Below are 56802 nucleotides of genomic sequence, written 5' to 3'. Positions count from 1 at the left end.
CGATGGCCGCGGCGGCAATGCGGCCGACCTTCAAACATCCGGTGCCACAACGTCGTCCGAGAAAGGTCCGACCCGATGACCACACAACCCGCCCGCCCGACGCGTGTGTTCCAGGTTGCCACAGGCAACCTCGGGACCGAGATGATCAAGCGGATCGGGCAGCATCCGGATCTCGAGCTCGTCGGATTGCACTGCTACACCCCCGAAAAGGTCGGCAGGGATGCCGGAGAGATCGTCGGCATCGGCCCGGTCGGGGTGCGCGCCTCCGGCACGATCGAGGAGATCATCGCCGCCGAACCCGACGTCTTGACGTTCCACGGCGTGTTCCCCGACGAGGACCTCTACATCAAAATCCTCGAGGCGGGCATCAACATCGTCACCACGGCCGACTGGATCACCGGCTGGCACCGCGACACCAACCATCCGCATCCCTCGGGTAAGCCCGTGTCCCAGCTCCTCGAGGAGGCCTGCCGCAAGGGCAATTCCACGTTCTACGGCACCGGCATGAACCCCGGGCTCAACCAGATTCTCGGTGTGGTGTGTTCGGCCGACGTCGCCGAGATCGAAAACGTGACCACGATCGAGTCGGTCGACGTCTCGTGCCATCACTCCAAAGACACCTGGATTGAGGTCGGCTACGGCCAGCCCATCGACGATCCCGAGATCCCGGGCAAGCTGGAGAAGTACACCCGGGTCTTCGCCGACAGCGTGCTGATGATGGCCGACTGCTTCGATCTGAAACTCGACGAGGTCAAGTTCAGTTACGAATTAGGCGCCTGCACAAAGGATGTCGACCTCGGTTGGTACCAGCTGCCCAAGGGCTCGCTGGGTGGGAACTACATCAAGTACCAGGGCATGGTCGACGGGGTGCCGAGGGTGGAGACGCACCTGGAATGGCAGATGACACCGCACACCGACCCGCACTGGGATATCAAGGGCTGCTATATCACCCAAATCAAGGGTGACCCGTGCGTGTACAACAAGCACATGATCTTCCCGAAGCCCGGCGTGGACCTGTCCAACCCCGAGGCCTTCGCCTCGATCGGAATGACGGTCACGGGAATGCCTGCGCTGCATGCCATCCGGTCGGTGGTGTCCGCGCCACCGGGGTTGATCACCAGCGCCGACCTGCCGCTGCGCGGGTTCGCCGGCCGCTTCAAGAGGTAGGAATGCCCCAGGCCGCCAGCGTCGCCCCGCGCCGCCCGCCCAACGGCAAGCAGGTCCGCGCGGACCGAACCCGCGCGATGGTCATCGAGGAGACGGTGCGCTGCGTCCTCGAAGAGGGATTCGCCGCGGCGAGCGCCAAGCACATCACCGAACGTGCCGGTGTGACCTGGGGGGTGATCCAGTATCACTTCGGTGACAGGGACGGGTTGTTGATGGCCGTCGTCGACGAGGGCTTCGGGCAACTGGTGGCCTGCCTGCACGATGTCCAGGCCGCGCTGGGGGAGCACCACGGACGCGTGCGCACCGAATTGGTGATCAATGCGGTCGCCGACGCGTTCCTGAGCCCGACATCCATTGCCGCGCTGGAAATCTTGATCGCCACCCGAACCGGGCGCGCCGATGCTCAACAGCGTCACCTGGCCGAGCTGTTCTCCACACTGACCCGGCTCGGCCGCTTCGTGGCCGAGGGTCTCGACCAGAAGCACGCCGACGCGGTGGGCAACTTGATCTGGACCACGCTGATGGGGGCGATGGTGGCCAAGATGGCCGTAGAGGAACCGGTCGACGTCGGTCGCGAGCTGCGCGCGCTGATCGATGTCGTCACGGCCTACGTCGAGCTTCAGCTCGAGGCGGCGGCCGCACGTTAGTTCACCGCGGCCGGACGACGATCACCGGCGCCTTGGCCGACTGAGCCACCTTCGACGCAACGGAGCCGAGCACGAGGCTGGAGAATCCGCCGCGGCCCCGGCTGCCGACGACGACGAGCGAAGCCTCGCCCGACGCTTCGACGAGCCGTCGTGCGGGGTCATCACTGACGATCCGGCGCTGCACCTGCACATCCGGATACCGTTCCTGCCAGCCGGCGAGGCGTTCGGACAGGACCCGGTGTCCGCCGTCCTCGTAGCGTTCCCAGTCGCTGCCGATGGAAGGGAACGAGGCGTCACTCCACGCATGCAGCGCAGTCAGCCCCACACCGCGCCTCGAGGCCTCGTCGAACGCGAGCGCGGTGGCCTCTTCGGAGGCGGGCGAGCCGTCGATGCCGACCAGGACCGGGGAGCCGGCGTCGGTGGGCGGCGAGTCGTCGGTGCAAACGATCGCGACCGGACCCTTTCCGTGGTGCAGCAGGCCACTGCTGACCGAACCGAGGAAGACCCGTCCGAGAACACCGAGGCCCCGCGACCCGGACACCGTCATGTATGCGTCGCGCGAGGCGGTCACGAGCGCGGCGGGCGCCGCGGCGTTCACGATGTGCGCCTCGATGGCCGGCGGCGCCTTGTCACCGGCGGCGGCCTGGACGGTCTTCTGCGCCGTGTCGAGGATGTCGCGGCCATTGGATTCCATCGAGTCGATGTAGCTGGATTCCAGATACGCGACCGGCCATGTCACCGCGACAGGAGTGATCGCATGGAGCAGCCTGATCGGCTCGTCCCGCAAAAGGGCCTCGTGCGTGGCCCATCGAATGGCCGCATCGGAGTCCGGTGATCCGTCGACGCCAACAAGTATTCCGCTCGGACCGGCAGCCATGACCTCTCCCTTCGCCACATGGCGGTTACCGAGTCCACGTTAGGTGGTCGGCCGCGCACGTGACAGGGCCTTTGGTCCTCATGCCGTCGCGCGGGTCAGGCCCCGGTCAGCTCCGCAAACCGGGTGACGTGGAAGTCGGTGGTGCCGAACTCGTACTGAAGCGCGGTCAGCCGCTTGAAATAGTGGCCGATCGCGAGTTCCTCGGTCATACCCATGCCGCCGTGCAGTTGCACCGACTGCTGTCCGATGAACCGCGCGGCCCGGCCCACGGTGGCCTTGGCCGCCGACACCGCGCGTGCCCGTACATCCGGCTCGGCCTCGAGGTTGAGGACCGCCAGGTACGCGGCGGACACCGCCTGCTCGACTTCCATGTACATGTCGACCATGCGGTGCTGCAGCACCTGGAAACTGCCGATCGGCTGCCCGAACTGCTGACGTTGTTTGGCGTATTCGACGGTGTCGGCCAACACCTTCCGCATGCACCCGACAGCTTCCGCGCAGACCGCGGCCGCACCTTCGTCGCGTGCCTGAGCCAGCGACGGCCATGCCGCGCCCTCCTCGCCGAGCAGCGAGTCGGCCCGAAGCCGCAACCTGTCGAACGTCAGGTCGGATGCCCTGCGGTCGTCGATGGTGCGGTAGTGGTGGGCCGCGACAGCGTCTCCCGCCGGCTCGAGATCGACGAGGAACAACGAGATTCCGCTGGCGGTCCGCGCGGTGACCAGAAGGTGGGTGGCCAGAGGTGCGCTCGCGACGACGATCTTGGACCCCCGCAGCACCCATTCGTCGCCGTCGCGCTCGGCGCTGGTCGTCACGTCGGCCCAATTGTGGCCGGACTCAGACTCGTTCGCCGCGAGCGCGACGATGGCCGTTCCCTCGACGATCCGCTCGAGCAGCGCCGAGGCCGGCTCGCCGCCGGCACGCTGCAGCAGGCCGCCCGACACGACAACGGTGTCCACATACGGCTCGACGACCAACGCTTGCCCGAGTGCCTCGGCGATGACCATCACTTCGACCGGTCCGCCGCCGATTCCGCCGAGGTCCTCGGGCAACGCGGCCCCGAGGATCCCCAGCTCGTTGGCGAACCCGGACCAGATGTCGGGCTGCCAACCGGCACCCGTCTTCGCCGCCGCGCGGCTGCTCTCGAGCTCGTATCGGCTCGACAAGAACTTGTTCAAGCCGTCGCGCAGCAGTTCTTGTTCCTTGCTCAGGTTGAAGTCCATATCAAGCCCCTCAGAGTCCCAGCGCCGCTTTGGCCAGGATGTTGCGCTGAATCTCGTTGCTGCCGGCGTAGATCGAGCCGGCCCGGTCGTTGAAGTAGCGCAATGGTGCGACCGCCTGCCAGGGGTCACCGCTGAGATATCCGTCCGGCGGCGGCTCGAACTCGGCGATCGGCCCGCCGGGGCAGGCGGCGTGCGGCTGGTAGACGCGGCCCCGCGGTCCGGCCGCTTCCATGGCGAGTTCGGTGATCGCCTGGCTCAACTCGGTCGCGAGCACTTTGAGCATCGACGACGCGGCGCCGGGGTTCTTCCCCTCGGCCACCGTCGCCAGCACTCGGTACTCGAGGATCTCGAGCACCTCGGTGCGGATCCGCGCGTCGGCCAGCTTGCGGGCAAAGGCCGGGTCGTCGATCAGTCGGCCCCCGCCAGGACCCGGCTCATTGGCCGCGACGGTGGCGATCTCCTGCGCCATCACCTGCAGCGCCGGTGACGAGGCCCCGCCACCGCGTTCGAACTCCAGCAGGTACTTCGCGACGGTCCACCCGTCGTCGATCTTGCCGAGGACGTTCGTCGTGGGGACCCGCACCTCGTCGAAGAAGACCTGGTTCTGTACTTCTTCTCCGGATGTCATCACCAGCGGCCGGATCTCGATACCGGGGGTGGACATGTCGATGAGCACGAACGTGATGCCCTGCTGTTTCTTCTGGCCTCTGGACGTGCGCACCAGCGCGAACATCCAGTTCGCCTCCCGGGCGTGCGTCGTCCAGATCTTGCTGCCGGTGCAGATGAATTCGCCCGCCGATTCATCGAGGACCGCCGCCATCGACAGCGCGGCCAGATCCGACCCCGCCTCCGGTTCGGAGTAACCCTGGCAGAAGAAGACCTCGCCCGTGAGGATGCGCGGCAGGAAGAAGTCCTTCTGTGCGTCGCTCCCGAACCTGATCAGGGCGTGGGCGACCATGCGGATCCCCATCGGGGACAGCGACGGAGCGCCCGCCAGCGTGGACTCGCGGCTGAATATGTAGTGCTGGGTCAGGCTCCAGTCGCAGCCGCCGTACTCGACCGGCCAGGCCGGCGCTGCCCAGCCCCGCTCGTGCAGGATCTGCTGCCATTGCATGCTCGCGTCGTGGTCGGCGTACACGCTGGTCATGAGGCGGCCGGCGCGACGGAGTTCCGGAGTCAACTTCTCGTCGAGGAAGCTGCGCACCTCGTCACGAAACGCCGCGTCTGCCGGTGACCACTTCAGGTCCATCGTCGATCCCCTGTCTCTTGACGCTCTACACAGTAAACCTAGTTGACTATGTGGCCGGTCCGGGGGCGTCTTGATCGGCACTACGACATATTTGTGGAACGAGGACGTTGCGACGACTGCATAATTAATCCGTGGAGCGACGACGAGACAGTCAGGTTGCGAAATCGCCGACGGCTGTTCTCGGGGAGTTACCCGCGTTAGTGGTGCTCGACCGCCTGCCGGTACCGGTGTTGGCGATTTCCGAAGACGGTGCGATCGTGTTCGCCAACGAGGCGTTCGCCGACATGGTCGGCTACAGCGCTGACGCGCTGCGCGAACTGCACTTTCATCAGATCTTCCACACCTTGCCCGCCGATGAGTCGGCGGTGTCGGTGATGCGCGCGCACGAGGAGTTGGTGGTCGAACTCCTGCACCGGGACGGTTCGATCGTGCGGGCCAGGATGAGCAAGTCGGCCCTGCGGCGCGGTAGTGACCCGGTCGCCCTGGCGACGTTCCAGGATCTGACCGAACGACTCTGGCTCGACGAACTGTAATCAGGGCTCGAGCGGCGGCGCGGATTGGCGCATCGACTCGCGGGCCAGGTACTGCTGGAAATAGCTCAGCGACTCGTCGGTCACGAGCGCCGGTAGCAAAATCTCCCATATCCGCCCGAGGCGCTCCACTACGTCGGCTCTGGAAGTGATGATGTTGGCCAGGAGTTCGGTGCCCACCATCGTTCCGAGGATCGTCTCGGCGACCGCCAGTGGACTGAGATCGGCGCGCAGATCGCCGTCGTCGATCGCCTCGACCGCATGTGAGGTGATCTCGTCGAGCCAGTGGGAGTAGGTACTGGCGGCCACTGCGTGAAACTCGCCGAAGGCGCGCAGCAAATGGGTGCTGCTGCGAGCCAGGTCGTCGGTGCCGATCAGGCCAACGATGACGAAACTGCTGTGAATGATGCGTTCGAGCGCGGGCGCCGACGATTCCCTGATCTGGGCGAATTCCCGGAATATAGTGGCGCTGCCCTCCTCGATGATCGCGGCGGCCAGCGCCTCCTTCGAATCGAAGTGGTAGTAGAGGGCGCCCTTCGTCATTTCGGCACGCTCGATGATGTCGCCCAGGCTTGTGGTGGCGTATCCGATCTCGTTGAACAGCCCGACGGCCGAATCGATGATCCGTCGCCGGGTCGCTTCAGATCGTGCTTGGCGCACCATCGCCGGTACCTCCGGATGCTCCGACGGCCTCAACCGGGTGGAGATGGCCTGGTCGGGGGATCATAGATCATGCCAAGGGAGTTGCCGTCTTGATGGCGACTGCGGTCCGCCGCTTGACGAACTCGGCCAGATAGGCGATGCGGTCCTGGTCGGTTAGGCCGGGCAGCAGCAGCATCCATGCCGACTGCAGGTCGCGCATGAAGCGCTCGGGGTTGTCGAGATCGCTGGTCTGCCGTAAGCCCATGTACACCGAAACCAGGAGGCGGCCGATCGCCTCGGCGTCGTCGTGGTCCCGGATATCGCCTTCGGCGACCGCCCTGGCGATGACCTTCGCGTAGCCCTCGACCCACCGACAGAGGATGTCGGGCTGCATTCCGTCGGTACGACCGATGGACTCCAGGAGATTCAACCCGGCTCTCGCCACCTCGCTGCCGATGTCGTCGACCGCGAGCCGGAACGACAGATCGATGAGCGTCTCCAGGCCGGACAACCTGCGTGCCAGCACCTCGTCGACCGACGCTCGCGCTTCCTCCATGCGGAGCTCGACGATCGCCGACGCCAGCGCGTGCTTGGAGCGGAAGTGGAAGTACATCGCCCCCTTGGTGACCGCCGCGTCGGTGAGGATGTCGTCGAGGTTGACCCGGCTGTAGGAGCTGCGGGCGAACAGACGAGACGCCGCACGCAAGATCTGGAGCCGCGTCGAGTCCGACCGTCGATCCACCTGTTCGGCCGGTGGGGGCACGGCGTTCAGTGGGGGCCTCGTTTGCCTGAAATTAACCAACCCTGCAATTCTTCCATCCACTTCCCCGGTTCGACGAATTCTCTCCAGTTAGCTGTGTGCGACAACCCGGATGGCCACCGTTCTTCCCGCCGCTTTCGATTCCTCCGCAATCTTTTCGTCTGACTTTTCCAGAATCCCGCATGTCGAATTGTTGTGTCCGACACGTCAAACTCTAAGTCATAGTTAGACGCCCATAACATCCGAAAAGTATGTAAAGTACCCCCCGTGATGACTTTCGGTTCGCGGCGACGCGTATTGCCGCCCGTCGGTCTCACTGCGTCGCAGGCGTTCGGGGCTCCCCGCGACTGGACATGTTCGGCGTCGCGCACGTTGTTTCCTATTGCGTTGCCATTGCCTGTACTGGCGAACCCCTCGAAAACGTCGTACGGACAATGGCAGCTTTTCGAAAACGGCCTGAATCATCGTGTGATGCGCAGAATCCCGCATCGACGTGTGGCCGGACTGTAAGTCACAGCGACCTTGGAGAAGTTAACGGTGCAGTGGGACGACGAAGTCGACGTGGTGTGTGCCGATGCCGGTGCGGCAGGGCTCGCACACGCCATCGCGCTCGACGAACTCGGTGGTGAGGTGTTCATCGCGGACTGGGGAGTCGCCGAGCACAACTGGCTCGGTACGAACGCGACCGATGAGTGCACCCGGCACTTCTTCGCCGAGATGACGTCGGACCTGGGGCCGCTGCACGGTCAGTCCCACGATGTCGGCGTGCCGATCCGCGTGGTGCCCTCGCACGTGCCCGCCGAGAACGGCCGCGCGGTGGCACCGTTCGTCGGGGCGCGCCTGCGGGAATGGGCGGCCCAATGTCTGGCGACGCCGTTCGGTTACCTCTCGACCCGGCTTCCGGATTGGAGCGCGACGACTGTTCAGGCGTCGGATGGCCAGATCCTGGAGGTCCTCGAGATCGGTGCGCTCTCCGCCGATTCCGGTGAGCTCGCGGGCTCCGTGCTCGATCTGCTCACCAGGGGCGTGGCCGACCGTCACATCGAGGTGCATTCCGACCATGCGTTGCAGCGCCTGGTTTTCGAGGAGGGCGTCGCGGTGGGCGCGGTGTTCGCCACTCCCGACGGGCCGACGGCGGTCCGGGCTCGGCACGGTGTCACGGTCACGAGCGGAGCCGTGCAACTTCCCGAAATCGATCCGAGGTCGGTGTCGGGCGACATCCTGCGTGTCTGCCTCGTCGGACAGCGTGCCAGCAGGTTCGGCCGCGTGGAGGTGCTCACCTCCGAACCGCCGGCGGTGTCCGGCGCGGCGTGCCATGCGCGCGGTCGCCGTCTACCGGCCAATCTTCGTGAGACGTACCGCCACTCAGCGTCGTGGCGATGCGGAAAAGTCCACGGGTACCCGTCCCTGGGCGAGTAGCGATTGCATCTCGGCGCCCGGCAGCGGACGCGACAACAGAAATCCCTGCGCCCGGTGGCATCCATGTTCGAGCAGGGTGCGCGCGGCCTTCTCGGTCTCCACACCCTCGGCGACGAGCTGCAGGCCGAACGCCTCCGCCAGCGCGATGATGGCGCGCACGATCGCGAGATCGCCGGGATTCTCGCCCAACTCGCGGACGAACCCCCTGTCGATCTTCAGGGTGTCGACGGGCAGTGACTTCAGATGTGACAGCACGCTGTAGCCGGTGCCGAAGTCGTCGATGGCGACCTGCACGCCGACCTGTTTAAGGCCGGCCAGCGTCTTGCGGGTGGTTTCGATGTCCTGCACCACGACGCTCTCAGTGATCTCCAGGCACACCGATCCGCCGTCGAGACCAAACTCATCGATCGTCGCCGCGACCGATTCCACGAAACCGTCGCTCACCAGTTGGACCGGGGAGACGTTGACCCGCAATACCGCGTCGAGGCCGACACCGTTGGTGCGCCACTGGGCGAACTCGCGGCACGCCGTCCGCATCACCCAGCGTCCCAGTTCGCCCGCCAGGTTGATTGATTCGGCAACCCCAATGAAAGAGCCGGGTGCGAGCAGGCCGCGCGTCGGATGCTCCCAGCGGACCAGCGCCTCGGCGGCGAGGATCTCGCCGGTGCGCATGTTGACCTCGGGCTGATAGTGCAACAGAAGGGCGCCCGTTTCGATGACGTCGTGCAGGTGAAGCTCGATGTCGTTGCGGAAGTCGGACTCCATCGACATCTGATCGGTGAAGACCGCGACCTCGTTGCCGCCGGATGCCTTGGCGGTCAACACCGCTTGGTCGGCGCGCCGCAAGAGATCCGAGGTGTTGTCACGGCCCGGCTCGCCCAACGCCACACCGATGCTGACCGTACGGGTGAGCGTCTCGCCGTCGACCGCCACCCGCTCGTTCAGCGTCGATTGCAGCCGAGTGGCCAGTTCCCTCGCGGTGTCGACGTCCGTCGGTCCAACAGGCACGACCACGAACTCGTCGCCACCGAGGCGGGCGAGGAACGTGCCGTCGTCGGCGATCTGGCGCAGCCGTTCGGCCAGAACGCGAATGAACCAGTCACCGGCGGTGTGGCCGAGGTAGTCGTTGATGGCCTTCAACCGGTCCAGATCGAAGAACAGCACCGAGACCGGCCCCGGTTGCCCCTGCTGCAGACGGGCGTCCAAATGCGCCAGCAGCGCCCGCCGATTGCACAATCCCGTCAAGTCGTCGTGTTCGGCCAGGTAGCGCAGGCGATCCTCGGCTTCGACCCGCGCTTGAACCTGAGCGAACAGCGACGCGATCGCCTTCAGCGCGTTGAGTTCCTCGGGCTTCCAGTCCCTGTCGCCGAACTTGACGAATCCGAGCACCCCGGAGGTGATCTCACCCGAGAGCATCGGCACGCACGCCATCGACGTCGACGGAACCTGTCTGCCCTCGGCGATGGTCTGCTGGTACTCCTCGGTCGATGGCTCCGGGCGGAACACAATCGGTTCCTTCTGATGCTCGCACCGCGCAAACACCGGGTCGGCGTCGGCGAAATACACCACGCCCAACGGGTCGGGATCCGGAATCCCCGGCCGGACCGGCCACTCCGCGACCAGCACCGACGCGCGGATCCGATGATCGTTGTGGCGCAGGAAGCTGACGTCGACGCCGAGGTACTCGACGAGATCGGCCAGCACACGCTGGCTCACCTCGACCTGCGTCGCGGCGGTCACGCCCATCAGCTGCGTGGCGACCGACGTCACGAGGTTCTCGAGACTGCTGGGCACTAACCCTCCCTAACGCCGTCGGCGCTGTCGCGACGGTAGTGACTGCGGCGCCGGCTTCTGACCGACGGGCGGGCTGCGTAGGTGAACCTCAGGATCAACGCCTGCGACTCAGCCGTACCGGTTCCCGCGAGTTGCCGAAAATCATATTGCAGCCGGGCGAGGTCGTCGGCGAAAGCGGGCGAGACCCGGCGGCGGTCCTGCTCGTCGATCACATACAGAAACGGCGGTGAAACCGGTTGTACGGCAAGCCCGTGCTGCTGGGCCCGGATCCACACCGACTCCACGGCCGCCCCGGCTTGTGCGTAATCGGCCAGGCGGTGCCCGCTCACCGAGACCACCGCCAGACCGGCGCAGTCGCGCACTCGGCGCGCGGTGTCGTCGCCGAGGGCCCGCCCACCGTCCCACTCCTTCACGTGGCCCATCACCTCCGGCCGGCGCAGGACGTCGAGCATCACCGAGTCCGCCGGTGCGAGTTCCAGTGTGCGTACGTCGATGCCGGACTCCAGCGAGGCCGAGTCGGGCCACCGCAGTTCGGCGAACATCTCGGCGTGCAGGCGCGGAGTCAGATATCGGATGCGATCGGCGGCGGCCAGAATCGCTGCGGCCGATTCGAGGTCGGCCCGGTCGGTCAGGACCCTCACCCGGGCGCCTTCGGCCTCCGCGGCGGCGACCAGGGTCGCGATCGTTTCGGCAGGGATCGGCGCCGCGTTCCCGAGACGGCGATTGGTCTCCCGGGCCAGCATCGGCTCGTACAGCGATGCGAGTTCGGGGTCGTCGCCCGGCGCGAGATGCACCGTCGCGACCAACGGTGAAGCCTCGTCACCGGGGCCGTAGTTCACCTGTGCGGTCATGTGGTGGGCGGCGGCCGCGACGCAGGCGTTGAAGGTCGCGGCGCCGACCGCGAGGGCGCTGGCCCGCAAACCGACGTCCATCGTCGTGGTGAACCGCGGGTCTAACGCGACGGTCACCGATGCGGCGGTCACCTCGATCCGCCAGGGCTGCGCATTGCCGCCGGAGGGCGCGCGCTGCGCGGCGGCAGCGATCGCCTCCGTTGCTCGGTTCGGCCGGTCCTCGGCAGGGTCGTCGACGGGGTAGTCGACGGGGTGGTCGCCGACGGGCACGACCGGGGTATCGAGGCGGTCGAAGACCTCGGCGATGTCCATCCGCGCGCGTCCGGACGGGAGGTGCTCGCCAAGGCCGATCCGCCGGACCGCTTCGGCGACCAGGCTCGTGTTCAGCGCCACCTCGGAGGTCAACTGCGGCCACGTCGACAAGGTCTGTCCCACCTCGATCAACGAGGCCGCCATCCGGGCCGAAACCTGGCTGGCCTCGGCCAACCGAAGCGAGTACGGCAGCTTGTCGGTGCTGCTGAGATTCGCGAGGCCGGCCGCGTCCATGTCTCCGACGAGGCCGTGCAGGACCGGACGTGCCGGATCGAGATCGAACCGCTCGACGTCGAGCAGCGCACGATCGCTGGTCGTCATCAGCACCGGGACCCCGCGCTGGCGTGCGGCCTCGCGGACCAGCAGCTTGGCGTCCAGGGAGTCGCATTCCTCGATGACGAGGTCCAGGCCGTCGAGGAATTCGTGCACGGTTCGCTCGTTGACGCCGGCGACGTCGACGCGCACGGGCAGATACGGATCGAGTTCGGCGATCCTTCTGGCGCACACGACCGCCTTGTTCACGCCGATGTCGAGCACCGAGGCGGGCACTCGGTTCAGGTTCGTCAGATCCATGTCGTCGAAGTCGCTCAACCGCAAGCCACCGCACAGCCCTTGAGCCGCGAGCGCGTAAGCGATCGTATGGCCGACACTCAAACCGACGACGCCGACCGTGAGGCCGCCGAGTTTCTTCTGTTCGGCGACCGTGATCAGGTTGCGGTTGCGATCCAGACGCACACGGCGAAAACCTCTGGGGCCGAGGATGCTGGCCGCGGCCCGCCGCCACGGATAGTAGACCCATCGAATCGGTTCAGCGAGAACGTCTTCCGGCGGCGATGGCCGCATTTCGCGCAGCACCTGCTGTTGTTGTGCTGCGCTGTCGGTGATCGCGATGCTCGAATTCGACTGCAGTTGGGCGAGGACGGGATCGTCGGGTCGCAGAACTACTGCAGTGCACCAACTCGGATCGCCGTCCCCGCCGATCACCGCTCGGTCCCGGTGGCGGCCGATAACCCGACCGCCTTCTGAACAGGAGCAAGCATCTGCTGTTCGGCGAAATACAACGAAAGCTGTTTCGGATCGGCATGTTTGGGGAACGTCGCACGATCCCACCAGGCCAGTCGGGTCTCATAACGCTCGTCGGGATACGGCGTCGGAGGAATCTTCGTCGCCAGAATACCGCCGGACGAAAGCCATCGCTTGAGCACATAGGAGGCCGCCGTCGCGACGATGAACTGAATGTCGAGAAGCCCCATCGCATGCAGCGGTGTTCGGGAGATGGCGTAGGTGAGCTGACGGTTGCGATCGGGATCGTCAGTCACCCATGCGGTTTTCATCTCCACGACGCCGAATGGTAGCCGGTCGCTGATCATCTTCCGCACCGCGTCGAAACCCGGCTGGCCTTTCCACTCCAGCAGTGCATGGGCTTCGTCGGCGGACTGGTATGGCCCTTTGGCGCGAAGGCCGCCGACCACCTTTCCGGATTGGTCGACGCAGGCGGCGAACAGGATGGTGTCCGAGCCGGTGTGCAACGCATCCATGTCGAGTGCCTTCGCCACACCGTGCTTGGTGTAACTGCGCGTCGCCCCGTGCACGAAATCCCGCCAGAGCTCGGGCTCGACCGCGGGGTGCGCAAAGGTGATCGTGCAGTCGGTCTCCGAATCCCAGAAACTGGGAGTCTGTCGCAAACTGGCGGCGACATCGGTGGCGGACTGGATTTGTGCAATGGTCATAATCGTCCGATCATCGGGCAGTTCCCATGGACGGGTCGCTGCTGATTACGTGTGGATTTCCCACATCCATATGAGTATCTCGCCGAGTGCGGTTTTATTACCAGGAAGCGCAGTGATCTTGTGGTGAAAAGGCTTGTTGTCGGCGCAAAAAAGGGGACCGGCGTGGTGCTGTGAACGCACGCAGCTAATTGCCGAGAATCTCCTGCGGAATCGAAATGGGCCGCGTGCGGATTCCGTGGGGCAACCGCGCGATGCGGCCGTTCACCTGCGCTTGCGGCGGCCGAGTGCCACGCTGGGTGAGGTGACCGGGGGATATCCGAGTCCGGGTGCAGGGAACCTGCCCGTTAACGATGTGGGCAGGTTGCTGCTTCGCTGTGTGGATCGGCCGGGATTGGTGGCGGCCGTCAGCGCATTTCTCGCCGCCGCCGGGGCGAACATCGTGTCGCTGGACCAGCACGCGACCGAACAGTCGGGCGGCACATTCATGCAGCGCACCATTTTTCACCTGCCCGGCCTGACAGCTGCGCGCGATGACCTCGAACGCGAATTCGCCGAACGGGTCGCCGTACCATTCGGTATGGACTTTCGGCTCACCGAAGCCGCGAAACCCAAGCGGGTGGCGATCATGGCCTCCAAAGAAGACCACTGCCTGCTCGATCTGCTGTGGCGCAACCGGCGCGGCGAGCTCGACATGTCTGTGGCCATGGTGGTCGCGAACCATCCCGACCTCGCGGATCAGGTCCGGGCCTTCTCGGTTCCGTTCATCCACGTACCGGCCAGTAGGGAAATCCGCGAGGATGCCGAACGTCGCCAGCTCGAGTTGCTGCGCGGCAACGTCGACCTGGTGGTCCTTGCGCGCTACATGCAGATCCTCACGCCGCGATTCATCGCCGACATCGGGTGTCCGCTCATCAACATCCACCATTCGTTCCTGCCGGCGTTCATCGGCGCCGCGCCGTATCGGCGGGCCAAGGAGCGTGGGGTCAAGCTCGTCGGCGCCACCGCGCACTACGTGACCGAGGACCTCGACGAGGGACCGATCATCGAGCAGGACGTGGTGCGGGTCGACCATCGGCACGGCGTGGAGGATCTGGTCCGCCTCGGATCGGACGTCGAACGCGTTGTTTTGTCCCGAGCGGTGCTATGGCACTGTGAGGACCGCATCATCCGATTCGGCAACCAGACCGTCGTCTTCTAGCGACGATCTTCTCGCCGGTACGAAGGAGAAGTAGTGAAGAAGTTCAGCGACCTCGACGAGTTCATCGCGGCCGAGGGCAGCCAGCTCGGCCCCACCGAATGGCTCGAAGTCACCCAGGACCGCGTCAACCTGTTCGCCGACGCGACCGAGGACCACCAGTGGATCCACGTCGACCCCGAGAAGGCGGCCAACGGGCCGTTCGGGGCGACGATCGCCCACGGCTTGCTGACGCTGTCGCTGCTCCCGTACTTCTCGCATCAGCTGTACACGGTGGGCAACATCGCGATGGCGATCAACTACGGATACAACAAGGTTCGCTTCATCACACCGGTCAAGGTCGGCGCCAAGATCCGCGCCACGGGTGAATTGACGAAGATCGACCAGCTCGACGGCGCCGTGCAGTCGACGATGACCACGACGATCGAGATCGAGGGCTCGGAAAAGCCTGCCGCCGTCGCGGAGTCGATCGTGCGCTTCATCCGCTGATTCAGTACTGGGTGGAGCCCTGATCCACCGGAATGGCCGTGGCCGTCATGTGTTTCGACTCGTCGCCGGCCAACCAGCACACCACCTCGGCGACGTCTTCGGGTTGCAGAACCCACGTCGGCAGAAACGGCGTCATCATGTGCTGCAGCGACGGGTTGGTTTCCATCACCTTGGCGATCGCGGTGATCATGTCGCCCGAACCCATCGGGGTGTTGACCGGGCCGGGGTGCACGCTGTTGACGCGGATCGAGTGCTTTCCGAGTTCGGCGGCCAGGGCGCGGGCCATGCCGGTGACAGCGTGCTTGCTCGCGGTGTAGTGAACCATGAACGGCTGCAACTTGATTCCGGCAGCCGAGCTGATCAGGATGATGGACCCGCCCCGGCCACCGTCGATGATGTGCTGCGCGCCTGCCCGAACGGCGTTGAAGGTTCCTGCCACGTTGATGTCCATCACGTCGCGGAAGTCCTCCGGCGTGATCTCGTCCCACAGCTGCGGTGGTGAGATACCCGCGTTGGCGACGATCACGTCGAGCCGGCCGAATGCGGCAACCCCTTCGGCCACAACCTCGTTGAGGGTCTCGGCATCACGGGTGTCGGTCTGCGAGGTGAGGATGCGGCGACCGGTGGCCTCGACCAGGCGGGCTGTCTCGGCGAGTTCCTCAGGTGTCGCATGGTCGTAAGGCACGCAGTCCGGGAGCTTTCCGGCGATGTCGACGGCGATGATGTCGGCGCCCTCGGTGGCCATCCGGACGGCGTGTGCGCGACCCTGACCCCGCGCGGCGCCGGTGATGAACGCGACCTTGTTGGTGAGCCTGTTCACGAACGCTCCTTCTGTGCGGCCTTGACGAGGTTGGACCCGATGATGAGACGCTGTATCTCGCTGGTGCCCTCGTAAAGTCGCAGCAGCCGGACATCGCGGTAGATGCGTTCGACGGGAACCTCGCGCATGTAGCCGCTGCCGCCGTGGATCTGGACCGCGATATCGGCGACATCACCGGCCATCTCGGTGCAGAACAGCTTGGCCGCCGACGGTGCGACCCTGCGGTCCTCGCCGGTGACCCATCGGCGCGCGGCGTCGCGGACCAGTGCGCGGCCGGCCATCACGCCGGTCTGCTGATCGGCGAGCATCGCCTGCACCAACTGGAAGTTGCCGATCGGTGTATCTCCCTGGGTCGCGGTGGCGGCGTAGGCGACCGACTCGTCGAGCGCGCGTTGCGCGGCCCCGACCGCTAAAGCGGCGATGTGTACGCGTCCGCGAGCCAACGAGATCATCGCGGCGCGATAACCGATGTCCTCGCTGCCACCGACGAGCGCTTCGGCGGGCACACGCACGTCGTCGAAGCTGACGTCCGCCGTCCACGCGCCCTCTTGGCCCATCTTCGCGTCTTTGGCGCCGACCTGGACACCGGCGGCGTCGGCGGGCACCAGGAACACGGCGATGCCCGCGCCGTCAGCATCGGCGGGGCGGCTGCGGGCGAACACGACGAAAAGGTCGGCGGTCGGGGCGTTGGTGATGAACCGCTTCTGGCCCGTGATCACCCAATCGCTATCTTGCCGAACGGCTTTGGTGCGAAGTCCAGACGGATTGGAGCCCGCGCCGGGCTCGGTGAGCGCGAACGATGCGACGACGTCGCCCGTGGCCATCGGCTCGAGCCAGCGCGCCTTCTGCTCGTCGGTGCCGAACCCGACAAGGACCTGTCCCGCGATGCCGTTGTTCGTCCCGAACATCGAGCGCAGGGCCAGCGAGGTGTAACCCAGCTCCATCGCCAGCTCGACGTCCTGCGAAAGGTCCAGCCCCAGCCCGCCCCACTCCTGGGGGATGGCATAGCCGAAGAGTCCCATCTTCTTGGCCTGCTCGCGAAGGTCGTCGGGGACCCGGTCGGCGGCCAGGATCTCCTGCTCACGGGGGATCACCGCGGTGCGGACGAAGTGACGGGTCTGCGCCAGGATCTCCTGGAAGTCCTCGTCGCTGACTTCGGATGTCGCCATCCTGTGCTCCTTGTCCTCATCTGCTCGCGCGAGCGTGCTGCAAGTCACGGCGAGCACCCGCGCGGTGTGACCGGTCTGCCCATCGAATGGGGGCGATCATATATGAAATATGATGTTCGATTGACGCGGCCCCGGGTGGGCCTTGACCAGCGGAAGGGGTGATCAGGTGTCGCTGTTGACCGGACAGACGGCGGTCGTGACCGGCGGTGCACAGGGTCTGGGATATGCGATCGCCGAACGGTTTATCGCCGAAGGCGCGCGCGTGGTGCTGGGCGACGTGGATCTGGCCGCGACCGAAGCGGCGGCCGAGAAGCTGGGCGGCGAGGACCTCGCGCTGGCGGTGCGCTGTGACGTCACGAACGCCGACGACGTCGAGGCATTGGTCGGCGCCGCCGTCGAGCGGTTCGGCGGGCTGGACATCATGGTCAACAACGCCGGGATCACCCGTGACGCAACGCTTCGCAAGATGACCGAGGAGCAGTTCGATCAGGTCATCGCCGTGCACCTGAAAGGCACATGGAACGGGCTGAAGGCGGCGGCGCCGATCATGCGCGAGAACAAGCGCGGCTCGATCGTCAACATGTCGTCGATCTCGGGCAAGGTCGGCATGATCGGCCAGACCAACTACTCGGCGGCCAAGGCAGGCATCGTCGGTATGACCAAGGCCGCGGCCAAGGAACTCGCCCATCTCGGGGTGCGGGTCAACGCGATTCAGCCGGGACTGATCCGCTCGGCGATGACGGAGGCCATGCCGCAGAAGGCGTGGGACCAGAAGTTGGCCGAGGTGCCGATGGGCCGCGCCGGCGAGCCGGAGGAGGTGGCCAAGGTCGCCCTGTTCCTGGCCAGTGATCTGTCGTCGTACATGACCGGGACCGTTCTCGAGATCACCGGGGGACGGCACCTATGAGCATCCGCGAGGCCGTCGTCTGCGAACCGGTGCGCACGCCGATCGGCCGTTACGGCGGAATGTTCAAGTCCCTCACGGCCGTCGATCTCGGCGTCACCGCACTCAAGGGTCTGCTGGAGCGCACCGGGATCGAGCCGGAAGCAGTCGAGGACGTGATCCTTGGTCACTGCTATCCGAGCAGCGAGGCGCCCGCCATCGGCCGCGTCGTGGCGCTGGACTCCGGGCTGCCGGTGACCGTGCCCGGTATGCAGGTCGACCGGCGGTGCGGTTCGGGTCTGCAAGCCGTCATCCAGGCGTGTCTGCAGGTCGCCAACGGCGACAACGACGTCGTGATCGCGGGCGGCGCGGAGAGCATGAGCAACGTGACGTTCTACTCGACCGACGTCCGGTGGGGCCCTGCGCCCGGCGGGGTCATGCTGCACGACTCGTTGGCCCGCGGCCGCACCACCGCCGGTGGCAGGCACTATCCGGTGCCCGGCGGGATGCTCGAGACCGCCGAGAACCTGCGCAGGCAGTACGACATCTCGCGGGAAGAACAGGACGAGCTCGCCGTGACGTCTCATCGTCGCGCGGTGGCCGCCCAGAAGGACGGCATCCTGGCCGAGGAGATCATCCCCGTCACGGTGCGCACCCGGCAGGGCGAAGAGGTGATCGACACCGACGAGCACCCGAGACCCGACACCTCGGTCGAATCGCTGGCGAAGCTGAGACCCGTTCTCGGCAAGCAAGATCCGGAGGCGACGGTCACCGCAGGCAACGCGAGCGGCCAGAACGACGCCGCATCGATGTGCGTGGTGACCACGCGCGACAAGGCCGAAGAGCTGGGGCTGACGCCGCTGGTGCGGCTGGTCTCGTGGGGTTCAGCGGGCGTGGCGCCCAACGTCATGGGGATCGGGCCCGTGCCCGCAACCGAGGTGGCGCTGGCCAAGGCGGAACTGTCGCTGACCGACATCGACCTGATCGAGCTGAACGAGGCCTTCGCCGCACAGGCGCTTGCTGTGATGCGGGAGTGGAACTTCGGCGCGGCCGACACCGAACGCACGAACGTGCACGGATCAGGAATCTCGCTCGGGCATCCCGTCGGCGCGACGGGCGGTCGGATGCTGGCGACGCTGGCGCGTGAACTGACGAGGCGCGGCTCCCGCTACGGCTTGGAGACCATGTGCATCGGCGGCGGCCAGGGGCTGGCCGCGGTGTTCGAGAGGGTCGACGCATGACCAAACTCGCCCAGACGGTGGGCCTGACCGATGTGCAGACCGAAATCCTGTCCACCGTACGCCAATTCGTCGAGAAGGAGATCATCCCGAACGCGCCGGAGTTCGAGAAGACCGACACCTACCCACAGGCCATCGTCGATGCGATGAAGGAGATGGGGCTGTTCGGGCTGATGATCCCCGAGGAGTACGGCGGCCTCGGCGAATCGCTGCTGACGTACGCACTGTGCGTCGAGGAGTTGGCGCGCGGCTGGATGAGCATCTCCGGTGTGCTCAACACCCACTTCATAGTCGCCTACATGTTGCGTCAGCACGGCACCGATGCGCAGAAGCAGCGCTACCTGCCGCGGATGGCGACGGGGGAGACACGCGGTGCGTTCTCGATGTCCGAACCCGAACTCGGTTCCGACGTCGCCGCGATCCGGACGCGGGCGACCCGCAACGACGACGGCACCTACCGGATCGACGGTCAGAAGATGTGGTTGACCAACGGGGGCACATCCACGTTGGTCGCGGTGTTGGTCCGCACCGACGAGGGGGCCGACAAACCGCATCGCAACCTGACCGCGTTCCTGGTCGAAAAGCCGGTCGGTTACGGGGAAGTCGCGCCGGGCCTGACGATTCCGGGCAAGCTCGACAAGCTCGGTTACAAGGGCATCGACACCACCGAGTTGATCTTCGACGGCTACGTGGCCAAGGCCGACGACATCCTCGGCGAGGCGGCGGGCCAGGGGTTCTTCCAGATGATGGATGGGATCGAGGTCGGCCGGGTCAACGTCTCGGCGCGGGCGTGCGGTGTCGGTATCCGCGCGTTCGAACTCGCGGTCCGCTACGCCCAGCAGCGCCAGACGTTCGGGAAGCCGATCTCCGAGCACCAGGCTATCGCCTTCCAATTGGCCGAGATGGCAACCAAAGTCGAGGCTGCCCACCTGATGATGGTCAACGCCGCCCGGCTGAAGGACTCCGGGGAACGCAACGACGTCGCGGCCGGAATGGCGAAGTACCTCGCGAGCGAATTTTGTTCGGAGGTCACTCAGCAGAGTTTCCGGATCCACGGTGGTTACGGGTATTCGAAGGAATACGAGATCGAGCGGTTGATGCGCGACGCGCCGTTCCTGTTGATCGGCGAGGGCACCAGCGAGATCCAGAAGAACATCATCAGCAAGCGGTTGCTCGCCGACTATCAGGTGTGACGGTGACAGCGCCCGAATTCGCCTTCCGGCCTCAACTCGCCGAGGACGTCGCACGTTTCGTGCGCAAACGCATCTTCGACGGCACCTACGCCGCCGGTGAGTACGTGCGGCTGGAGCAACTGGCCGCCGAACTGGGCATCAGCGTCACCCCGGTGCGCGAGGCGCTGTTCGAGTTGAAGGCCGAAGGGTTACTGGCCCAACAGCCCCGGCGCGGTTTCGTCGTGTTGCCGGTGACGGGCCGCGACCTCACCGACGTGTCGAATGTGCAGGCTTACATCGGTGGTGAGCTCGCGGCGCGCGCCGCGGCCAACGTCACCGACGATCAGCTGCGCGGCCTGAAGCAGATCCAGTCCGACCTGGAAGCGGCGTACGCAGCCACCGACGACGAGCGGGCGGTACGGCTCAATCACGAATTCCACCGTGCCATCAACGTCGCCGCGGATTCACCCAAGTTGGCCCAGCTGATGTCACAGATCACCCGCTATGCCCCCGAGTCGGTGTTCCCGGTTATCGCGGGCTGGCCGGAGAAGTCGAACGATCACCACCGCAGGCTGCTGGCCGCGCTGGAACAGCACGACGAGCGCCTCGCCCGCGCCGAGATGTCCGAGCACCTCGCCGCAGGTGCGAAGCCGTTGATCGACCACCTCACGGAGCGCGGCGTAATCACCTGACCTGCTCCCGCAACATATCCCGCAGCGCGCGAACATCGACCTTGCCCGACGCCTTGCGGGGAATGTCGTCGTCGGTGTCGGCGACAAGCCACACAGTCGGTACCTTAAAGGCGCTCAACCGGTTTCGGGCTTCCACGCGCAGCTCGTCGATGGAACGCTCCGATACCACGACGGCGCCGACCGCACCCTCCACCTCCGTGGCGACCGCGTTGTGCACGCCGTCGATCGTCCGAAGTGCACGCTCGACCTCGCTCGGATAGACCGTCGCACCGCTGACCTTGAACATGTCGTCGCTGCGGCCGTGGTAGAACATGAACCCGTCGTCATCGAGGCGTCCGAGGTCGCCGGTGGGGTAGTAGCCGTCGGGGGTGAACACGTCTTCGCGGCTGCGACGGCAGATCCCGCGCATCACATGCGGTCCCCGGATCTCGATCATCCCGACGGTCCCGGTCGGCACCGGCTCGCCGGTGTCGGTGTCGACGATGCGAACCTCCATGCCGTCGAACGGTTTTCCGCAACTGCCCCACGCCGGGCGCGGCATGTCGGTGTCCGCGGGGTAGCCGCAGTACGGCCCGAACGACTCGGTCATACCGAACAGGTTGGCCCGGGCACCGCGGGCCGCGCGCTGCTCGGGTGGCAGCAACGCCTCCATGCTGCCGGGCCGCAGCTGCGACAGATCAGCTCCCACAGAGGCGTTCGCGCGTGCCAGTGCCGCAGCCTGGTCGGGCCAGCCGCGAAACAGTGTCACGTGCTCGCGTTCGATCAGGCGCAGCGTCGTCTCCGGGCGGGGCATCTCCTCGGTCACCAGCGTCGCACCGGTCAGCAGCGCAGACAGCAGACCGCCCGCCAGTCCGCCCACCCAGAAGAACGGCATTGGTAGATACAACCGGGTGTCTGCGGAAATGCAACGCGCCGCCAAACCGGATCGCACCGCGCCCAGAGCGTTGCCGTGCGAATGGATTACACCCTTGGGTGGGCCTTCGCTACCCGAGGTGAACATGATCGCCAGCGTGTCGCTCGGGGTGACCGCGGCAGCGATCTCGTCGACGGGCGCGACGCCGTCCGAAGGGAGTCTGTCGGCGGGCCAGACCTCGCGCAGAGCCGGAAGATTGCCGCGCTCGGCGCGGATGTCGTCGAGGTAGCGGTGGCCGCGGAACTCCTCGACGGCCACCAAAAACTGCACCGCCGCCACGCGAAGCTGGGCCGCGAGTTCGGGTGGCTGCAACAGCGTGCTCAACGGCACCAGCACCGCGCCGACGCGGGTCAGCGCGATCGCGATCCGCACCCACTCGACGCAGTTCGGCATGATCAACGCGACCCGACTGCCCTTGCCCAACCCTGCGGCCAGAAAGGCGGCGGCCAATTCGTGCGTGGAGGCGTCGAGTACGGCGTAGGTGATCTCGGCCGACGGGTCGATCACCACCGGCTTGTCGCCATGTTCGGCGGCGCGCAGGCGCACCAGCGCGTCGATCGTGTCATACATCGAAAGCCTCTGCCAATCTTGACAAGTCGACCTTTCCGCTCGACAACACCGGGATGTGTGCAGCGGGCACGGCGGCGAACCGCCGGGGGATCTTGTAGGAGGACAGCTCGGGCTTGAGTCGCTCACGACATCCGGCTTCGTCGAACGACGCGCCGTCCTCCAATGCGATGACCGCGGCGACGAGCTGGCCGCGTTCGGCGTCGGGGAGGCCGATCACGTGCGCGATGACGCCGCCGGTCACCTTCGCGATCGCCCGTTCCACCTCCGCGGGTGCGACATTGGCGCCCGCGGTCTTGATCATCGAGCTGCGGCGGCCGACGAAGTAGAAGAAGCCGTCGGCATCCGTGCGCACGAGGTCGCCGGTGTGGAACCAGCCGCCGACGTCGAAGCACTCCTCGCGGCTGCGCTTGTAATACCGCTGCATCATGAACGGCCCGCGGGCGCACAACTCGCCCACGGCACCGACGCCCACGGGCCGTCCGGTGTCAGGATCGATGACCTTGACGTCGAATCCGGGTACCGGCTTGCCGAACGATCCGCGCCGATGCTCGGGCTGATCGGATTCGTCGGCGCTGGCGAGGATGACGCTGCCGGATTCGGTCATGCCGAGCATGGTATGGCGCAGCTCGGGGTCGGCGGGCCGGACGTCGGGCGCCATGATCGGGTACAGATTGCCGCGCCTGATCGACGACAGATCGCGGCTCGGCAGGCTGGGGTGCCGGGCCAGATGCGCGATGCCGGCCACGAATCCGTTGGTCATCGTCGGCTTCTCGGCCTCCAGCAGGTCGAGGGTCTCGCCGGCATCGACGGCGTTGGAGCACAACAGCGTGGCCCCGGCGAGCAGGGCGGCCAGCACCGAGTAGGCGAAGCCGCCGATCCAGAAGAACGGCGAATTGCTGAACAGCTTCACTTCGGTGGTCAGCCCGCGGATCTCGTTGAGCACCACCTGGTGGTTGAGCAGTCCTGCGTGCGTGTGCACGACACCTTTGGGTGCGCTGGTCGACCCCGACGTGTAGATGATCGCCAACTCGTCGCACGGTTCGACATCGTCTTCGAGCGCGGCCAGCAGGTCGGCGTCGGCCAACTCCGTCGGCTCGGTGTCGACGAGAACGTGACGGAGCAGCGGAAGGCGTTCGATGTCGGCAAGCCGCTGCCGGTAGTCGTGAGATCGGTATGCCCCCGTGGCCAGGAGGATCTCGACGTCGGAGTGGGCGAGTTGTTCGCGCATCTCCGGTGCGGTCGCCAGCGTCGAGATCGGGATCACCACGGCGCCGATCCGCGCGGCGGCCAGCATCGCCACGACGAACGCCGACCCGTTCGGATGCAACACGCCCACGTGCGTGCCCTTGCCGGCGCCGAGACAGATCAGCCCGCGAGCCAGCCGCGCCGACCGGAGTTCGGCGTCGGCATAGCTCAGTCGGTCCGCGTCGCAGATCAGCAGCGGGTGATCGCCCCGCGCCGCGGCCTGCGTGCGCAGCACCGAACCGACGGTGCGTTCAGGCATGGCCGAAGGTGGCTTGAGTGTTGAAGTGGTGCCGCACCGCGCTCAGGTCGGGTTTACCCGAGGGCGTGCACGGCATCTGCTCGACGATCGCGATGGCGGTGGGAACCTCATAGTGGGCCAGGCGATTTCGGAGGAACTCGTCGAGCGTCGCGGCGTCGACCGGCTCGCGCGGCTGCACCATCGCCACCGGTGTCTCGCCGAGTCGTTCGTCGGGCCGACCGACGACGGCGGCGCTGTGCACCGCGGGGTGGCTCTCGAGGGCTGAGCGCACATCGTCGGGCATGACCTTGAACCCGCCGCGGATGATCGCTTGATCCGCGCGTCCCAGGATCCATACGAACCCGTCGGAATCGATGCGGGCCAGGTCGGTGGTGCGCATCCAGTCCGCCGCGGGGCCCAACTGGCCGGGCTTGACCTCGAGTAGACCGGGCTGATCGGCGCCGAGGGGGCGCCCGTCATTGTCGACGACGCGCAGTTGTGCGCCGAGGCTGGCCCTGCCCACACTGCCCCGCTTGGTCTGCCAGTACTGCTGGTAGTCGGCCAGCGTCCAGCCGGCAACCCCGCCACCGAACTCGGTTGCGGCGTAGGACGTTAGAACCGGTATACCGAATTTCTCGGTGAACGCGTCGGCGTCCTCGGCGGACAGTGGTGCGGTGCCGGAGGTGACCGCCTGAATGCCGGCCAGATCGTCGCGGGTCAGGTCCGAGTGCAACACGGTGCGCAGCGCCGCGGGCACAAGGGACACCGCGCGCGGACGGTGACGCCGCACCGCGTCGGCCCAGCGCGTCAATTCGAAACGGTCGAGCAGGACGAACGAGCGGCCCTCGCAGACACATTGCAGCACGCGGAACACCCCACCGATGTGCACCAGCGGGGCGTTGACGATGGCCACCCCGCGCCGCAGTTGCTTCGGCGTCGGCGCTTCGTCGAAGCCTTTGCCGATCACGCTGTGCGCCAACATGTCGTAGGTAAGGTCGATCCGCTTTGGCGGCCCGGTCGTGCCGCTTGTCAGCATCCGCACCGCGACGCCGATGCGGTTCTCCTCGGGCACCAGCGCCCGAGCCGCAGTCAGACGGATGGGCTCGCAGACCGTCGAGATCGCGACCATGTCGGTGCCCGGGGTGCGCACCAGCCGCGTCAGGTCGTCCTGTTCGCCGATCACCACCGGCAAGGCGAGCGCATCGAGGTCGGCCCTGATGCGGTCGTCGCCGCGCGACGGGTTGACGACCACCACGGTGCCCCCGCCGAGCAGGACACCGAGGAAGCTCGCGACATGGGCCGGCGTGTTGCGCAACAGCATTCCCACTTGGCGCCCCATCACCCCGACCCCGTGGACCTGCGAGGTCAGTGCGTACAACTGTCCCCACGTGACCCATCGCCCTTCGTATTCGATGGCGGGTGCGTCTGCATCGAGCGCAAGCACATCCCTGATGCGTCGGCTGAGCGGGTGATCAACCATCAGCGAATCCTCGGTTCGGACCGCGCGGTCGGCGGCGCTTGGGCCAACTCGGCCTGACCGAGCGGATTCCCCAGCCGGGTGTAGATCAGGTTCTGCTCCATCGCCGCGCGGTAGGGCTTCTCCAGCGATTCCCAGATCGCCTTGACGGTACCTTGCGTCGCTGAGGGCGGTTTTGCGGCGATGTCGGCAGCGATCTCGTGTGCGCGCGTCCACAGGTGGTCGGCGGGAACCACCTCGGTCACCAAGCCCATCTGCAGAGCCGTGGTGGCGCTGACGCGTTCGTCGTTGCCCATCAATGCGATCCGCAGCGACTGGGCAAGCCCGACGCGTCGCATCATCCCGATCGGCTCCAGTGCGCACACCAGGCCTGCGCTCACGTGGGAGTCGAAAAAGGTCGCATCCTGCGAACAGATGACCACGTCGGCCTCGTTGAGGAAGTAGAACGCCCCCGCCGTGCACATGCCCTGGACCGCGCAGACGACCGGCTTCCACATCTTCTGCCACTTCGGGCTGAGATGCTCGCCGGGATCCTCGTGGTTCCACACGTTATGAGGCTGGCCGTAAGACGACTTGATATCCAGGCCGGCGCTGAACGCGTGGTCGCCCGCCGCGCGAAGCACCACCGCGTTGACCGCGTCGTCGGTCTTGACGAGTTGCCACGCCTGCGACATCTCCTCACACATCGTGCGATTGAAGGCGTTCAGTGATTCCGGTCGGTTCAGCGTGATGGTCGCGACGTGGTCGGTGGCGTCCACATCGACGACGATGGTCTCGAACGACGGCTCCGACATGGTTATCGACACTGCCAGTTCGGGGCGCGCTTCTCCATGAACGCCTTGGGGCCCTCGGCGGCGTCGTCGGTGCGCACCACGCGCTCACGGAACGTCTCGGCGAGGATCTCCGCCTCGTGCAGCGGCAGGTCGAGTGTCTTGTGGATGGCCAACCGCGTACCCCGGACCGCGAGTGGGGCATTGGAGTTGACAATGTCGGCGATCTCGTGCGCGCGCTCGAGCAGCCGGTCGTGCTCCACCACCTCGCTGATCATGCCCAGCTCGTATGCTCGTTCGGCGCTCATTCGCTCGTGCTTGCCCATCAGCGCCATGCGTAGCGCGATATTGCGCGGCAGGATCCTGGCCAGCCGGACCATCTCGCGGCCGGCCACCAGACCGATGCTCACGTGTGGATCGAAGAACGTGGCCTTGTCGGATGCGATCGCGATGTCGCCGGTGGTGATCCAGTCCAGTCCTGCCCCACAACACAACCCGTTCACGGCGGTGAGGATCGGCTTGGCCATCCGCCGAAACGGGGGTGTGCCCTCCTGTGGCGCCTCCCACTGTTCGTAGGTGGACAGGTACGGCCGCTCGTAGATGACCCTGCCATCCTCGGGGATCTCACCGACATCGGCGCCGGTGCAGAATGCACGGCCCGTTCCGGTCACGATCAGGATCCAGATGTCGTCGTCGTTCTCCGCTTCGTCGTAGGCGGCGCGAAGTTCTGAGACCATATGCGGGCTCAGCGCATTGAGCGCATTCGGCCGGTTCAAGGTGATCGTGGCCTTGTGCCCGTCGACCTCGTAGGTGATGTTCTCGAAAGTGGGAGACATCGTCGTCGTTCCTATCCGTCAGCGCCCTTGGAATTCCGGCGGGCGCTTGTCGCGGAACGCCGCCAGTCCTTCTTTGAAATCGGTGGTTCGGCAGGATAACTCGACGTTGTAGAGCTCCCTGTCCATGGTGTCGGAAAGCGACGCGTGCTGGCCGTAGTGCATGGATTGTTTGGCAAGGCCCATCGCGACGGTCGGCCCGGATGCCAACCGCTCGACGAGTTCGTCGCTCACCGCGGATAATTCGTCTTCGGGCACCGCGGCGTGGATCAGACCCCACTGCGCCGCGTCGGCTCCGCTGACCCTCTCGCCCAGCAGCAGCATCCGCTTGGCGCGCGCCAGCCCGACGAGGCGGGGCAGCAGCCAGGTCGAACCCGAGTCGGGGCTGAAACCGCGCCCGAGGAACGGCTCCCAGAACACGGCGTCCTTCGCGGCCACGGTGAAGTCGGCTGCCAGCGCCAGGTTGCAACCGAGCGCGGCGGCCCAGCCGCGAACCGTGCACACCACCGGTAGATGAAGTGTGTGGACCAGTTCGACCACTCGGTGCGCGGTGTGGGGTTGGCGCCGGAGGATATCTCCGGTGCGCGGACGCCGGTCACCGGCGTTGGAAGCCACCCAGTCCACCCCGGCGCAGAAATCCGACCCCTCGCCACGGATATGCACGGCGCGTAGGGAATCGTCGGTGGCGGCTGCCGTCAATGTCGCCACGAGCGTGTCGGTCATGCTGCGGCTCAACGCGTTACGCCGCGAAGGGCGGTTCAGCGTGATACGCAGGATCGCGCCGTCGCGCGAGGTCTCGACCACGCCGTCGTCAGCCGCATCGGTCACCGTTGAATCCGCCAATCTAGAGCTATACGGTTAGACATACAGTATTGCTATCTTGTACAAGTTAGCAAGGACAGCGGTCGAAAAGACATCGCCGCCGACGAGAGGCCATCGATGGCACAGGACACGCCGAGCTACGGCGAGCAACCGCTGGCGCAGACCGTCGCGGCCGCGGGTGCCCTGCGCCGGCTCAGCGGCCTGCTGCTGTCGCTGGAACACGACCATCCCACCGTCGACGTGATGCTGCGCCAGATCGGTGACTGGGAACGCGAGTTGGCCGCCGTCGCACCGACCGATATGACGCCGCGCATAGGCCCCGACGCCGCGGAGGCGCAGCGGGTATACCTCGACCACGCCTTCGACGTCGGCGCGTACAACCCGGCGTTTCCCGAATACACCGTCGATGAGCTCGACGCGGACTCCGCGTCGGGCAGGGTCACGTTCCCGGTCGTCTTCGAAGGTCCGCCAGGATTGGTCAACGGTGGGTTTCTCGCCGTGTTCTTCGACTGCGTGACCCAGCATCACAGCTGCGCCATGGGCCGAACGGGCAAGACCCGCTCGTTGACCGTCACCTTCCGCAGGCCGACGCCGATCCTCACGGAGCTGGAATTCGACGTCAGGCGCGTGGAGGCCGACGGCCGCGTGACATCGACGGCCCGGTTGGTGCTCGGCGACGAGGTGTTGTGCATCGGTGAATTCAACACGTCGGCGTCCTCACCCGAGCGACTGTCGGTGTTCCAATTCGGGAAGCGCCGGCCGAGATGACCAGCGCGCACAGGATCCGTCAGCCCCGAGTGGCCGAGATCATCGCTGCGCGGCTGCGAGACGACATCCTGTCCGGGCGGCTCAAAGAGGGCGACGTGTTGCCATCGCAGGACGGCCTGCTCGCCGAGTTCGGCGTCAGCCCACCGGCATTGCGCGAGGCCATCCACATCCTCGAGACGGAGGGCCTGATCTCGGTACGGCGGGGCAACATGGGCGGCGCGGTCGTGCATCAGCCGTCGGCGGACCGGACCGCCCACATGATCAGCATGGTCTTGCAGACCCGGTCGGCCACTCCCGCGGACGTCAGCGGCGCACTGCTGCACCTCGAACCGATCTGCGCGAGCATGTGCGCGGGCAGGGCCGACCGCATGACCGAGGTCGTACCCTACCTCGAAGACGAAATACAAAGACAGGTCGACGAATTCGACGACCCATCGCGGTATGTCCCCAATGCCCGCAGGTTCCACGAGACGATCGTCTCCCGCTGCGGCAACGAACCGATGATCCTGTTGATCGGCTCATTGGAGCTGATCTGGTCGGCGCACGAGTCATCGGTGTGGGGCGACGAGACCGGCGCCGATCCGATGAACGACAAGACGATGCGAGCCGCGCTGCGCGATCACCAACGCATGCTCGACGCCATCCGCGACGGCAACCAGGCTCGCGCGGCGCGACTGGCCGCTGACCACCTTGCGGTCGCACGGCGCAACACGCTCGCGGCTGGAACGGACAAAACCATTGAGGCCAAGCTCATCTCCGACGTTCAGTGAGGACACCACATGACCACCGCCGATGACCGCGTGCTGTTCGACGTCAACCGCGACAAGCGGATCGCGACCATCACGCTGAACAACCCCGCGCAGCGCAACTCCTACGACGCGGCGATGCGCGAGACCGTCGGCCGCTACCTCGACCAGGTCGCCGAGGACGACGACATCACCGTCGTGTTGCTGCGCGGCGCCGAAGGAGTCTTCAGCACCGGGGCCGATATGAACAACGCGTACGGCTGGTATGGCGAGAAGGATTCGGCGCAAGCCAAGCGGCGCCCGAGCCAACGGCGCCGGCTCACGGTGGACCGCAAGTCGTTCGGCTTCTACCACAACTTCATGGGCTTCCCGAAGGTCACGGTGGGGGAGATCAGCGGGTACGCACTGGGCGGCGGCTTCGAGATGGCGCTGATGACCGACATCTCCGTAATCGCCCGCACCACCAAGATCGGCATGCCTGCCACCCGGTTCCTAGGCCCCGCGCTCGGCAGCCTGCACATGTTCTTCCACCGGCTGGGCCCCGTGCTCGCGCGCCGACTGCTGCTGACCGGCGACATCATCGAGGCCGACTCGGTCGAACATCTCGGCGTCTTCACCGAGACCTGCGAGGCCGACCAGGTGACCAAGCGGGCCCGGTACTGGGCGGAGAAGGCCGCCAAGATGCCCGCCGACGGCGTCGTGATCGCCAAGGAGGCGTTCCGCCTCGTCGAGCAGAGCCAGGCCTACCAGGGTGAGGAAGTGGCGAGCTACCTGTTCCATGCGTACGGGACGAACCTGCAGTTCGCAGAGGGTGAGTTCAACTTCGTCAAGACCCGCGCCCAGCACGGCACCAAGGAGGCGTTCCGGCTGCGTGACGAGCATTTCCACGTACCCGAGCCCGAGTAGCGGCGTCCGCTACAGTATCTGTTAGTTTTGTAACGCCGTTAACGTCGAAACCCGAGGTAGAAACATGGGAACACCCGTCATCGTCGGTGCCGCCAGGACCGCGATCGGCCGATCCTTCAAGGGGACGCTGGTCAACACTCCGCCGGAGACGCTGATCACCGCCGTCCTGCCGGAGGTGATCCGTCGCTCGGGTATCGACCCCAACGACATCGACGATCTGATCTTTGCCGAATCCCATTATGGCGGAGGCGATTTGGCCCGCTATGCGGCCGACGCGGCCGGACTGCCGGATGTTCCGGGCCAGTCGGTGAACCGGCACTGCGCGGGCAGCCTCACCGCGATCGGCAACGCGGCGGCGCAGATCGGCTCCGGTATGGAACGTGCGCTGATCGCGGGCGGTGTGCAGTCGCTGTCGATGACGCCGCTGGTCAACTGGCGGATCCCGGGCCCTGAGCTGAAGTTCGAAGAGAAGTGGATGCCGCCCACCCACGTCGAGACGCCGGACGCGCCGACGCGCGACATGTCGATCACCGTCGGGTGGAACACCGCGCAGTCGGTTGGCATCACGCGTGAGGAGATGGACGCCTGGGCGGCGCGGTCGCACCAGCGCGCGATCGCCGCGATCGACGCGGGCAAGTTCGTCGACGAGATCGTGCCGCTGAAGGTGCAGCAGTTCGACGGCTCGGTCACCGAGTTCAGCGTCGACGAGCATCCGCGCCGCGACACCACGGCCGAGAAGCTGGCCGGGCTCAAACCGCTGCACCCCGAGATCGAGGGCTTCTCGATCACCGCGGGAAACAGCAGCGGCACCAACGACGCGGCCGCCGCGGTGGCGCTCGTCGACAGCGACTACGCCGCCGCCAACAGCCTGACCACGCTGGCCACCGTGAAGGCCTGGGCCGCAGCGGGTGTGCCGCCGCGCGACTGCGGGCTCGGTGCGGTGAAGGTGATCGGCAAGGTGCTCGACCGCGCCGGCCTGAAGCCGTCCGACGTCACGCTGTGGGAGATCAACGAGGCGTTCGCGTCAGTGCCGATCGCGGCGTGCCGCGAGTACGGCATCGACGAGGAGCTGGTGAACTTCTCCGGAAGTGGTTGCAGTCTCGGGCATCCCATCGCGGCATCGGGTGCGCGGATGGTCACCACGCTGGTCTACGAATTGCAGAGGCGCGGCGGCGGAATCGGTGTCGCGGCGATGTGTGCAGGCGGTGGCCAGGGCGGCGCGGTCGTCGTCGAGGTCTAGCAGGCTTGGGTGTAGTTGGTTGCGGTGAGCGCGACCAACTACACCGAACCCTCATCTAGCGCTTGCGGGCGGCCTTCTTCGCCGACTTCGCGCCGGCGTCGTCGATCAGGCGTTCCGCCCGGTCGAGAATGCACTCGAGACCGAACTCGAAGTTCTTATCGTCGGCCGCGCCGATGTGGTGGCCCTTCTCAGTGACCAGCGCCAGCAGCGGTGTGCTGTCGGCATCGATGCTCATGGTGTCCTCGAGATCGCTGGGGCCCTCGTCGGCGGCCCGATTCTTCTCCCGAAGGCGGTGCAGCACAACGGATCCGCGAACATGCACCGAGACCGCCGAGTAGGTGTCGAACGCGTCCTCGGCCGACAGGCCCGCCTCGACCAGGCCGGCGATCGCCTTCTCCACCTCCTGCACGCCGAGCTTGGCCACCCGGGGGCTCAGCGCCGACCGGATGAGGATCAGGTCGCAAAGAATCGGGTTGCCCATGAACGTCTTTCGCATGGTGTGGGCATGGTTGCGCAGCGTCTCGCGCCAGTCCTTGGCTTCGACATACGGCGTGGCGAACACGTACTGGCGAAGCGCGCGGTCGGTCATCGCGTTGAGTAGATCGTCCTTCTTGCGGAAGTACCAGTAGATGCTCGTCACCCCGACGCCGAGGTGCTTGCCCAGTAGCGGCATGGACAGGTTGTCGATGCCCACCTCTTCGGCGAGTTCGAAGGCGCCCTTGATGATGTCGTCGGGATTGATCGATCCGCGCTCGCGTCGTTGACGCTTCTCCGCGGTCGCCTGCCTTGCCACTAGGGCACCTCCATCGAATTAGCCGCGCGCGCAGCCCCCCGTGAAGCGGGGTTGGTGGACCTGAATGTACCGTCAGCCGCCCCTGATCTGCGCCAATGCAGGTGTGTCGCGGCTGCGCCGTTACCGTCAACCATACCGGGAGCCGTTCCGTCACCGACCTCCACAGTGATTCCGCTGTTCTACTGTAAGTCCTATAGTAAGCTTTTCTACGCAATCGGGTGAGCGAAAGGCCGCATGGACCTCGGGCTGAAGGACGCCACCGCCGTTGTGGTCGGCGGCGGGCGCGGGATGGGTTTCGCGACGGCGCGCTGCCTGGCCGAGGACGGGGCCAGGGTCGCGGTCGTCGGGCGGACGCCGGATGTCCTCGAAGACGCCGCGACCGCTCTCGCCGAAATCGGCAGCCCGGACACACTCGCCCTGAGCGCCGACACCACCGACGCCGCTCAGGTGCAGCGAGCCTTCGACGAAGTCGCGCAGCGCTGGGACGGCCGACTCAACATCCTGATCAACGCCGTCGGCCCCGACGCCGTCGGCACCTTCGAGGACCTGACCGACGAGCAGTGGCGCATCGCGTTCGACAGCGGCGTGATGGGCATGGTGCATTGCGTGCGCTCGGCGCTACCGCTGTTGCGCGCGGCCGAATGGGCGCGCGTGGTCAACTTCTCTGCCCATTCGACGCAACGGCAGAGCGTGATCCTGCCCGCCTACACCGCCGCCAAAGCGGCGCTGACGAGCATCTCGAAGAACCTGTCGCTGCTGCTGGCCCCCGACGAGATCATGGTCAACGTGGTCTCGCCGGGCAGCATCGCCTCCGAAGCGCTGATCGGTTGGGCTGAGTCGGTCGGCGTCGACGGCAACGATCCGTATGCGTTGATGTCGGCCATCGGCGAGCACTTCGGCCATCCGGCGCATCTCCCGCGCGCGGGGCTGCCCGACGAAATCGCGCCCGTGGTCGCGTTTCTCGCGTCACGTCGCAACTCGTACATGACCGGTGCCAACGTCATCGTCGACGGGGGCTCAGATTTCACCTGAGCCTTCGCGTGAGGTTCATCGGAATCGGCTGAGGAGGTCATCGTGGCTTCGGCGAAGGATGCCCGGGAGTGGGCTCACCATCATCTGCGCGGGATCGGCGATTCGCTGTACACGCCGTTTCGCGGTGTCGACGGCGACGACGTCGACTGGGAGGCGTACCGGACACTGGTGCGGCACTGCGTCGGCGCGCTGAACCATCCGCTGTTGTGGTGTACGAGCGGTATCGCCGAGTTCTGGGCGCTGACCGTCTACGAGCGAAAGCGGTTGCTGGAGATCGCGATCGAGGAGGGCCGCGCCGCCAACCCCGACGTCGTCGTGCAGGCGTGCACCGCGGCGACGGCGGCCAAGGACTGCCTCGAGCTCACGCGACACGCGCAGGAGGCCGGCGCCGACATCGCCTATATCCAGACCCCGATGATGGAGGCACACGGCGGGCAGGGCGTGCTGAACTTCTTCCGTTACATCGCCGACCGCACCGACATCGCGCTGGGCATGTTCAATTCGCCGTCGTCGGGCTATGTCCTGACGCCGGCCGAAAGCGCCGCCATCTACGAGCAGATCCCGGCGGTCTGCGCGACGAAGGAGGGCGCGTTCCGGCCGATGGCCAGCAGGATGCTGCACGAGTTGGCGCCCGATCTTGCGGTGTGGGAGTGCGACAAGACCGTGTACCGCGCGGGCTGGCTGCGCGACGGGATCGTCTGTCCCGCGCAGCTCGGCACCGCCGGCTACCTGTTCGAAACCCCGGAGCGACGTGTCTTCAGCGAGTACTGGGAGCTGATCGTCAACGACAAACTCGTGGAGGCGATGGACCACGCGCGCGAGTCCGGGCTCGACCAGTTCGACCTCGACATGGGTTCGTGGTTCACCTGCTATCCGGGTCGGCCCGACTACTTCACCCACTGGGGCGGGGCGTTCAAGTACGCGGCGTCGGTGCTCGGCCTGCCGATCGGAGAGTATCCGCACTCCCGGCCGCCGCAGGCGCACCTACCCGCCGAGGCGAAAGCCCAGATCGACTCCGCGTATCGGCGGCTTGGGCTGGTCGAGGTGTGAGCGTCTCGATGTGCCCGCCGACCGTGCCCGCCGGGCCTCGACGACGGTTGCGGTAGGCACTACCGATAGGTGTACAGTATGAGCATTCACAGAGCTCGCGCCGCTGAAGGAGGACTGCTGGGTGAGCGCTCCTGACCAAGTCACCGACGCCCACTCCGACTCCGAGGCCGCGCCGGTGCGCTACGAGGTGTTCGACACCGGGGTCGCGGTGCTCACGCTCAACCGGCCCGACCGGATGAACGGGTGGGGTGGCGGGCTCGCCGGCACGTTCTACGAACGCATGGACGACGCCGAGGCCGACCCCGCGGTGCGCGCGATCGTGGTCACCGGCAGCGGCCGCGCGTTCTGCGCGGGCGCCGACATGGGGGACCTGACGACGATCAGCGCGACGACGGTCGATGCCGCCGCCGACACTGACGTCGGAAAGCTGGTCGGCGCTCGGCATCCGCATTTTCTGATGGGCATGCGCAAGCCCGTCATCGCCGCGATCAACGGCGCCTGCGCGGGCATGGGGCTGACACTGGCCCTGGCGTGCGACGTGCGCTTCGCGGCCGAGGGCGCCAAGTTCACCACGTCGTTCGCCCGGCGCGGGTTGATCGCCGAATACGGCATCTCCTGGATCCTGCCGCGCATCGTCGGCACCGGCGTGGCCATGGACCTGCTGCTGTCCGGCCGGGTGTTCTTCGCCGACGAGGCCGCCCGGCTGGGTGTGGTCAACGACGTGGTGGCACCGCAGGAGTTGCTCCCGCACGCGATCGGCTATGCCGAGGGCATTGCCGCCAACTGTGCGCCCAGTTCGCTGGCGGTGATCAAACAACAGGTGTACGCAGACAGCATGCGCGATGTCCTCGACGCCAGCGACCACGCCGAGAAGCTGATGCACGAGTCGATGACCCGACCCGATTTCCTCGAGGGCATCACGAGTTTCTTCGAGAAGCGCCCGCCGAACTTTCCGCCGATCAAGGATGACAAGCCATGACTTCCCCGAAACCGCTCGACTACATGGCGATCGACGTCGACAACCACTACTACGAGCCGATCGACGCGTTCACCCGGCACCTGCCCAAGGAGTTCAAACGCCGTGGCGTGCAGATGCTTACCGACGGCAAGCGCACCTACGCCGTGATGGGCGGCGTGGTCAACCACTTCATCCCGAACCCGACGTTCGACCCGATCATCGAGCCGGGGTGCCTGGATCTGTTGTTCCGCGGCGAGATCCCCGACGGTGTGGATCCGGCCTCGCTGATGAAGGTCGACCGGTTGGGGGATCACCCCGAGTACCAGAACCGCGACGCCCGGGTGAAGATCCTCGACAAGCAGAACCTCGAAACGGTGTTCATGCTGCCGACATTCGCGTGCGGGGTCGAGGAGGCCCTCAAACACGACATCGAGGCCACCATGGCGTCGGTGCACGCCTTCAACCTCTGGCTCGACGAGGACTGGGGTTTCGACCGGCCCGACCACCGGTTCATCTCGGCGCCGATCATCTCGCTGGCCGACCCCGACAAGGCCGTCGAGGAAGTCGAATTCGTGCTCGGCCGTGGCGCCAAGACGGTGTGCGTGCGGCCCGCGCCGGTACCCGGAGTGGTCAAACCGCGCTCGCTGGGCGACCCGCTGCACGACCCGGTGTGGGCGCGACTGGCCGAAGCCGGTGTGCCGGTGATCTTCCACCTGTCCGACAGCGGTTACCTCGCGATCGCCGCATTGTGGGGTGGAAAGGCGACGTTCGAGGGTTTCGGCAAGAAGGACCCGCTTGATCAGGTCCTGCTCGACGACCGCGCCATCCACGACACGATGGCGTCGATGATCGTGCACCAGGTCTTCACCCGCCACCCGAAGCTCAAGGTGGCCAGCATCGAGAACGGCTCCTACTTCGTCTACCGCTTGATCAAACGGCTCAAGAAGGCGGCGAACACCGCGCCGTACCACTTCAAGGAAGACCCGGTCGAACAGCTTAAGAACAACGTCTGGATTGCCCCGTACTACGAGGACGACGTCAAACTGCTGGCCGAGACCATCGGCGTGGACAAAATCATGTTCGGCTCGGACTGGCCGCACGGTGAGGGCCTCGCCGATCCGATGGCGTTCACCGCCGACATCCCGCAGTTTCCCGAGTTCAGCGTCGAAGACACTCGAAAGGTGATGCGCGACAACGCACTGGATCTGCTCGGCGTGAACGTCGCGGCCGTGTGATGCCGACCGGATTCGGAATCAGGCGCCACTGTGCGGTTTCATCCGTACGTGACCGCGTGTCGCGGATGAAAACGCACAACGGGAACCTCGGGGGCGCTGGCAGATGAGCGAGTGGACGATCGGGGCGGTTCTCGACGCGATTGCCCAAGCGGTGCCCGCGCGGGTGATGACGGTCTGCGGCGCACGCCGCAGCACCTTCGGTGAGTCGGCGGATCGCACCCGCCGCCTCGCCAACTATCTGGCCGCACACGGGCTCGGCGCACACCGCGAACGCGACGAACTGCAGAACTGGGAGTGCGGACAAGACCGCGTCGCGCTGCTCATGCACAACGATCTGTACCCGGACATGGTGATCGGATGCCTGAAGGCCCGGACCGTCCCGGTGAACATCAATTACAACTACACACCGCGCGAGGTCGCCGAACTCCTCGACTACCTGCGTCCACGGGCGGTGATCTACCACCGGTCGTTCGGCCCGAAGTTCGCCGACGTGCTGCCGCCCGCTTCGGCAGACCTGATGATCTCGATCGATGACGACACGTCCGTACGGCAACTCGCCGGTGCCATCACTCTCGATGACGTTCTGGCGCAGGGTGACACCGATGTCGAGATCGCCGCCTCGCCCGACGACGTGATGATGGTGTGCACCGGCGGGACAACCGGCAGGCCCAAGGGCGTGATGTGGCGCCAGAGCGACACCTACGTCATCTCGATGAACGGGGCCGACCACGAGTCGGTCGACGAGATCCACGTCAAGGTCGCGCACGGCGGTCAGGCCTGGTTCGCGGTCTCTCCGCTGATGCACGCGGCGGGGATGTGGACGGCGTTCGCCGCCCTGCTCAACGGCCTGCCCGTGATCCTCTACGACCGAACGCGATTCGATGCGCGGGCAGTGCTGGAAACCGCCCAGCGGGAGAAGGTCGGGCTGATGACGATGGTCGGCGACGCCTACGCGGCGCCGTTGATCGAGGAGCTGCGACGCGGCTCGTATGACCTGTCGTCCCTGTTTGCGATCGGGACCGGTGGGGCGGCCACCAATCCGAAACATCAACGCGCCCTGCTGGAGTTGCTGCCTCAGATCACCCTCATCAACGGATACGGGTCCTCCGAGACCGGCAACGTCGGATTCGGCCGCAGCCAGCGCGGCGAGCAGAAGGAGACCTTCGAGTTGCGCGAGGGCGCGCTTGTGCTCTCCGAGGACTACCGGCGCTTCCTCGAGCCCGGCGAGGACGAGATCGGATATGTCGCGCGCGGCGGCCGAATTCCGCTCGGCTACTTCGACGACGAGGCGGCGACACGCCGGACCTTCCCGGTGGTCGACGGTCAGCGCGTGGTGATCTCGGGTGATCGCGGATCGTTGGCCGCCGACGGCACGCTGCGATTGTTCGGACGCGATTCGTTGGTCGTCAACACGGGAGGCGAGAAGGTGTTCGTCGAGGAGGTCGAAGAGGTGCTGCGCGCACATCCGGCGATATCCGACGCCCTGGTGGTGGGGCGGCCGAGCGAGCGGTGGGGTGAGGAGATCGTGGCGCTCGTTTCGCTGCGCGACGGCGCCGAAGCCGCCCACGAGCCGTTGCACGCGCACTGCACGTCGAGCCTGGCCCGGTTCAAGGCGCCCAAAGAGTTCATCTTCGTCGAACAGGTGCGTCGGCTCGGAAACGGCAAACCGGACTACCGCTGGGCCAAAGCCACTGCGACGCAACAGGTGAACGCATGAGCGCCCGCGCCATTGACTGTCTGGTCAACGTCCACTTCGGCGAGACCGAACAGCAGCCGACATGGATGCTCAAGGTCCGCGACGACTACTTCAAGGGCCCACAGTCGATGTTCGCGCCCGTCGACCTTGGTGAGTTACTCGAGGAGATGGACGAGCAAGGGGTCCAGAAGGCGATCCTGATGGACAGCATCGCCAAACCCTCGACCACGGCGCGCAAGTTCGTCGATGCCAGACCCGACAGGTTCGCGCTGGCGATCGGCGGGGTCGACCTGCTGCGGCCGATCCCGTCGCTGCGCGAGTTGGCGGCCGTCGTAAACGACCTGCCGGTGGCGTACGCGGCAGTGGGACCGAGCTTTTGGGGCGACGGACAATACCCGCCCAGCGACGCCGTGTACTACCCCCTCTACACCAAGTGCGCCGAACTCGGGCTGCCGCTGTGCGTCAACACCGGAATCCCCGGCCCGCCGATCCCCGGCGAGGTGCAGAACCCGATCCACCTCGACCGCGTCTGCGTGCGGTTCCCGGAACTGAAGCTGTGCATGATCCACGGCGCCGATCCGTGGTGGGACGTCGCGATCCGCCTGCTGATCAAATACCAAAACCTCCGCCTGATGACGTCGGCGTGGTCGCCGAGGCGGCTACCCGACAGCCTGCTTCACTACATGCGCACCCGCGGACCGAACAAGGTGATCTACGCGTCGGACTGGCCGGTGCTCAAGATGCGTCGGGTCGTGCCCGAGGCGCTCGCTCTTGACCTGCCGGCCGAGGTGCTGGACAACTACTTGTACAACAACGCGCAGGAGTTCTTCTTCGGCGCCGACGAGGAGCAGTGATGGACCGTTACGAACTGCGCAGGCTCGACTACAGCCTGTCGGATGATCACCAGGCGTTGCAGGCGGCGTACAAGGACTTCTTCAAGACTCACTGTTCGATCGAGACCGTCCGCGCCGCAGAGGCATCCGGCTTCGACAAGAGCCTCTGGGAGCGGCTGTGCACGATGGGCGCGACCACGATGGCCCTGCCCGAGGACGTGGGCGGCGACGGTGCCACGCTGGTCGATCTGACCTTGGTGGCCGAGGAGATCGGCCGCTCGCTGGCGCCCGTGCCGTGGATCGACCACGTGAGCGCGGCGCGCCTGCTCGGCCGACTCGGCGCGGCCGACCCCGACATCGTGAGCGGTACGCAGATCGTCGGACTGGACCCGCAGCAGGACAGCCCATCCGGTGTGCGCCTGCTGCCGAGCGGATCGGTTGCCGACCACATCGTGCTGCGCGACGGAGACGACGTCGTCAAGCTGACGTTCGCCACCCGGCCCACCAAGGTCGACAACATCGGCCGACTGCCCATGGCGTGGATCGACCCGGCCGCCGCGGACACCCGCACCGTCCTGGCCAGCGGGACCGATGCGCTCGCGGAGTATCAACGGGCACTGGATGAATGGCGGGTGCTGACCGGCGCGGCGCTCGTCGGTCTGGTCGAGGAGACGATGACGATCGCCGCGGAGTTCGCCAAGACCCGCTACACGCTCGGAGTGCCCATCTCGACGCTTCAGGCCATCTCGCATCCACTGGCCAACATCGCGATCACCGTGCAGGGCGGGCGCAACCTGGCGCGCCGCGCCGCGTGGTTCCTCGACAACGAACCCGACGAGCGGCGTGAATTGGCGCCGTCGGCGTTCGTATTCATGGCCGAAGAGGCGTCCAAGGCCGCCACCATGGCGGTGCAGGTTCAAGGCGGGCTCGGGGTCTCGGCGGAGGCCGCCGCCAGTGCCTACCTGCTGCGTGCCCGTGGATGGGCGCTCGCCGGGGGAGACCCGGCCGCCAGCGCCAAGTACATCGCAGGCATCGTCGCGGCTCGCGAAGGCGGAGAGGGCAAGTAATGGATTTCTCACGGGTCGAACTCTCCGAAGAGGACCAGGAGTTCCTCCAGGAGTCACGCGCCTTCCTGCGCGAGATCGTCACCGAGGACGTCATCCGGCGCGACCGTGAGACCGGCGACAACTTCGACGAGGGCGTGCATCTGGCACTGGGCAAAGCCGGATACCTTGCCCGCGAATGGAAGCCGGAGTCCGAGGGCGGGTTCAACCGGATTCGGCGGCGCATCTGGGAGTTGGAGAAGCGCCGTGCCCACGTGCCATGGGTGACGTTCGGCACCACAGCCATGATCGCCCGGTCGGTCGACAAGTTCGGCTCACCCGAACTCAAGGCCGAGGTGATGCCGCGGGTATACACGGGCGAGGTCCGGCTCTGCCTCGGCTACACCGAACCCGAGGGCGGATCCGACGTGGCCACGTGCAAGACCAGGGCGGTGCGGGAGGCGGATGGATCGAGCTGGGTTATCAATGGTTCCAAGATGTTCACCACCGGCGCGCACAACTGCCAGTACGTCTTCCTGATCACCAACACCGATCCCGACGCGCCGAAACACAAGAGCCTCACCATGTTTCTGGTTCCGCTCGACTCGCCGGGCATCGAGATCCAGGGCATCCGCACCGTCGATGGCGACCGGACGAACATCGTCTACTACAGCGACGTGCGCGTCGACGACAAGTACCGCCTCGGCGAGGTCAACGACGGCTGGACGGTGGTGCGCGAACCGCTCAACGCCGAGCACGGCGCGGTCGAGGCGGCCGCCGACGGCCTGCAGGATGTCTCGATCATGATGCACCAGGCCAACACGATGGCCGCCGCGGTCGACAAGGCCGCCGCGAAGATCACTGAGCCTGATCCCAACGGCCGCAGGTTGATCGACGACGGGTCGGTCGCATACCGCCTGGGCCGCAGCGTCGCCCGCATGGAGGCGGCTTTCTCGGCCACCAGCATCTTCGGCCGAGTGGCCTTGGCGCAGACGATGCGCGACATCTCACCGGATCTGATGGACATGCTCGGTACTGCGGCCTCGCTGCCGCTGGGCACCGACGGGGCCGCCGACGACGGTGCGGCCGAGTACGTGTACCGCTTCGCGCCGCTGGTCGGGATTTACGGCGGCACGCTGGAGGTGTTCCGCAACATGATCGCCCAGTACGTGCTCGGCCTCGGCAAGCCCGCATACGCCCCGCCGGCCAAGAAAGCCTCCTAACCTTGTTTCCGCGAGCGTCCGTGTTTGCACACGACACGCCGCGAAAATATGACAATTTTCGGTCGCTCGCGAGATAGAGAAAATGACAGAGACAGCCCCGACAGCAACAACACCTCGAGCCCGCCGCGCGCTGGTGATGGGCCCGAGCGGTTTCGTCGGTTCACATGTCACGCGCAAACTCGCCGAACGCGGCGACGACGTGCGCGTGTATCTGCGTCAGACGAGCTCGACGGTGGCGATCGACGACCTCGACGTCGAACGCTGTTACGGCGATCTCTACGACGAGGAAGCGCTTCGCGCGGCGATGGCCGACCGTGACGTCGCCTACTACTGCGTCGTCGACACCAGGTTCCACCTGCGAGACCCCGCGCCGTTGTTCGAGACGAACGTCAACTGCCTGCGCCGCGTCCTCGACATTGCCGCGAAGGCCGGCCTGCACCGCTTCGTCTTCTGCAGCACCATCGGCACGATCGCACTCGGTGACGGGAGCCGTCCGGTGACCGAGGACATGCCCTTCGATTGGGGAGACAAGGGCGGCGCGTATATCGAGTCGCGCCGCCAGGCCGAGGACCTGGTCCTGTCCTACGCCCGCGACCGTGGCCTACCCGCCGTGGTGATGAACGTGTCCAACCCGTACGGGCCCCGCGACTGGCAACCGCACCAAGGCCTGATGGTGCAGTACGCGGCGTTCGGCAAGATTCCCGCCTACATCAAAGGCGTGTCGACCGAGGTCGTCGGTATCGAAGACGTCGCGGAGGCGTTCCTGCTCGCCGGCGAACGCGGCGTGGTTGGCGAGCGCTACATCATCTCCGAGAGCTACATGCCGATGCGCGACATGCTCACGACGGCGGCCAGGGCGGTCGGGGCCAAGGGGCCGCGACTCGGAGTCCCGCTTCCCGCGGTCTACGCGGCGGTGCGGGTCGCAGGGGCGCTGGCCCGACTGTTGCGGCGAGAATTCCCGATCAACACAACCGGAATTCGCCTCTTGCACATCATGGCGCCTGCAGACCACAGTAAGGCGACCCGAGAACTCGGCTGGCAGCCGCGGCCCACCGCCGAGTCGCTCGAGCGGGCCGCGCATTTTTACGTCGAACAGGCGAAGAAGACGACCGCGAGATGACCACGAGATGACCGACGCCGACCTCGTCGAGATCGAGGCGATCAAACAACTGAAGGCCCGCTACTGCCGTCTCCTCGACACCAAGGACTGGGCGTCATGGCGGGCCCTGTTCGCCGACGACTTCCTCAGCGACACTTCCCCTGCCGGTGGGAAGGTGATCCAGGGCGCCGACGACTTCGTCGCGTTCACCCGGAAGAGCCTGCGCAGTCAGGCCACCGTCCATCAGGTGCACGCCCCTGAGATCGAGCTGACCTCACCGACGACGGCACGCGGCGTATGGGCTCTCGAAGACGTCGTGCGCTTCGGGCCCGGCGTCAACCTGCGCGGCTACGGCCACTATCACGAGACCTACGAGAAGATCGACGGGCGGTGGCGCTTCACCAGTTCGACGTTGACACGCCTGCGCGAAGACGTCTTCAACGGCATTGTGGCCGTGTACATCTCCCCCCGCGTACGCAAGCTCATCATGGCGGCCTCCCGCCGCGCGATGAAGTGAGCCGCCCGCGGTCAGGACCGGATGAACTCCAGCAGGTCGGGGTTGATGACGTCGTGGTGGGTGACGAACGCGCCGTGCGGAAAGCCGGGGTAGGTCTTCAAGGTTCCGTTCGGCAGTAGCTTCGCCGACAGCGGACCGGAGTTCTCGTACGGCACGATCTGATCGTCGTCGCCGTGCATCACCAGGACCGGAATGGTGATCTTCTTCAGGTCCTCGGTGAAGTCGGTCTGCGAGAAGGCGACGATGCCGTCGTAGTGCGCCTTGGCGCCGCCCATCATGCCTTGGCGCCACCAGTTCTCGATGATCGCCTCCGACGGTTCTACGCCCGGGCGGTTGAACCCGTAGAACGGGCCGGCGGCCAGAGAGCGATAGAACTCCGAGCGGTTCGCCGCCAACTGTGCCTGCAGATCGTCGAACGCGTCCCTGGGCAGGCCGCCGGGGTTGGCGTCCGTCTTCACCATCAGCGGCGGTACGGAACTGATCAGCACCGCCTCGGCCGCCCGCGACTGCCCGTGCCGGGCCAGGTAATGTGCCACCTCGCCACCGCCGGTGGAGTGGCCGATGTGCACCGCGTCGTGCAGATCGAGGTGCTCGACGACGGCCGCAAGATCGTCGGCGTAGTGGTCCATGTCGTGCCCATCGGCGACCTGCGCCGAACGGCCATGCCCGCGGCGGTCGTGGGCGATCACGCGGTATCCGTGCAGCAAGAAGAACACCATCTGCGTGTCCCAGTCGTCGGCCGACAGCGGCCAACCGTGGCTGAACACGATCGGCTGACCCGAGCCCCAGTCCTTGAAGAAGATCTCGACGCCGTCGTTCGTGGTGATCGTGGGCATGGTGGCTCCTTCCGGGAACATCCGGTTATGCGCACTCTGCCACGCCATGCCCTCCCGCGCGAGCGTCCGAGTCTGCACAAGACACACCGGTAACGAGCGACACTGCACGCACGCTCACCCCGCGGTGAGTGTGCGCATCCTGCGGTCAGGCGTTCGACAGCGCGGGCGGTCTGACCGCGTCCGGGTCCGGGTTGGCGATCGGCAGGCCCATGAACCGGCGTGCGTTGTCGCCCATGAAGTCATAGGTGCGGCGCACGTCCATTCCTTCGGCGTACTTCCAGAACCCTTTCGGTTCGGCGAGGCCCTCGGGGTGCGGGTAATCCGAGCCGAACAGCACCCGGTCCCAGCCGACGGTCTCCACGACGTCGGACACGCAGCCCTCCCAGAACGGGCTCACCCAGATGTTGCGCCGGAACACGTCGTGCGGATGCTCACCGAAGTTCTGCGGCATCTTCTTGTACAGGTCGCCGAAGTCCTTGAACAGCGGCTCGATCCACGAGCTGCCGTTCTCGACGCTGGCGATCCGCAGTTTCGGGAAACGGGTCAGCGTGCCGTGGCAGATCAGGGCCGTGATCATGTCGGCGATCTCACGATGTCCCAGCACCATCCACCGAAACGCACTCTGCGCCATGAAGTTCTGGGTATAGGGCGGTTCCCACTGCCCGACGTAGTCGTCGAGCGGCGGATAGCTGGCGTGCAACACGATCGGCAATCCGGCCGCCTCGACGTCGCGCCAGAACGGGTCGAACTCGGGGAGCGCCGGTGAGCGCCAACCGTGCAGTCCCCGAACCGGTCCCGGTTTGATCAGCGCGACCTTGGCGCCGTTGGCGAGGATGTATTCCAGTTCGCGTTGCGCGCCGTCGACTTCGGAGAGGTTGATGATCGGCGTGGAGAAGATCCGGTCGTTGTAGTTGAAGGTCCAGTGCTCGGCCATCCACTGGTTGAGCGCATGGATGACCGCGAGGCTGAGTTGGGGGTCGTCGGCGGTGGCGTGTTCGATAAGGCTGGCCAGCGTCGGGTAGTTCAGCGCCTCGACGACACCTTGGCGGTCGAGTTCGGCAATGCGATCGACCGGGTTGCGGGTGGCCGCGGGCGCTTGGATCGCCGGTCCTTGCATCTCACGCAGCGTCAATCCGTCGGTGTTCTCGCCGGCGAAGAACTTCTCGTGAGCGCCGGGCGCCGCCACCCGCTCGAACGTCGGGTTGGGGATGAAGTCGTTGACGCGGTTGTTGATGACGATCCGTGTCTGCCGACCGATCTGCGCGAATTGTACTGCCCGCGAGTATTTATCGGGCAGATACTTGGTAAGCGCGTCGGCCGTCTCGTACATGTGCTGGTCGGCGTCGAAGATCGGCGCACCGGTGAACTGGGTCATGGTCACCTCGTCAGGATCGTCGCGGCGGCGGTTCCGGGTGCGCCGTAAAGCTGCGCGAAGCCGACCTTCGGCTCGCCGGGCACCTGGCGGTCGCCGGCTTCGCCGCGCAATTGGCGGACCAACTCGTGGATCTGGCGCAGGCCCGACGCGCCGATCGGCTCACCGTTGGCGATCAACCCACCGTCGGTGTTGATCGGCAGCGACCCGGTTATCTCGGTGGTCCCGTCGGCCAGCAGCTTCTCCTGGTCACCGTCGGTGCAGAAGCCACATTCGGCCATGTGGATGATCTCGGCGCCGGCGTCGGTGTCCTGCAACTGGATGACGTCGACGTCCTGCGGTGCCACACCGGCCTTTTCAAACGCGGCCTTCGCGGCGTACACGGTTGGTGCGACGTCCTCCTCGACGGGCGCGAACGTCGTGTTCACCTCGTAGGCACCGTACTTGCGCGTGCGGACCTCGACCGCGCGCAGATACACCGGTTTGGTGGTGTAGCGCTCGGCGATGTCGGCACGACACATCACGACGGCCGCCGCTCCTTCGTCGGGTGCGCAGAACATGTACTGGGTGAGCGGATAGTTCAGCATCGTCGAGTTGAGGATCTGGTCTTCGGGAATGGGCTTGCGGCGAAACGCGTTGGGGTTCAGCGCGCCGTTGCGGAAGTTCTTGGCTGCCACCTTGGCCAGCGTCTGCTGGGAGATACCGTGCTCGTGCAGGTAGCGGTTGGCCTTCATCCCGAAGAACTGGGTGGTGAGGTACTGGCCGTTCTCGGCGTACCAGCGCGGCATCCCGACCAGGGCGGGGTCTTCGGTGAACGCACCGCGCGGGTGTTTGTCCAGCCCGATCGCGATGCCGATGTCGTAGTCGCCCAACCGGATTCCGTCGGCGCACGCCTTAGCGGCGCTGGCCGCGGTGGCGCAGGCGTTGAACACGTTGGTGAAAGGGATCCCCGACAACCCGACCATGCCGACGATCGCGTCGGGGTTGGCGACGGTCCAGCTACCCCCGGTTGCGAACTGCACGTCCTTCCACTCGACACCGGCGTCGGCGACGGCGGCGAAGATCGCGTCGACACCCATCTCCATCGCGGACTTGCCTTCGAAACGCCCGAAGGGATGCAGTCCGACACCGATGATGGCCACGTCGTGCATGCCTGATCCTCTCTGGTCATCGCCGATCCGACGTGTAACTGTAACTCTTACAGTATCGTAGTCGGCGTGGCGCCGGTCATCGAGAACAAGCCGACCTTCTGCCGGATCTGCGAGCCGTTGTGCGGAATGATCGCGACGGTCGAGGACGGTCGCCTGGTGGCGCTGCGGCCGGACAAGGAGCACCCGCTGTCGGCCGGCTTCGCATGCCAGAAGGGCATTGCGTTCACCGAGGTCGTCAACGATCCGGATCGGGTTACGCGGCCGCTGCGCCGCGGGTCGTCCGGCTTCGAAGAGGTGACGTGGGACGAGGCGATGGCCGACATCGCGGACCGCCTGTCGGGAATCCTGCGTCGCCACGGCTCCGGCGCGGTGGGTTGGTACATGGGCAATCCCGGGGCCTTCAGCTACGCCCACACCTTCGCGGCGCTGTTGTTCATGAAGGGTCTCGGCCGCCACGGCCATTACTTCACCGCGTCGTCGCAGGACACCAACAGCAGGCTCATCGCGAGCCAGTTGCTCTACGGGGTTCCGACGTCGGTGCCGATTCCGGATCTGACGCGAACCGAGCTCCTGGTGATGATGGGCGCGAATCCGGTTGTGTCACACGGCAGCTTCCTGACGGCGCCGCGAATCAAAGACCGCATGCACGACATCGTCAAGCGTGGTGGGCGCGTGGTGATCGTCGACCCGCGGCGCAGCGAGACCGCCGTGGCGTTCGAATGGCTCGGTATCGCCCCGGACACCGACTCGCTGCTGTTGCTGTCGCTGTTGCAGGTGATGTTCGCCGACGAGATGGTCGATGTCGCAGCCGTGAGACGGAAGGCCGACGGCGTGGACTGGCTTCGGGCGCTGTGCCGGCCCTTCGCCCCGGAGTCGACGTCGGCGCGGACAGGGATCGATGCGGACAGCGTGCGGGCGTTGGCGCGCGACCTGGTGACCACACCGCGCGCGGCCGTGTACGGCAGGCTCGGCACCTGTGTCGGCAGCCACGGCACGCTGACCACGTACCTGATCGACGCGGTGAACCTGGTGGCGGGCAATCTCGACGTACCGGGCGGTTCGGTGTTCAGCTCCATGCACTCCGTCGGGCAGAAGTGGCAAAACGTCGCGATGGGCGCCGTCATGCGGCGGTCCTACCGGCGCAAGCGCTCGCGAATCAGCGGGATTCCGAGCGCGATCGGCTCGGAGCCTGCCGCGTTGATGGCCAAGGAGATCACGACGCCGGGCGATCGCCGGATCCGGGCGATGTTCGTCTCGGCGGGCAATCCCGTGTTGTCGGTGCCCAACGGTGAGGAAATCGAGAACGCGTTCGGCGAACTGGAGTTGTCTGTCGCGCTCGACTTCTACGTCACCGAGACGAGCGCGCAGTGCGACTACATCCTGCCGGTCACGACGATGTACGAGCGCGACGACTTCCCGTACACGTTCCAAGGGTTTCAGGCCACGCCGTTCCGCCAAGCGACCGAGGCCGTGCTGGCCCCGGTGGGGGAGGCGCGCGGAGAGTGGGACATCGTGGAGGAGCTGGCCCGGCGGCTGGCCCGTCGAGTGCCTGCGTTTGCGGTGTTCTCGGGTGTGCGAAACGTCGCGCGGCTGTTGGGATCCGAGGCATCGCCGCGCGCCGTGATCGACGCCCTGGTTCGGATGTCGGAGGGTGGCGACCGGTTCGGGCTGCGCCGCGGCGGGCTGACACTGAGACGGCTGACCGAGCAGTATCCGCACGGCGTCGTGGTCGCACCGCGCATCCGCACGGGTGTGCTGCGCGACGCGGTCGGCTACCTGTCGCGCCGGGTTCGGTTGGCCCATCAGGGGATTGCCGCCGAGGTCGACAAGTTGTCGCGACGCGCCATGCCCGACGGCTACCCGCTGCGGATGATCGGGTTGCGCGAGCCGCGCTCGGAGAATTCGTGGATGCACAACTCGCCGCTGCTGATGCGGGGTGATCGTCGCCAGCATGCGCTGATGCATGTCGACGACGCGGCCGAGCAGTCCATCGTCGACGGTGACGAGGTGCGGATCGCGTCACCCTACGGCGCCATCACCGTGCCGGTGCTGACGACGAAGGATCTCGTGCCTGGCGTCGTCGCGGTGCCACATGGATGGGGGCACAAGGGCACCGGGAGTTGGCGGCTGGCCAACCGCGCCGGCGGCGCGAATGTCAACCAGCTGACGTCCAGCGACCCCGCCGATGTGGAGTCGCTCTCGGGCATGGCTTGGCTGACCGGGGTGCCGATACGGGTCGAGCGCGTTCCGTAACCCCGCGAGCGTGCATGTCTGATGCCGACACGCCGCACATCCCCGCCGCTTCGCGCACGCACACCGGACGCTCAACGTGCGCAAAATGCTGTTGTGGCACGGTGTTTCGTGTGCAGACACGCACGCTCGCGCAAACAGGGAAGGTCAGGCGATGGCGCCCTTTTCCTTCAGCGCCTCGATGCGGTCCCAGTCCATGCCGATGTCCATGAGCACCAGCTCGGTGTGCTCGCTGGCCTGCGGTGCGCGCGTCGTCTCCAGCGGCTCGTGATTGAACTGCACCGGGCCGCGGACGACCTTGAACGGCTCACCGCCGTCGGCCGCCTCGACCTCGACGACCATGTCGTTGGCCAGCGCCTGCTCGTCGGTGGCCAGATCGAGGAAGCTCTGGAACGGCGCCCACTGGCCTTTCATCGTCTTCAGCCGTTGGCGCCAGTACTCGAACGGCTTGCTGCGAATCTTCTCTCGAATCAATTCGACTGCGGCTGCGGCGTTCTCGATCAAGGGCATCACGTCGCTGAAACGGGGGTCGTCGGCGAGCTCCGGCAGTTCCAGATGTTCGAACGCGTCGCGGATGTATCCCGTCGGGCTGACGATGCACAAGTTGATCGTGCCGTCGTCGGAGGTCAGGTAGTTGGCCATGAACGGGTTCACGCTCGGGCCCGCGGCATCTGGCATCAGCGAGCGCATGGTCTCGCCGGTCTCCATGCCCTGTGTCATGCTGGCACCGCCGGCCCACCACGCCGTGCTCAGCAGCGAAACGTCGAGCTCGACCGCCTCGCCGGTGCGCATCCGGTGAAACAGTGCGGCCGAGATCCCGCCTGCGATGTTCATTCCGCCGATCGAGTCGCCGAACGCCGGAATGCCCTGCGACAGTGCGCCGCCGATTTCCTCGGGGGTCAAGGCGTGCCCGACCCCGCTGCGCGTCCAGAACGCGGTGCCGTCGAAACCTCCGGTATCGCGCTCGGGTCCCTTGTCGCCGTATGCGCTTCCGCGTGCGTAGATGATGTCGGGGTTCGCGGCGCGGATGTGTTCTACGTCGAACTTGTTCTTCTGCCGTTGCGCGGGAAGGTAATTGGTGAGGAAGACATCGGACGTCTTGGCGATCTCGTAGAGCACCTCCTGACCCTCGGGCGTCGACACGTCGATGCCCACGCTGCGCTTACCGCGGTTGGGGTGTTCGATCAGCGGATGGCGGTTGGGGTCGAGTTGGAATCCGCCCATGTTGATGAAGCCGCGTTGGGTGTCACCGCGCACCGGGTGCTCCACCTTGATGACGTCGGCGCCCCAATCGGCGAGGATCGCCCCCGCTGCGGGGACGAACGTGAACTGTGCGACTTCGAGGACGCGCACGCCCTCCATGACCTTGACCAAATCGGCTCCTAGTACGTGGGTCTCCGGCTGTTGTATAAACCTACTGTAAGCGTTACAGTTAGTCGTCCCGCAAAGTGATTGTACGAGGTAGCTGGGTGAGCTCCGCGAAAGATTCGGTAGAACGGCTCGAGACCAGCATCGATGTCGGCGAGCGCGCCGCGGGACGCGCCGAGTTGCGGATGCTCATCGATGGGCGGCTCGTCTCATCGGCGTCTGGTGCGCAGTTCGACAACATGAGCCCGGCCACCGGCCGACTGTTGGGCAGCACGGCCGCCGCCGAAGCCGAAGACATGGACCGCGCGATTGCGGCCGCCCGCCGTGCGTTTGACGAGACCGACTGGGCCACCAATCGACACCTGCGCGTGCGCTGCCTGGACCAGCTGCAGTTCGCGATCGAAGCCGAGCAGGAGGAGCTGCGTGAAGAACTGATCGCCGAGGTCGGTGCTCCGGTGATGACAACCCAATCCGCACAATTGGATTGGCCGCTGGCCGACGGCCTGCGGTACCCCGCGCGGCTGATGCTCGACTTCCCATGGGAGCGCACGCTCGACGGAGGCGGGTTGTTCGGGGAGCGCAACGTACGAACGGTGCTCAAGGAACCGGTCGGCGTCGTCGCCGCGATCACCCCGTCCAACTTCCCGATCGAGGTCATCCTCAACAAGCTCGGACCCGCGCTCGCCACCGGAAACACCATGGTGCTCAAGCCGGATCCGAACACACCGTGGAACGCCACTCGGCTCGGCCGTCTCATCGCCGAGCACACCGACATCCCGCCCGGTGTCGTCAACGTGGTGCCCACGCCGTCCAACGACGTCGCCGGGCTACTCGGCACCGACCCCCGCGTCGACATGATCTCGTTCACCGGCTCGACCGGGGTCGGCAAGCTCTTGATGCGACAGGGCGCCGACACCATGAAGCGAATGTTCCTGGAGCTCGGCGGCAAGTCGGTGTCGATCGTGCTCGACGACGCCCCGTCCGCGGCGATCGTCGGGTCGGCGGTCGGCGTGTGCGTCCATGCGGGACAGGCATGTGCGGCCACGACGCGCATGCTGGTGCACCGGTCGCGCTACGACGAGGCCGTCGCCACGATCACCGCCGCCTATCAGGCTGTGCCGGTGGGGGATCCGGTCAACCCCGACACACTGGTGGGGCCGGTCATCAGCGCCGCGCAGAAGAAGCGTGTCCTCGACGCGATCGAGCAGGCCCGCGCGGACGGCGCTGAGATGCCCGCGGGCGGCGGGCCCGTCGCGGATCTCCCCGACCATCTGGCGGACGGCCATTACGTGGCGCCGACGGTGATCGTCGGCGTCGGCAACGATGCGGCGATCGCGCAGCAGGAAGTTTTCGGCCCGGTGCTGGTGGTGCTGCCGTTCGATGACGACGACGAGGCGGTGCGGATCGCCAACGACAGCGCATACGGGTTGGCGGGCGCGGTTTCGTCGCGCTCACTGGAACGCGGGATGGCGATCGCCCGTCGCATCCGCACCGGTTCGTTCGGCGTGAACGGAGGCATGTTCTACGGCGCCGATGCGCCATTCGGCGGGTTCAAGAGCAGCGGTGTCGGAAGACAGTGCGGCGTCGAAGGTTTCGAGCAGTACCTGGAGTCCAAGACGGTCGCATACCGCGCGCCGAAGAACGGCGCTACGCCGCCGCGATGATCGCCTCGGCGTGGTCGAGGATGCTGTCGAGGATGTAGCCGAAGTCGACGTCGTCGGCGAACCCGATGTAGCGGCCGCCGTCGGCGCGCTGGGCGGGGAAGCCTTCGGTTCGTTCCTGGAGGCGCTCGAGAACCACCGAACCCCGGATGTGCACCGAGATTGCGCCATACGTCTCGGCGGCCTGGTCGACCGTGAGCCCCGCTTCGACCAGCGCTCCGATCGGCTGCCCCAGTTTCTGAAGCGCACCGTGCATCGCACGGTGTCCGAACTGCCCGCGGATCAGCACCAGATCGCAGAGGATGGGGTCCGCACGGAACCGCTTACGCATGGTCAAGGCGTGGTCGCGCAACGACTCTCGCCAATTCGACGCCGAGATGGTCGGCACCGTGAACTCGAACCGCTCCAGCGCCCGGTCGGTCATCGCGTCGAGCAGATCGTCCTTGCGGCGGAAGTACCAGTAGATGCTGGTGACGCCGACGCCGAGGTGTTTGGCGAGTTGCGGCATGCTCAGGTTCTCGATCGACACCGCCTGTGCGACCTGCAGTGCGCCCTCGAGGATCTCATCGGCACTGATCGAGCCGCGGTCACGGCGCTGGCGGGTACGGTCGCTCGCGGCTTTGGCCATGGATCAGCCGGCCGGATCGAACGTCACGGGCAACGCCGTGGGTGAGCGGAAGGGTTGGCCGGCGATGTGGGGGTTGTCGTCGGTGACGAGTTCGATGTTGGTCAGCCGGTCCAGTAGGGTTTCCATCGCGACCCGGGTCTCCATGCGCGCTAGATGCAGTCCCATACAGGTGTGCTCGCCCGCCGCGAAGGAGATGTGCGGTGTCCGCTTGCGGAAGATGTCGAACTCCTCGGAGCGTTCCCACCGGTTTTCGTCGCGGTTGGCCGATCCGATGCATACGTCGATCACCGAACCCTCGGGGATGGTGACACCGCCGAGTTCGGTTTCCTCGGTCGCGTAGCGCTGCACGGTGGTCAACGGCGTCTCGAACCGCAGCCCTTCTTCGATGGCCGGCGAGATGAGTTCCCGGTCAGCCCGTACTGCTGCGAACTGCTCAGGGTGGGTGAGCAACAGGTACAGCAGGTTTCCCGACGACCGGTATGTGGTTTCCAGGCCCGCGGGGAGCAGGAGCCGCAGGAACGAGTAGATGGACTCGTCGCTGAGCTTCTCGCCGTCGATCTCGGCGGTGACCAGATCGCCGATGATGTCCTCGGTCGGCTTGGACCTGCGCTTGTCGATCTGCGCCAGGAAGTAGTCCTTCAGCGCGGCGGACGCCTCGAATGCGCGCTTGTACCGGACGTGGTAGCTGATCAATTCGACAGCCCGCTTGCGGAACCACGGCAGGTCCTCCTCGGGCAAGCCCAGCAGCTTGGAGATGACGCGGGTAGGGAACTCGAATGTGAATTCCCGAACCAGGTCTGCGCTCCCGTTGTCGATGAACTCGTCGATCAGCGCGGTGACCACCGGGCGCACGACCTCGGGTTCCCAGCGCGCCAACGACTTCGACTTGAACGCCGAGGACACCAGGTTGCGGTGGTCCCAGTGCTTCTTGCCCTCCATCGCCAGGATGGTCGGCCCGATGAACAGACCGATGGTGTTGTCGTAGATGTGTGAGTTGAACACCTTGCCGTCGCGGAAGACCCGGTTGACCGCGTCGAAAGACACAGCCGCATAGAGGTTTTCCGGCATCGCCTCCGGCGCCTGGGACCAGTCCATGACGCTGCCGAGAAACACGCCGCTGGTTTCCCGCCGCTTCTGCGCGAACATCGGGTAGGGGTCTCGCAGCAGGTCGAAGGTTTCGTCGACCGTGACGTCCTGCACGGGGCTATCCACGAATGATCTCCCTCGTCTGGTCCGGACACGTAACGAGCATGGGTACTGTAAAGCTTACAGTATAGGGCTACGTGACGATAGTTCCTGGCTTCACAGCCGCACGGGTGCGCCTGCGAGCATCGAGTTGGCGTCGACCTGCAGATCCTGGCCGGTTGATCCAACGCGCCTCCGTGGAGCCGAGGAACGAGATCACCGGGACGATGTCGTCGACCGAGGCGTGCCGCCCACGGTGGCCTTGCACATGTCCAAGACCTCCTTGCCCATGGTCTTCTCGAAGTCGGTGAGGATCGGCGTCTCGACCGGTCCGGGGCTGACCCTGTTGACGCGCACGCCGTAGGTGGTCCACGCCAGTCCCACGAGCCGTTTGGCGTACAGGTTCATCGCTTGCTTGGTCGTGCTGTACACCGGATAGTCCGGGTCCTGCTCGGCCTGCCAGCGCTCGACGGCCTCGGCGTCGGTGAGGTCGAGCAGTCCGGTCAGGGTCTCGATGCGCTGGTCCCGCCCGTGCGCGGCGGAAGACGGATACGGGCTCAGGCGTTCGCGCTGATCGCTTGCTCCCGGGCCCACCGATAGTCGGCCTTGCCCGCGGGGCTGCGTTCGATCACCGGGCGGAACACCACGGCCTTCGGAAGCTTGTAGCGAGCAATGGAATTCGCGGCGTGGTCAATGAGTTCTTGGGCGTCGGCGCTGGCGCCCTCGGTGAGGGCGACGACCGCGACCACCTCCTGGCCCCACCGGTCGCTGGGCCGCCCCGCCACCACGACGTCTGCCACCGCGGGATGGGACAGCAGCGCGGTCTCGACCTCTTCGGCGAAAATCTTTTCGCCGCCGGAGTTGATGGTGACCGAATCGCGTCCCAGCAGTTCGATCGCCCCGTCGGCTTGATGGCGGGCACGGTCGCCCGGAATCGAGTAACGCACACCATCGATCACCGGGAAGGTCTTGGCGGTCTTGTCCGCATCGCCCTTGTAGCCCAGCGGCACATAGCCCCGCTGCGCCAACCATCCGATGCCGTCGTGGCCGGGTTCGAGGATCGCCGTGAAGTCCTCGGACGCGACGAAGGTGTCCGGACCCGCATTGAACTGGCCGGTCGACACCGCACCGGGGGCCGACATGTGGTTCATCTGGATGCCGGTCTCCGAGGACCCCACACCGTCCATCACGATGAGGCCGGGTTTCACGTCGATGAGCCGTTGTTTGGCCGTCGGGGTGAGCAGCGCTCCGCCGTTGGCCACCACAGCGAGCGACGACAGGTCGGCCGAACTGCGCTCGATCGCGTCGGCGAGCGGCCGTGCCACCGCATCGCCGACCACCTGCACCACGAGGACTTTCTCCCGCTCGATCGTCTCCACCACCTCGTCGACGTCAAGGCTGGTGGGATTCGCGGTGAACACGATGGTCTGGCCCGTCGTCATCGCGGTCATCGCCGCCCACTGGGCGGCGCCGTGCATGAGTGGCGGCAGGGTGAGGATCTTGGTGCCCGGGCCTTCGATGACCCGCTTGGCGATGTCGTCGAGTGAGGTGATGAGCTCGCCGGTGGCCATGTTGCGGCCCCCGAACGAGGTCATGAAGATGTCGTGCTGACGCCACAGCACACCCTTCGGCATACCGGTCGTGCCGCCGGTATAGAGCACATAGAGGTCGTCGGGCGAGGGCTCGATGGGCGGCAGCACCGCGGTGCCCGCGCCGACGATCGACTCATAGTCGACGGCGCCGTCGAGCAGATCGTTGCCCGACTCGTCGGCGATCTGGATGAGCACCCGAAGGTTCGGCAGACCCGGGAGGACCTCGGCGACGCGCGGCGCGAACGTCGCGTGATACAGCAGCGCACTGGCGCCGGAATCGTTGAGCAGATACTGTAATTCGTTCTTGACGTAGCGGTAGTTGACGTTGAACGGTGCGACCCGGGCCCGCCACGAGCCGAGCATGCCTTCGATGTACTCGGGGCCGTTGTAGGCGTAGATGCCCATCAGGTCCTGGCCCACCTCATGCCCGGCCAGTTCCGAGCGCTCGACATGGCAACCGAGCCCGCGGCTGTGCAGGAACGCGGCCAGGCGGTTGGCCCGTTCGACCACTTGGGCGTAGGTGTACCGGCGATCGCCCTGGACGATGAACTCGCGATCGCCGATCACATCGGCGACGGTGTCGGCGGCGGCCGGGACGGTGAACTGTGTGGTCACAGACATCGCGCCTTTCAAGGCTGGTGGGCAAGCAGTTTGATCATCAGACCGTTGGCCTCGGATAGTACGTTGCCGTCCGCGTCCGTCATCGCCGCCCTCACGAACAGCTTCCGCCCGTCGACCTCGTCGATCCACGCCCGCGCCTCGAGCGGTACCTCGATCGGCGTCACGCGCCGGTAATCCACATGCAGGTACGCGGTGCGGCTGTCGGGTCGGCCGGCGGCCGACACCACCATGCCGAAATGCCAGTCGTAGAACAGCGGGATCACGCCGCCGTGGACGGCGTCGTTGCCGCCGACGTGGAAGCGGCTGAAATGCCCACGCATCGTGACCTCGTCCGCTCCGGACGTCACGACCTGCCACGGCGGCATCAGCGGGTGGCCGTTGCCCGGCAGATTCGACGCCCGGCCGGCAGGGGCGATGCCCGCGGTAGCGTTGTGTGCTTCCAGGCGTTCGCACATGTCCTCGAGCAGGACGGCCGAGTCGTTCCACAGCGCGGCATCCGGATCGGTGGAGACCGTGATGTTCTGCAACCTGCGCAGCGCCGAGATGAAACGGCCCATCTCCGGAGAACCCAGAGTCGGCTTCACCCTGGCGAATTCGCGGATGTGGTCCTCGGTGTCGGTCACTGCTCGGCTACCCCGGGCTTCATACCGTTGCGGGGACGTCATAGAACTGTGTCGCCCACTTCCGCAGCGCCATATATGGTTTCGCATCCGTGCGGGACAGCGCGGGGTTTTCGATGTATTCCTGGTAGCGCCAGATGTTCAGGTCGTCCCATACCGTCCCCATGAACTGGCGCTCGACCTTGCGGCGCACCTCCTCGGGCGGGATGTCGGAGGTGTCACCGGGCAGCCGCGGCCACCAGATCGAATAGAACATGTCCGAGTAGCCGTCCTCGACCGGGGTGCACGCGAAGATCAGTCGGTGGTTCGACGAGCCCTCGAATGCGCTGATCGCGAATCCGAGACCGGACAGGTGGCTGTGGATGTAGAGCGCCATCTTGTCCGGGTCGTCGCTGGAGGCGTCGGGCCACCCGGTCAGGAACCGCCACTCCTCGTCGACGATCTCCCAGTTGAGGCATTTGGGGGTGACGGTCGCGTGATGCACGTAGTGGAAGTGTGCGCTGTCGGGGCCGTTCTCGGCGACGATCTGCGGATGCACGGGCTCGCGTTCCGCGCGGCTCGAAAACTCGGGGTACGGGCGGTAATACGCGTCTTCTGCGGTCGGGAACTGCGGGAACTTTCCGAACAGGTCCGGCAGTTCCCACCGCGGCGGCTC

Annotated in this window: 53 protein-coding genes and 1 pseudogene (2 of these 54 cut by a window edge); 27 read left to right on the top strand and 27 right to left on the bottom strand. The window is 66.1% G+C overall.

Annotation, left to right across the window (positions count from 1 at the left end; genetic code table 11):
* The 3 genes in view from AAHH99_RS08600 to AAHH99_RS08590 are tightly spaced (at most 2 nt apart) and all read left to right on the top strand, a layout consistent with a single transcriptional unit that may run on beyond the window.
* A protein-coding gene (locus AAHH99_RS08600; RefSeq protein WP_418768278.1) for a Rieske 2Fe-2S domain-containing protein crosses the window boundary here: on the top strand, nt 1-79 show its final stretch. The gene continues 971 nt to the left of window position 1, outside the view; 79 of the gene's 1050 nt are visible here — the last part of the coding sequence; the start codon falls outside the window, past its left edge; it ends in the stop codon at nt 77-79.
* Nucleotides 76-1167, top strand: coding sequence for a dihydrodipicolinate reductase (locus AAHH99_RS08595; RefSeq protein WP_418768277.1), 1092 nt, complete (start codon nt 76-78; stop codon nt 1165-1167). Before AAHH99_RS08600 ends, AAHH99_RS08595 begins: the two co-directional genes overlap by 4 nt.
* Nucleotides 1168-1169: 2 nt before the next feature.
* On the top strand, nt 1170-1814 hold the full coding sequence (locus tag AAHH99_RS08590; protein ID WP_418768276.1) for a TetR/AcrR family transcriptional regulator: 645 nt from the start codon (nt 1170-1172) through the stop codon (nt 1812-1814).
* 1 nt (nt 1815) lies between these two features.
* Here the strand turns inward: AAHH99_RS08590 and AAHH99_RS08585 are convergent, their stop codons facing one another.
* The 3 genes from AAHH99_RS08585 to AAHH99_RS08575 all read right to left on the bottom strand — a co-directional run bounded on the left by AAHH99_RS08585 (nt 1816) and on the right by AAHH99_RS08575 (nt 5160).
* Nucleotides 1816-2691 (bottom strand): universal stress protein, encoded by an 876-nt coding sequence (locus AAHH99_RS08585; RefSeq protein ID WP_418768275.1) that lies wholly within the window; start codon nt 2689-2691, stop codon nt 1816-1818.
* Between the two features lie 95 nt (nt 2692-2786).
* Nucleotides 2787-3911, bottom strand: a complete 1125-nt coding sequence (locus AAHH99_RS08580) for an acyl-CoA dehydrogenase family protein (RefSeq protein ID WP_418768274.1) — start codon at nt 3909-3911, stop codon at nt 2787-2789.
* A 10-nt stretch (nt 3912-3921) separates the two neighbouring features.
* Nucleotides 3922-5160 carry an acyl-CoA dehydrogenase family protein gene (locus AAHH99_RS08575; protein ID WP_418768273.1) on the bottom strand — a complete coding sequence of 413 codons (1239 nt, stop codon included), beginning with the start codon at nt 5158-5160 and terminating at the stop codon, nt 3922-3924.
* Between the two features lie 131 nt (nt 5161-5291).
* Between AAHH99_RS08575 and AAHH99_RS08570 the strand changes: the two genes are divergently transcribed.
* Complete coding sequence (locus AAHH99_RS08570) at nt 5292-5693, top strand: PAS domain S-box protein (RefSeq protein ID WP_418768272.1); 402 nt, start codon at nt 5292-5294, stop codon at nt 5691-5693.
* Here AAHH99_RS08570 and AAHH99_RS08565 read toward each other — a convergent pair whose 3' ends face one another.
* Together AAHH99_RS08565 and AAHH99_RS08560 are read right to left on the bottom strand one after the other, a co-directional pair.
* Nucleotides 5694-6353 carry a ScbR family autoregulator-binding transcription factor gene (locus AAHH99_RS08565; protein WP_418768271.1) on the bottom strand — a complete coding sequence of 220 codons (660 nt, stop codon included), beginning with the start codon at nt 6351-6353 and terminating at the stop codon, nt 5694-5696. It abuts the gene before it with no gap.
* A 67-nt stretch (nt 6354-6420) separates the two neighbouring features.
* Nucleotides 6421-7095 (bottom strand): TetR family transcriptional regulator, encoded by a 675-nt coding sequence (locus AAHH99_RS08560; RefSeq protein ID WP_418768270.1) that lies wholly within the window; start codon nt 7093-7095, stop codon nt 6421-6423.
* Between the two features lie 534 nt (nt 7096-7629).
* Between AAHH99_RS08560 and AAHH99_RS08555 the strand changes: the two genes are divergently transcribed.
* Entirely contained in the window at nt 7630-8511 is an 882-nt protein-coding gene (locus AAHH99_RS08555; protein WP_418768269.1) for a hypothetical protein, read from the top strand.
* On the opposite strand, the gene AAHH99_RS08550 is transcribed toward AAHH99_RS08555, so the two are convergent.
* From AAHH99_RS08550 to AAHH99_RS08540, 3 genes are read right to left on the bottom strand one after another with little or no spacing between them, the layout of a single operon-like run.
* On the bottom strand, nt 8458-10257 hold the full coding sequence (locus AAHH99_RS08550) for a putative bifunctional diguanylate cyclase/phosphodiesterase (RefSeq protein ID WP_418769564.1): 1800 nt from the start codon (nt 10255-10257) through the stop codon (nt 8458-8460). The two genes, AAHH99_RS08555 and AAHH99_RS08550, sit on opposite strands and share 54 nt — an antisense overlap.
* Nucleotides 10258-10304: 47 nt before the next feature.
* Entirely contained in the window at nt 10305-12452 is a 2148-nt protein-coding gene (locus AAHH99_RS08545) for an Rv1355c family protein (protein WP_418768268.1), read from the bottom strand.
* Nucleotides 12449-13198 carry a hypothetical protein gene (locus tag AAHH99_RS08540; protein ID WP_418768267.1) on the bottom strand — a complete coding sequence of 250 codons (750 nt, stop codon included), beginning with the start codon at nt 13196-13198 and terminating at the stop codon, nt 12449-12451. The genes AAHH99_RS08545 and AAHH99_RS08540 overlap by 4 nt, the downstream gene beginning before the upstream one ends.
* Nucleotides 13199-13463: 265 nt before the next feature.
* On the opposite strand from AAHH99_RS08540, the gene purU reads away from it, so the two are divergent.
* Nucleotides 13464-14396, top strand: coding sequence for a formyltetrahydrofolate deformylase (purU, locus tag AAHH99_RS08535; protein WP_418769563.1), 933 nt, complete (start codon nt 13464-13466; stop codon nt 14394-14396).
* 33 nt (nt 14397-14429) lie between these two features.
* Nucleotides 14430-14882, top strand: coding sequence for a MaoC family dehydratase (locus AAHH99_RS08530; RefSeq protein WP_064398279.1), 453 nt, complete (start codon nt 14430-14432; stop codon nt 14880-14882).
* Nucleotide 14883: 1 nt separating this feature from the next.
* On the opposite strand, the gene AAHH99_RS08525 is transcribed toward AAHH99_RS08530, so the two are convergent.
* On the bottom strand, nt 14884-15702 hold the full coding sequence (locus tag AAHH99_RS08525; RefSeq protein ID WP_418768266.1) for a mycofactocin-coupled SDR family oxidoreductase: 819 nt from the start codon (nt 15700-15702) through the stop codon (nt 14884-14886).
* Nucleotides 15699-16871 carry an acyl-CoA dehydrogenase family protein gene (locus AAHH99_RS08520; RefSeq protein WP_418768265.1) on the bottom strand — a complete coding sequence of 391 codons (1173 nt, stop codon included), beginning with the start codon at nt 16869-16871 and terminating at the stop codon, nt 15699-15701. Before AAHH99_RS08520 ends, AAHH99_RS08525 begins: the two co-directional genes overlap by 4 nt.
* Nucleotides 16872-17037: 166 nt before the next feature.
* On the opposite strand from AAHH99_RS08520, the gene fabG reads away from it, so the two are divergent.
* The 4 genes from fabG to AAHH99_RS08500 are packed head-to-tail and all read left to right on the top strand — an operon-like array spanning nt 17038 to nt 20856.
* The gene (gene fabG / locus AAHH99_RS08515; RefSeq protein WP_418768264.1) at nt 17038-17778 is read left to right on the top strand and encodes a 3-oxoacyl-ACP reductase FabG; all 741 of its coding nucleotides are present in this window, start codon (nt 17038-17040) and stop codon (nt 17776-17778) included.
* Nucleotides 17775-18995 carry an acetyl-CoA C-acetyltransferase gene (locus AAHH99_RS08510; RefSeq protein WP_418768263.1) on the top strand — a complete coding sequence of 407 codons (1221 nt, stop codon included), beginning with the start codon at nt 17775-17777 and terminating at the stop codon, nt 18993-18995. The genes fabG and AAHH99_RS08510 overlap by 4 nt, the downstream gene beginning before the upstream one ends.
* Complete coding sequence (locus AAHH99_RS08505) at nt 18992-20185, top strand: acyl-CoA dehydrogenase family protein (protein ID WP_418768262.1); 1194 nt, start codon at nt 18992-18994, stop codon at nt 20183-20185. The genes AAHH99_RS08510 and AAHH99_RS08505 overlap by 4 nt, the downstream gene beginning before the upstream one ends.
* 2 nt (nt 20186-20187) lie before the next feature.
* Nucleotides 20188-20856 (top strand): GntR family transcriptional regulator, encoded by a 669-nt coding sequence (locus tag AAHH99_RS08500; protein WP_418768261.1) that lies wholly within the window; start codon nt 20188-20190, stop codon nt 20854-20856.
* On the opposite strand, the gene AAHH99_RS08495 is transcribed toward AAHH99_RS08500, so the two are convergent.
* Genes AAHH99_RS08495 through AAHH99_RS08470 form a run of 6 tightly spaced genes read right to left on the bottom strand, consistent with a single transcriptional unit; the run spans nt 20849 to nt 27730 of the window.
* The gene (locus AAHH99_RS08495) at nt 20849-22339 is read right to left on the bottom strand and encodes a class I adenylate-forming enzyme family protein (RefSeq protein ID WP_418768260.1); all 1491 of its coding nucleotides are present in this window, start codon (nt 22337-22339) and stop codon (nt 20849-20851) included. The two genes, AAHH99_RS08500 and AAHH99_RS08495, sit on opposite strands and share 8 nt — an antisense overlap.
* Nucleotides 22332-23843, bottom strand: a complete 1512-nt coding sequence (locus tag AAHH99_RS08490) for a class I adenylate-forming enzyme family protein (RefSeq protein WP_418768259.1) — start codon at nt 23841-23843, stop codon at nt 22332-22334. The genes AAHH99_RS08495 and AAHH99_RS08490 overlap by 8 nt, the downstream gene beginning before the upstream one ends.
* Nucleotides 23836-25302, bottom strand: coding sequence for a class I adenylate-forming enzyme family protein (locus tag AAHH99_RS08485; protein ID WP_418768258.1), 1467 nt, complete (start codon nt 25300-25302; stop codon nt 23836-23838). Before AAHH99_RS08485 ends, AAHH99_RS08490 begins: the two co-directional genes overlap by 8 nt.
* Complete coding sequence (locus AAHH99_RS08480; RefSeq protein WP_418768257.1) at nt 25302-26093, bottom strand: enoyl-CoA hydratase/isomerase family protein; 792 nt, start codon at nt 26091-26093, stop codon at nt 25302-25304. The genes AAHH99_RS08485 and AAHH99_RS08480 overlap by 1 nt, the downstream gene beginning before the upstream one ends.
* A 2-nt stretch (nt 26094-26095) precedes the next feature.
* On the bottom strand, nt 26096-26905 hold the full coding sequence (locus tag AAHH99_RS08475; protein WP_418768256.1) for an enoyl-CoA hydratase/isomerase family protein: 810 nt from the start codon (nt 26903-26905) through the stop codon (nt 26096-26098).
* Between the two features lie 18 nt (nt 26906-26923).
* Complete coding sequence (locus tag AAHH99_RS08470; RefSeq protein ID WP_418768255.1) at nt 26924-27730, bottom strand: enoyl-CoA hydratase/isomerase family protein; 807 nt, start codon at nt 27728-27730, stop codon at nt 26924-26926.
* A gap of 111 nt (nt 27731-27841) precedes the next feature.
* On the opposite strand from AAHH99_RS08470, the gene AAHH99_RS08465 reads away from it, so the two are divergent.
* The 4 genes from AAHH99_RS08465 (at nt 27842) to AAHH99_RS08450 (ending at nt 31384) form a co-directional block, all read left to right on the top strand.
* A complete protein-coding gene (locus AAHH99_RS08465) occupies nt 27842-28492 on the top strand; it encodes a hypothetical protein (protein ID WP_418768254.1) in 651 nt (216 codons plus the stop codon).
* Nucleotides 28489-29262: a FadR/GntR family transcriptional regulator gene (locus AAHH99_RS08460; protein WP_418768253.1), complete on the top strand. Its 774-nt coding sequence runs from the start codon at nt 28489-28491 to the stop codon at nt 29260-29262. Before AAHH99_RS08465 ends, AAHH99_RS08460 begins: the two co-directional genes overlap by 4 nt.
* A gap of 9 nt (nt 29263-29271) precedes the next feature.
* The gene (locus AAHH99_RS08455) at nt 29272-30144 is read left to right on the top strand and encodes an enoyl-CoA hydratase/isomerase family protein (RefSeq protein ID WP_418768252.1); all 873 of its coding nucleotides are present in this window, start codon (nt 29272-29274) and stop codon (nt 30142-30144) included.
* Between the two features lie 64 nt (nt 30145-30208).
* Nucleotides 30209-31384, top strand: coding sequence for a thiolase family protein (locus tag AAHH99_RS08450; RefSeq protein WP_418768251.1), 1176 nt, complete (start codon nt 30209-30211; stop codon nt 31382-31384).
* A gap of 55 nt (nt 31385-31439) precedes the next feature.
* Here AAHH99_RS08450 and AAHH99_RS08445 read toward each other — a convergent pair whose 3' ends face one another.
* Entirely contained in the window at nt 31440-32177 is a 738-nt protein-coding gene (locus tag AAHH99_RS08445) for a TetR/AcrR family transcriptional regulator (RefSeq protein WP_418768250.1), read from the bottom strand.
* A 234-nt stretch (nt 32178-32411) separates the two neighbouring features.
* Between AAHH99_RS08445 and AAHH99_RS08440 the strand changes: the two genes are divergently transcribed.
* The 10 genes from AAHH99_RS08440 (at nt 32412) to AAHH99_RS08395 (ending at nt 42863) form a co-directional block, all read left to right on the top strand.
* Nucleotides 32412-33209 (top strand): SDR family NAD(P)-dependent oxidoreductase, encoded by a 798-nt coding sequence (locus tag AAHH99_RS08440; protein ID WP_418768249.1) that lies wholly within the window; start codon nt 32412-32414, stop codon nt 33207-33209.
* 42 nt (nt 33210-33251) lie between these two features.
* Entirely contained in the window at nt 33252-34259 is a 1008-nt protein-coding gene (locus AAHH99_RS08435; protein ID WP_418768248.1) for a dihydrodipicolinate synthase family protein, read from the top strand.
* Nucleotides 34260-34380: 121 nt separating this feature from the next.
* Nucleotides 34381-35238, top strand: coding sequence for an enoyl-CoA hydratase (locus AAHH99_RS08430; RefSeq protein ID WP_418768247.1), 858 nt, complete (start codon nt 34381-34383; stop codon nt 35236-35238).
* The gene (locus AAHH99_RS08425; RefSeq protein ID WP_418768246.1) at nt 35235-36452 is read left to right on the top strand and encodes an amidohydrolase family protein; all 1218 of its coding nucleotides are present in this window, start codon (nt 35235-35237) and stop codon (nt 36450-36452) included. The genes AAHH99_RS08430 and AAHH99_RS08425 overlap by 4 nt, the downstream gene beginning before the upstream one ends.
* A 103-nt stretch (nt 36453-36555) precedes the next feature.
* Complete coding sequence (locus AAHH99_RS08420; RefSeq protein WP_418768245.1) at nt 36556-38169, top strand: acyl-CoA synthetase; 1614 nt, start codon at nt 36556-36558, stop codon at nt 38167-38169.
* Nucleotides 38166-39002 carry an amidohydrolase family protein gene (locus AAHH99_RS08415; RefSeq protein ID WP_418768244.1) on the top strand — a complete coding sequence of 279 codons (837 nt, stop codon included), beginning with the start codon at nt 38166-38168 and terminating at the stop codon, nt 39000-39002. Before AAHH99_RS08420 ends, AAHH99_RS08415 begins: the two co-directional genes overlap by 4 nt.
* Nucleotides 39002-40048, top strand: coding sequence for an acyl-CoA dehydrogenase family protein (locus AAHH99_RS08410; RefSeq protein ID WP_418768243.1), 1047 nt, complete (start codon nt 39002-39004; stop codon nt 40046-40048). Before AAHH99_RS08415 ends, AAHH99_RS08410 begins: the two co-directional genes overlap by 1 nt.
* The gene (locus AAHH99_RS08405) at nt 40048-41247 is read left to right on the top strand and encodes an acyl-CoA dehydrogenase family protein (protein ID WP_418768242.1); all 1200 of its coding nucleotides are present in this window, start codon (nt 40048-40050) and stop codon (nt 41245-41247) included. Before AAHH99_RS08410 ends, AAHH99_RS08405 begins: the two co-directional genes overlap by 1 nt.
* Nucleotides 41248-41329: 82 nt before the next feature.
* Nucleotides 41330-42367 (top strand): NAD-dependent epimerase/dehydratase family protein, encoded by a 1038-nt coding sequence (locus AAHH99_RS08400; RefSeq protein ID WP_418768241.1) that lies wholly within the window; start codon nt 41330-41332, stop codon nt 42365-42367.
* 7 nt (nt 42368-42374) lie between these two features.
* Nucleotides 42375-42863, top strand: a complete 489-nt coding sequence (locus AAHH99_RS08395; RefSeq protein ID WP_418768240.1) for a nuclear transport factor 2 family protein — start codon at nt 42375-42377, stop codon at nt 42861-42863.
* Nucleotides 42864-42874: 11 nt separating this feature from the next.
* On the opposite strand, the gene AAHH99_RS08390 is transcribed toward AAHH99_RS08395, so the two are convergent.
* The 3 genes from AAHH99_RS08390 to AAHH99_RS08380 form a co-directional block, all read right to left on the bottom strand.
* Entirely contained in the window at nt 42875-43699 is an 825-nt protein-coding gene (locus AAHH99_RS08390; RefSeq protein WP_418768239.1) for an alpha/beta fold hydrolase, read from the bottom strand.
* Nucleotides 43700-43844: 145 nt separating this feature from the next.
* Nucleotides 43845-45074, bottom strand: a complete 1230-nt coding sequence (locus AAHH99_RS08385; protein WP_418768238.1) for an amidohydrolase family protein — start codon at nt 45072-45074, stop codon at nt 43845-43847.
* 2 nt (nt 45075-45076) lie between these two features.
* The gene (locus AAHH99_RS08380; protein ID WP_418768237.1) at nt 45077-46222 is read right to left on the bottom strand and encodes a thiolase family protein; all 1146 of its coding nucleotides are present in this window, start codon (nt 46220-46222) and stop codon (nt 45077-45079) included.
* A gap of 66 nt (nt 46223-46288) precedes the next feature.
* On the opposite strand from AAHH99_RS08380, the gene AAHH99_RS08375 reads away from it, so the two are divergent.
* Entirely contained in the window at nt 46289-48475 is a 2187-nt protein-coding gene (locus AAHH99_RS08375; protein WP_418768236.1) for a molybdopterin-containing oxidoreductase family protein, read from the top strand.
* Between the two features lie 144 nt (nt 48476-48619).
* On the opposite strand, the gene AAHH99_RS08370 is transcribed toward AAHH99_RS08375, so the two are convergent.
* Entirely contained in the window at nt 48620-49834 is a 1215-nt protein-coding gene (locus AAHH99_RS08370) for a CaiB/BaiF CoA transferase family protein (RefSeq protein ID WP_064414440.1), read from the bottom strand.
* A 191-nt stretch (nt 49835-50025) separates the two neighbouring features.
* Between AAHH99_RS08370 and AAHH99_RS08365 the strand changes: the two genes are divergently transcribed.
* Nucleotides 50026-51504 carry an aldehyde dehydrogenase family protein gene (locus tag AAHH99_RS08365; RefSeq protein ID WP_418769562.1) on the top strand — a complete coding sequence of 493 codons (1479 nt, stop codon included), beginning with the start codon at nt 50026-50028 and terminating at the stop codon, nt 51502-51504.
* On the opposite strand, the gene AAHH99_RS08360 is transcribed toward AAHH99_RS08365, so the two are convergent.
* The 6 genes and pseudogenes from AAHH99_RS08360 to AAHH99_RS08335 form a co-directional block, all read right to left on the bottom strand.
* Nucleotides 51488-52129, bottom strand: coding sequence for a TetR/AcrR family transcriptional regulator (locus AAHH99_RS08360; RefSeq protein ID WP_418768235.1), 642 nt, complete (start codon nt 52127-52129; stop codon nt 51488-51490). The two genes, AAHH99_RS08365 and AAHH99_RS08360, sit on opposite strands and share 17 nt — an antisense overlap.
* A gap of 3 nt (nt 52130-52132) precedes the next feature.
* Entirely contained in the window at nt 52133-53341 is a 1209-nt protein-coding gene (locus AAHH99_RS08355; protein WP_418768234.1) for a cytochrome P450, read from the bottom strand.
* Between the two features lie 90 nt (nt 53342-53431).
* Nucleotides 53432-53860, bottom strand: a pseudogene (locus AAHH99_RS08350) (SDR family oxidoreductase); the annotation flags it as partial.
* Between the two features lie 11 nt (nt 53861-53871).
* On the bottom strand, nt 53872-55527 hold the full coding sequence (locus AAHH99_RS08345; RefSeq protein ID WP_418768233.1) for an acyl-CoA synthetase: 1656 nt from the start codon (nt 55525-55527) through the stop codon (nt 53872-53874).
* Between the two features lie 8 nt (nt 55528-55535).
* Complete coding sequence (locus AAHH99_RS08340) at nt 55536-56150, bottom strand: PaaI family thioesterase (protein ID WP_418768232.1); 615 nt, start codon at nt 56148-56150, stop codon at nt 55536-55538.
* Between the two features lie 19 nt (nt 56151-56169).
* Nucleotides 56170-56802, bottom strand: partial view of an aromatic ring-hydroxylating oxygenase subunit alpha gene (locus AAHH99_RS08335; protein WP_418768231.1) — the 3' portion only. The gene runs 366 nt beyond the window's last position; the window shows 633 of its 999 coding nt (coding positions 367-999); the start codon falls outside the window, past its right edge; its stop codon occupies nt 56170-56172.

Source organism: Mycobacterium neumannii, from assembly GCF_048452905.1.
In the GTDB taxonomy this organism is placed as follows: domain Bacteria; phylum Actinomycetota; class Actinomycetes; order Mycobacteriales; family Mycobacteriaceae; genus Mycobacterium; species Mycobacterium neumannii_B.
This window is presented reverse-complemented; position numbering and strand designations above follow the sequence as displayed.

What these genes read in the sequence shown, in the direction of transcription:
- AAHH99_RS08465 (WP_418768254.1), top strand. Translation starts at nt 27,842, where the DNA reads ATGGCACAGGACACGCCGAGCTACGGCGAGCAACCGCTGGCGCAGACC.
- AAHH99_RS08495 (WP_418768260.1), bottom strand. Translation starts at nt 22,339, where the DNA reads ATGTATGACACGATCGACGCGCTGGTGCGCCTGCGCGCCGCCGAACAT.
- AAHH99_RS08490 (WP_418768259.1), bottom strand. Translation starts at nt 23,843, where the DNA reads ATGCCTGAACGCACCGTCGGTTCGGTGCTGCGCACGCAGGCCGCGGCG.
- AAHH99_RS08425 (WP_418768246.1), top strand. Translation starts at nt 35,235, where the DNA reads ATGACTTCCCCGAAACCGCTCGACTACATGGCGATCGACGTCGACAAC.
- AAHH99_RS08440 (WP_418768249.1), top strand. Translation starts at nt 32,412, where the DNA reads ATGGACCTCGGGCTGAAGGACGCCACCGCCGTTGTGGTCGGCGGCGGG.
- AAHH99_RS08480 (WP_418768257.1), bottom strand. Translation starts at nt 26,093, where the DNA reads ATGTCGGAGCCGTCGTTCGAGACCATCGTCGTCGATGTGGACGCCACC.
- AAHH99_RS08510 (WP_418768263.1), top strand. Translation starts at nt 17,775, where the DNA reads ATGAGCATCCGCGAGGCCGTCGTCTGCGAACCGGTGCGCACGCCGATC.
- AAHH99_RS08505 (WP_418768262.1), top strand. Translation starts at nt 18,992, where the DNA reads ATGACCAAACTCGCCCAGACGGTGGGCCTGACCGATGTGCAGACCGAA.
- AAHH99_RS08580 (WP_418768274.1), bottom strand. Translation starts at nt 3,911, where the DNA reads ATGGACTTCAACCTGAGCAAGGAACAAGAACTGCTGCGCGACGGCTTG.
- AAHH99_RS08595 (WP_418768277.1), top strand. Translation starts at nt 76, where the DNA reads ATGACCACACAACCCGCCCGCCCGACGCGTGTGTTCCAGGTTGCCACA.
- AAHH99_RS08590 (WP_418768276.1), top strand. Translation starts at nt 1,170, where the DNA reads ATGCCCCAGGCCGCCAGCGTCGCCCCGCGCCGCCCGCCCAACGGCAAG.
- AAHH99_RS08360 (WP_418768235.1), bottom strand. Translation starts at nt 52,129, where the DNA reads ATGGCCAAAGCCGCGAGCGACCGTACCCGCCAGCGCCGTGACCGCGGC.
- AAHH99_RS08405 (WP_418768242.1), top strand. Translation starts at nt 40,048, where the DNA reads ATGGATTTCTCACGGGTCGAACTCTCCGAAGAGGACCAGGAGTTCCTC.
- AAHH99_RS08460 (WP_418768253.1), top strand. Translation starts at nt 28,489, where the DNA reads ATGACCAGCGCGCACAGGATCCGTCAGCCCCGAGTGGCCGAGATCATC.
- AAHH99_RS08475 (WP_418768256.1), bottom strand. Translation starts at nt 26,905, where the DNA reads ATGTCTCCCACTTTCGAGAACATCACCTACGAGGTCGACGGGCACAAG.
- AAHH99_RS08400 (WP_418768241.1), top strand. Translation starts at nt 41,330, where the DNA reads ATGACAGAGACAGCCCCGACAGCAACAACACCTCGAGCCCGCCGCGCG.
- AAHH99_RS08485 (WP_418768258.1), bottom strand. Translation starts at nt 25,302, where the DNA reads ATGGTTGATCACCCGCTCAGCCGACGCATCAGGGATGTGCTTGCGCTC.
- AAHH99_RS08410 (WP_418768243.1), top strand. Translation starts at nt 39,002, where the DNA reads ATGGACCGTTACGAACTGCGCAGGCTCGACTACAGCCTGTCGGATGAT.
- AAHH99_RS08380 (WP_418768237.1), bottom strand. Translation starts at nt 46,222, where the DNA reads ATGCACGACGTGGCCATCATCGGTGTCGGACTGCATCCCTTCGGGCGT.
- AAHH99_RS08395 (WP_418768240.1), top strand. Translation starts at nt 42,375, where the DNA reads ATGACCGACGCCGACCTCGTCGAGATCGAGGCGATCAAACAACTGAAG.
- AAHH99_RS08390 (WP_418768239.1), bottom strand. Translation starts at nt 43,699, where the DNA reads ATGCCCACGATCACCACGAACGACGGCGTCGAGATCTTCTTCAAGGAC.
- AAHH99_RS08565 (WP_418768271.1), bottom strand. Translation starts at nt 6,353, where the DNA reads ATGGTGCGCCAAGCACGATCTGAAGCGACCCGGCGACGGATCATCGAT.
- AAHH99_RS08450 (WP_418768251.1), top strand. Translation starts at nt 30,209, where the DNA reads ATGGGAACACCCGTCATCGTCGGTGCCGCCAGGACCGCGATCGGCCGA.
- AAHH99_RS08455 (WP_418768252.1), top strand. Translation starts at nt 29,272, where the DNA reads ATGACCACCGCCGATGACCGCGTGCTGTTCGACGTCAACCGCGACAAG.
- AAHH99_RS08585 (WP_418768275.1), bottom strand. Translation starts at nt 2,691, where the DNA reads ATGGCTGCCGGTCCGAGCGGAATACTTGTTGGCGTCGACGGATCACCG.
- AAHH99_RS08550 (WP_418769564.1), bottom strand. Translation starts at nt 10,257, where the DNA reads ATGGGCGTGACCGCCGCGACGCAGGTCGAGGTGAGCCAGCGTGTGCTG.
- AAHH99_RS08420 (WP_418768245.1), top strand. Translation starts at nt 36,556, where the DNA reads ATGAGCGAGTGGACGATCGGGGCGGTTCTCGACGCGATTGCCCAAGCG.
- AAHH99_RS08365 (WP_418769562.1), top strand. Translation starts at nt 50,026, where the DNA reads ATGCTCATCGATGGGCGGCTCGTCTCATCGGCGTCTGGTGCGCAGTTC.
- AAHH99_RS08540 (WP_418768267.1), bottom strand. Translation starts at nt 13,198, where the DNA reads ATGACCATTGCACAAATCCAGTCCGCCACCGATGTCGCCGCCAGTTTG.
- AAHH99_RS08575 (WP_418768273.1), bottom strand. Translation starts at nt 5,160, where the DNA reads ATGGACCTGAAGTGGTCACCGGCAGACGCGGCGTTTCGTGACGAGGTG.
- AAHH99_RS08415 (WP_418768244.1), top strand. Translation starts at nt 38,166, where the DNA reads ATGAGCGCCCGCGCCATTGACTGTCTGGTCAACGTCCACTTCGGCGAG.
- AAHH99_RS08370 (WP_064414440.1), bottom strand. Translation starts at nt 49,834, where the DNA reads ATGGAGGGCGTGCGCGTCCTCGAAGTCGCACAGTTCACGTTCGTCCCC.
- AAHH99_RS08345 (WP_418768233.1), bottom strand. Translation starts at nt 55,527, where the DNA reads ATGTCTGTGACCACACAGTTCACCGTCCCGGCCGCCGCCGACACCGTC.
- AAHH99_RS08520 (WP_418768265.1), bottom strand. Translation starts at nt 16,871, where the DNA reads ATGGCGACATCCGAAGTCAGCGACGAGGACTTCCAGGAGATCCTGGCG.
- AAHH99_RS08385 (WP_418768238.1), bottom strand. Translation starts at nt 45,074, where the DNA reads ATGACCCAGTTCACCGGTGCGCCGATCTTCGACGCCGACCAGCACATG.